At 35.2% G+C, this 57,671-nt stretch carries 61 protein-coding genes, 1 tRNA gene, 1 pseudogene and 1 riboswitch (2 of these 64 cut by a window edge); of the genes and pseudogenes, 10 read left to right on the top strand and 53 right to left on the bottom strand.

Annotation, left to right across the window (positions count from 1 at the left end):
• Window positions 1-277: the beginning of an oxygen-dependent tRNA uridine(34) hydroxylase TrhO gene (trhO, locus tag H9636_RS06630; protein WP_191706834.1), read on the bottom strand. 686 nt of this gene lie to the left of the window's left edge; 277 of the gene's 963 nt are visible here — the first part of the coding sequence; the start codon lies at window positions 275-277; its stop codon lies beyond the left edge, outside the window.
• 153 nt (window positions 278-430) lie between these two features.
• Between trhO and H9636_RS06625 the strand changes: the two genes are divergently transcribed.
• On the top strand, window positions 431-814 hold the full coding sequence (locus H9636_RS06625) for an SLAP domain-containing protein (protein ID WP_191706833.1): 384 nt from the start codon (window positions 431-433) through the stop codon (window positions 812-814).
• Window positions 815-954: 140 nt separating this feature from the next.
• Here H9636_RS06625 and H9636_RS06620 read toward each other — a convergent pair whose 3' ends face one another.
• Window positions 955-1,647 (bottom strand): Crp/Fnr family transcriptional regulator, encoded by a 693-nt coding sequence (locus tag H9636_RS06620; RefSeq protein ID WP_191706832.1) that lies wholly within the window; start codon window positions 1,645-1,647, stop codon window positions 955-957.
• A gap of 124 nt (window positions 1,648-1,771) precedes the next feature.
• Here H9636_RS06620 and H9636_RS06615 point away from each other — a divergent pair, with 124 nt between their 5' ends.
• Window positions 1,772-2,686 carry an EamA family transporter gene (locus H9636_RS06615; protein ID WP_191706831.1) on the top strand — a complete coding sequence of 305 codons (915 nt, stop codon included), beginning with the start codon at window positions 1,772-1,774 and terminating at the stop codon, window positions 2,684-2,686.
• A gap of 266 nt (window positions 2,687-2,952) precedes the next feature.
• On the opposite strand, the gene H9636_RS06610 is transcribed toward H9636_RS06615, so the two are convergent.
• From H9636_RS06610 to H9636_RS06595, 4 genes are all read right to left on the bottom strand, one after another.
• Entirely contained in the window at window positions 2,953-3,363 is a 411-nt protein-coding gene (locus H9636_RS06610; RefSeq protein WP_191706830.1) for a DUF4304 domain-containing protein, read from the bottom strand.
• Between the two features lie 56 nt (window positions 3,364-3,419).
• The gene (locus tag H9636_RS06605) at window positions 3,420-4,601 is read right to left on the bottom strand and encodes a PDDEXK-like family protein (RefSeq protein WP_191706829.1); all 1,182 of its coding nucleotides are present in this window, start codon (window positions 4,599-4,601) and stop codon (window positions 3,420-3,422) included.
• A 507-nt stretch (window positions 4,602-5,108) separates the two neighbouring features.
• The gene (locus tag H9636_RS06600; RefSeq protein WP_191706828.1) at window positions 5,109-6,131 is read right to left on the bottom strand and encodes a DUF3231 family protein; all 1,023 of its coding nucleotides are present in this window, start codon (window positions 6,129-6,131) and stop codon (window positions 5,109-5,111) included.
• Window positions 6,132-6,349: 218 nt separating this feature from the next.
• Window positions 6,350-7,168 carry a GNAT family N-acetyltransferase gene (locus H9636_RS06595; RefSeq protein ID WP_191706827.1) on the bottom strand — a complete coding sequence of 273 codons (819 nt, stop codon included), beginning with the start codon at window positions 7,166-7,168 and terminating at the stop codon, window positions 6,350-6,352.
• A gap of 228 nt (window positions 7,169-7,396) precedes the next feature.
• Here H9636_RS06595 and dhaK point away from each other — a divergent pair, with 228 nt between their 5' ends.
• A complete protein-coding gene (gene dhaK, locus H9636_RS06590) occupies window positions 7,397-9,139 on the top strand; it encodes a dihydroxyacetone kinase subunit DhaK (RefSeq protein ID WP_191706826.1) in 1,743 nt (580 codons plus the stop codon).
• Window positions 9,140-9,236: 97 nt separating this feature from the next.
• Here dhaK and H9636_RS06585 read toward each other — a convergent pair whose 3' ends face one another.
• The 7 genes and pseudogenes from H9636_RS06585 to H9636_RS06560 form a co-directional block, all read right to left on the bottom strand.
• Entirely contained in the window at window positions 9,237-10,643 is a 1,407-nt protein-coding gene (locus H9636_RS06585; RefSeq protein WP_191706825.1) for a HAMP domain-containing sensor histidine kinase, read from the bottom strand.
• A gap of 2 nt (window positions 10,644-10,645) precedes the next feature.
• Window positions 10,646-11,359, bottom strand: a complete 714-nt coding sequence (locus tag H9636_RS06580; protein ID WP_191706824.1) for a response regulator transcription factor — start codon at window positions 11,357-11,359, stop codon at window positions 10,646-10,648.
• A 73-nt stretch (window positions 11,360-11,432) separates the two neighbouring features.
• Window positions 11,433-11,795, bottom strand: a complete 363-nt coding sequence (locus H9636_RS06575; protein WP_191706823.1) for a YxeA family protein — start codon at window positions 11,793-11,795, stop codon at window positions 11,433-11,435.
• A gap of 15 nt (window positions 11,796-11,810) precedes the next feature.
• Window positions 11,811-12,683 (bottom strand): ABC transporter permease, encoded by an 873-nt coding sequence (locus H9636_RS19370; RefSeq protein ID WP_318241000.1) that lies wholly within the window; start codon window positions 12,681-12,683, stop codon window positions 11,811-11,813.
• 103 nt (window positions 12,684-12,786) lie between these two features.
• Window positions 12,787-13,737, bottom strand: a complete 951-nt coding sequence (locus tag H9636_RS19365; protein WP_318240999.1) for an ABC transporter permease — start codon at window positions 13,735-13,737, stop codon at window positions 12,787-12,789.
• A 72-nt stretch (window positions 13,738-13,809) separates the two neighbouring features.
• Window positions 13,810-14,259: pseudogene (locus tag H9636_RS06565) on the bottom strand (ABC transporter ATP-binding protein); the annotation flags it as partial.
• 395 nt (window positions 14,260-14,654) lie between these two features.
• On the bottom strand, window positions 14,655-14,930 hold the full coding sequence (locus H9636_RS06560) for a hypothetical protein (RefSeq protein ID WP_191706821.1): 276 nt from the start codon (window positions 14,928-14,930) through the stop codon (window positions 14,655-14,657).
• 424 nt (window positions 14,931-15,354) lie between these two features.
• On the opposite strand from H9636_RS06560, the gene H9636_RS06555 reads away from it, so the two are divergent.
• Entirely contained in the window at window positions 15,355-16,194 is an 840-nt protein-coding gene (locus H9636_RS06555; protein ID WP_191706820.1) for a ComEC/Rec2 family competence protein, read from the top strand.
• Entirely contained in the window at window positions 16,194-16,409 is a 216-nt protein-coding gene (locus H9636_RS06550; RefSeq protein WP_191706857.1) for a DUF3006 domain-containing protein, read from the top strand. The genes H9636_RS06555 and H9636_RS06550 overlap by 1 nt, the downstream gene beginning before the upstream one ends.
• Before the next feature lie 1,561 nt (window positions 16,410-17,970).
• Here the strand turns inward: H9636_RS06550 and H9636_RS06545 are convergent.
• Complete coding sequence (locus H9636_RS06545; RefSeq protein WP_191706819.1) at window positions 17,971-18,144, bottom strand: hypothetical protein; 174 nt, start codon at window positions 18,142-18,144, stop codon at window positions 17,971-17,973.
• 101 nt (window positions 18,145-18,245) lie between these two features.
• Between H9636_RS06545 and H9636_RS06540 the strand changes: the two genes are divergently transcribed.
• Complete coding sequence (locus H9636_RS06540) at window positions 18,246-18,668, top strand: DUF4279 domain-containing protein (protein ID WP_191706818.1); 423 nt, start codon at window positions 18,246-18,248, stop codon at window positions 18,666-18,668.
• A gap of 107 nt (window positions 18,669-18,775) precedes the next feature.
• Window positions 18,776-18,898, top strand: a complete 123-nt coding sequence (locus H9636_RS06535) for a hypothetical protein (protein WP_191706817.1) — start codon at window positions 18,776-18,778, stop codon at window positions 18,896-18,898.
• A gap of 558 nt (window positions 18,899-19,456) precedes the next feature.
• Here H9636_RS06535 and glsA read toward each other — a convergent pair.
• From glsA to H9636_RS06465, 14 genes are all read right to left on the bottom strand, one after another.
• Complete coding sequence (glsA, locus tag H9636_RS06530; protein WP_191706816.1) at window positions 19,457-20,386, bottom strand: glutaminase A; 930 nt, start codon at window positions 20,384-20,386, stop codon at window positions 19,457-19,459.
• Between the two features lie 284 nt (window positions 20,387-20,670).
• Window positions 20,671-20,832, bottom strand: coding sequence for a hypothetical protein (locus H9636_RS06525; protein WP_191706815.1), 162 nt, complete (start codon window positions 20,830-20,832; stop codon window positions 20,671-20,673).
• Window positions 20,829-21,095, bottom strand: coding sequence for a hypothetical protein (locus H9636_RS06520; RefSeq protein ID WP_191706814.1), 267 nt, complete (start codon window positions 21,093-21,095; stop codon window positions 20,829-20,831). The genes H9636_RS06525 and H9636_RS06520 overlap by 4 nt, the downstream gene beginning before the upstream one ends.
• 133 nt (window positions 21,096-21,228) lie before the next feature.
• A tRNA-Arg gene (locus H9636_RS06515) sits at window positions 21,229-21,302 on the bottom strand.
• A gap of 119 nt (window positions 21,303-21,421) precedes the next feature.
• Window positions 21,422-21,928: a metallophosphoesterase gene (locus tag H9636_RS06510; protein WP_191706813.1), complete on the bottom strand. Its 507-nt coding sequence runs from the start codon at window positions 21,926-21,928 to the stop codon at window positions 21,422-21,424.
• A 129-nt stretch (window positions 21,929-22,057) separates the two neighbouring features.
• Complete coding sequence (locus H9636_RS06505; RefSeq protein ID WP_191706812.1) at window positions 22,058-22,651, bottom strand: XTP/dITP diphosphatase; 594 nt, start codon at window positions 22,649-22,651, stop codon at window positions 22,058-22,060.
• A complete protein-coding gene (gene rph, locus H9636_RS06500; RefSeq protein WP_191706811.1) occupies window positions 22,651-23,409 on the bottom strand; it encodes a ribonuclease PH in 759 nt (252 codons plus the stop codon). Before rph ends, H9636_RS06505 begins: the two co-directional genes overlap by 1 nt.
• A 188-nt stretch (window positions 23,410-23,597) precedes the next feature.
• Entirely contained in the window at window positions 23,598-24,392 is a 795-nt protein-coding gene (racE, locus tag H9636_RS06495; RefSeq protein WP_191706810.1) for a glutamate racemase, read from the bottom strand.
• Window positions 24,393-24,402: 10 nt separating this feature from the next.
• Window positions 24,403-24,852: a MarR family winged helix-turn-helix transcriptional regulator gene (locus H9636_RS06490; RefSeq protein WP_191706809.1), complete on the bottom strand. Its 450-nt coding sequence runs from the start codon at window positions 24,850-24,852 to the stop codon at window positions 24,403-24,405.
• 139 nt (window positions 24,853-24,991) lie between these two features.
• Complete coding sequence (locus H9636_RS06485; protein WP_036198757.1) at window positions 24,992-25,213, bottom strand: helix-turn-helix domain-containing protein; 222 nt, start codon at window positions 25,211-25,213, stop codon at window positions 24,992-24,994.
• Between the two features lie 72 nt (window positions 25,214-25,285).
• Complete coding sequence (locus tag H9636_RS06480) at window positions 25,286-25,726, bottom strand: acyl-CoA thioesterase (RefSeq protein ID WP_122972359.1); 441 nt, start codon at window positions 25,724-25,726, stop codon at window positions 25,286-25,288.
• A 508-nt stretch (window positions 25,727-26,234) separates the two neighbouring features.
• Window positions 26,235-27,014: a succinate dehydrogenase iron-sulfur subunit gene (gene sdhB / locus H9636_RS06475; RefSeq protein ID WP_191706808.1), complete on the bottom strand. Its 780-nt coding sequence runs from the start codon at window positions 27,012-27,014 to the stop codon at window positions 26,235-26,237.
• Between the two features lie 22 nt (window positions 27,015-27,036).
• The gene (sdhA, locus tag H9636_RS06470) at window positions 27,037-28,782 is read right to left on the bottom strand and encodes a succinate dehydrogenase flavoprotein subunit (RefSeq protein WP_191706807.1); all 1,746 of its coding nucleotides are present in this window, start codon (window positions 28,780-28,782) and stop codon (window positions 27,037-27,039) included.
• A gap of 58 nt (window positions 28,783-28,840) precedes the next feature.
• Window positions 28,841-29,455: a succinate dehydrogenase cytochrome b558 subunit gene (locus H9636_RS06465; RefSeq protein ID WP_225230110.1), complete on the bottom strand. Its 615-nt coding sequence runs from the start codon at window positions 29,453-29,455 to the stop codon at window positions 28,841-28,843.
• A gap of 275 nt (window positions 29,456-29,730) precedes the next feature.
• Between H9636_RS06465 and H9636_RS06460 the strand changes: the two genes are divergently transcribed.
• Complete coding sequence (locus H9636_RS06460) at window positions 29,731-30,144, top strand: YslB family protein (RefSeq protein WP_191706805.1); 414 nt, start codon at window positions 29,731-29,733, stop codon at window positions 30,142-30,144.
• A gap of 98 nt (window positions 30,145-30,242) precedes the next feature.
• Here H9636_RS06460 and H9636_RS06455 read toward each other — a convergent pair whose 3' ends face one another.
• The 13 genes from H9636_RS06455 to zapA form a co-directional block, all read right to left on the bottom strand.
• Window positions 30,243-31,469, bottom strand: a complete 1,227-nt coding sequence (locus H9636_RS06455; protein ID WP_191706804.1) for an aspartate kinase — start codon at window positions 31,467-31,469, stop codon at window positions 30,243-30,245.
• A 146-nt stretch (window positions 31,470-31,615) separates the two neighbouring features.
• Window positions 31,616-31,799: riboswitch (Lysine riboswitch) on the bottom strand.
• Window positions 31,800-31,831: 32 nt separating this feature from the next.
• Window positions 31,832-33,622, bottom strand: a complete 1,791-nt coding sequence (uvrC, locus tag H9636_RS06450; protein WP_191706803.1) for an excinuclease ABC subunit UvrC — start codon at window positions 33,620-33,622, stop codon at window positions 31,832-31,834.
• A gap of 271 nt (window positions 33,623-33,893) precedes the next feature.
• Window positions 33,894-34,208, bottom strand: coding sequence for a thioredoxin (trxA, locus tag H9636_RS06445; RefSeq protein WP_122973716.1), 315 nt, complete (start codon window positions 34,206-34,208; stop codon window positions 33,894-33,896).
• A 192-nt stretch (window positions 34,209-34,400) separates the two neighbouring features.
• Complete coding sequence (locus H9636_RS06440; protein ID WP_191706802.1) at window positions 34,401-35,378, bottom strand: electron transfer flavoprotein subunit alpha/FixB family protein; 978 nt, start codon at window positions 35,376-35,378, stop codon at window positions 34,401-34,403.
• Between the two features lie 32 nt (window positions 35,379-35,410).
• Window positions 35,411-36,184 (bottom strand): electron transfer flavoprotein subunit beta/FixA family protein, encoded by a 774-nt coding sequence (locus tag H9636_RS06435; RefSeq protein ID WP_191706801.1) that lies wholly within the window; start codon window positions 36,182-36,184, stop codon window positions 35,411-35,413.
• A 67-nt stretch (window positions 36,185-36,251) separates the two neighbouring features.
• Window positions 36,252-37,025 carry an enoyl-CoA hydratase gene (locus H9636_RS06430; RefSeq protein ID WP_191706800.1) on the bottom strand — a complete coding sequence of 258 codons (774 nt, stop codon included), beginning with the start codon at window positions 37,023-37,025 and terminating at the stop codon, window positions 36,252-36,254.
• An 81-nt stretch (window positions 37,026-37,106) separates the two neighbouring features.
• Window positions 37,107-37,688: a TetR/AcrR family transcriptional regulator gene (locus tag H9636_RS06425; protein WP_191706799.1), complete on the bottom strand. Its 582-nt coding sequence runs from the start codon at window positions 37,686-37,688 to the stop codon at window positions 37,107-37,109.
• A gap of 95 nt (window positions 37,689-37,783) precedes the next feature.
• Window positions 37,784-39,475, bottom strand: a complete 1,692-nt coding sequence (locus tag H9636_RS06420) for a long-chain-fatty-acid--CoA ligase (protein ID WP_191706798.1) — start codon at window positions 39,473-39,475, stop codon at window positions 37,784-37,786.
• Between the two features lie 349 nt (window positions 39,476-39,824).
• The gene (locus H9636_RS06415) at window positions 39,825-40,238 is read right to left on the bottom strand and encodes a DUF350 domain-containing protein (RefSeq protein WP_122971155.1); all 414 of its coding nucleotides are present in this window, start codon (window positions 40,236-40,238) and stop codon (window positions 39,825-39,827) included.
• 72 nt (window positions 40,239-40,310) lie between these two features.
• Window positions 40,311-42,677: an endonuclease MutS2 gene (locus H9636_RS06410; protein WP_191706797.1), complete on the bottom strand. Its 2,367-nt coding sequence runs from the start codon at window positions 42,675-42,677 to the stop codon at window positions 40,311-40,313.
• A 38-nt stretch (window positions 42,678-42,715) separates the two neighbouring features.
• On the bottom strand, window positions 42,716-44,425 hold the full coding sequence (polX, locus tag H9636_RS06405) for a DNA polymerase/3'-5' exonuclease PolX (protein WP_191706796.1): 1,710 nt from the start codon (window positions 44,423-44,425) through the stop codon (window positions 42,716-42,718).
• A 176-nt stretch (window positions 44,426-44,601) separates the two neighbouring features.
• Window positions 44,602-45,141 carry a CvpA family protein gene (locus H9636_RS06400; RefSeq protein WP_191706795.1) on the bottom strand — a complete coding sequence of 180 codons (540 nt, stop codon included), beginning with the start codon at window positions 45,139-45,141 and terminating at the stop codon, window positions 44,602-44,604.
• Between the two features lie 5 nt (window positions 45,142-45,146).
• A complete protein-coding gene (gene zapA, locus H9636_RS06395) occupies window positions 45,147-45,407 on the bottom strand; it encodes a cell division protein ZapA (protein WP_191706794.1) in 261 nt (86 codons plus the stop codon).
• Window positions 45,408-45,926: 519 nt separating this feature from the next.
• Here zapA and rnhC point away from each other — a divergent pair.
• Window positions 45,927-46,883 (top strand): ribonuclease HIII, encoded by a 957-nt coding sequence (gene rnhC / locus H9636_RS06390; protein WP_191706793.1) that lies wholly within the window; start codon window positions 45,927-45,929, stop codon window positions 46,881-46,883.
• Window positions 46,884-46,926: 43 nt separating this feature from the next.
• Here rnhC and H9636_RS06385 read toward each other — a convergent pair whose 3' ends face one another.
• The 11 genes from H9636_RS06385 to H9636_RS06340 form a co-directional block, all read right to left on the bottom strand.
• A complete protein-coding gene (locus tag H9636_RS06385; RefSeq protein ID WP_191706792.1) occupies window positions 46,927-47,454 on the bottom strand; it encodes a DUF3841 domain-containing protein in 528 nt (175 codons plus the stop codon).
• Between the two features lie 224 nt (window positions 47,455-47,678).
• A complete protein-coding gene (locus H9636_RS06380) occupies window positions 47,679-48,620 on the bottom strand; it encodes a DNA/RNA non-specific endonuclease (RefSeq protein ID WP_191706791.1) in 942 nt (313 codons plus the stop codon).
• Between the two features lie 588 nt (window positions 48,621-49,208).
• Window positions 49,209-49,634, bottom strand: a complete 426-nt coding sequence (locus H9636_RS06375; RefSeq protein ID WP_191706790.1) for a hypothetical protein — start codon at window positions 49,632-49,634, stop codon at window positions 49,209-49,211.
• Window positions 49,635-49,965: 331 nt separating this feature from the next.
• Window positions 49,966-50,262: a GNAT family N-acetyltransferase gene (locus H9636_RS06370; protein ID WP_191706789.1), complete on the bottom strand. Its 297-nt coding sequence runs from the start codon at window positions 50,260-50,262 to the stop codon at window positions 49,966-49,968.
• A 317-nt stretch (window positions 50,263-50,579) separates the two neighbouring features.
• On the bottom strand, window positions 50,580-50,738 hold the full coding sequence (locus H9636_RS06365) for a hypothetical protein (RefSeq protein WP_191706788.1): 159 nt from the start codon (window positions 50,736-50,738) through the stop codon (window positions 50,580-50,582).
• 32 nt (window positions 50,739-50,770) lie between these two features.
• On the bottom strand, window positions 50,771-50,971 hold the full coding sequence (locus H9636_RS19015) for a hypothetical protein (protein WP_225230109.1): 201 nt from the start codon (window positions 50,969-50,971) through the stop codon (window positions 50,771-50,773).
• Window positions 50,972-51,026: 55 nt separating this feature from the next.
• The gene (locus H9636_RS06360; protein ID WP_191706787.1) at window positions 51,027-51,326 is read right to left on the bottom strand and encodes a hypothetical protein; all 300 of its coding nucleotides are present in this window, start codon (window positions 51,324-51,326) and stop codon (window positions 51,027-51,029) included.
• Window positions 51,327-51,755: 429 nt separating this feature from the next.
• The gene (locus H9636_RS06355; protein ID WP_225230108.1) at window positions 51,756-52,382 is read right to left on the bottom strand and encodes a cysteine peptidase family C39 domain-containing protein; all 627 of its coding nucleotides are present in this window, start codon (window positions 52,380-52,382) and stop codon (window positions 51,756-51,758) included.
• Window positions 52,383-52,959: 577 nt separating this feature from the next.
• Complete coding sequence (locus H9636_RS06350) at window positions 52,960-53,526, bottom strand: CBO0543 family protein (protein WP_191706786.1); 567 nt, start codon at window positions 53,524-53,526, stop codon at window positions 52,960-52,962.
• Window positions 53,527-53,916: 390 nt separating this feature from the next.
• Complete coding sequence (gene pruA, locus H9636_RS06345) at window positions 53,917-55,548, bottom strand: L-glutamate gamma-semialdehyde dehydrogenase (RefSeq protein ID WP_191706785.1); 1,632 nt, start codon at window positions 55,546-55,548, stop codon at window positions 53,917-53,919.
• Between the two features lie 219 nt (window positions 55,549-55,767).
• The gene (locus H9636_RS06340; protein ID WP_191706784.1) at window positions 55,768-56,205 is read right to left on the bottom strand and encodes a GNAT family N-acetyltransferase; all 438 of its coding nucleotides are present in this window, start codon (window positions 56,203-56,205) and stop codon (window positions 55,768-55,770) included.
• A 294-nt stretch (window positions 56,206-56,499) separates the two neighbouring features.
• Here H9636_RS06340 and H9636_RS06335 point away from each other — a divergent pair, with 294 nt between their 5' ends.
• Window positions 56,500-57,057 carry a delta-aminolevulinic acid dehydratase gene (locus H9636_RS06335; protein ID WP_191706783.1) on the top strand — a complete coding sequence of 186 codons (558 nt, stop codon included), beginning with the start codon at window positions 56,500-56,502 and terminating at the stop codon, window positions 57,055-57,057.
• A 155-nt stretch (window positions 57,058-57,212) separates the two neighbouring features.
• Here the strand turns inward: H9636_RS06335 and H9636_RS06330 are convergent, their stop codons facing one another.
• Window positions 57,213-57,671, bottom strand: the 3' portion of a protein-coding gene (locus H9636_RS06330) for a hydrolase (RefSeq protein ID WP_191706782.1). The gene runs 81 nt beyond the window's last position; 459 of the gene's 540 nt are visible here — the last part of the coding sequence; the start codon falls outside the window, past its right edge; its stop codon occupies window positions 57,213-57,215.

Below are 57,671 nucleotides of genomic sequence, written 5' to 3'. Positions count from 1 at the left end.
CACGACGTGGTCGGCATTTCATCTTTTTGAAAGCATGACCTTCTGCTGCATCGACTTTAAACACAATCCCTTCAAACAATGGATCTTTTTTCATCATGTCCATATAAGCATTTGTATCATCAATTGTCCCAGAAACAGTCCCATTAATCCCTTCTTTTGCAACAAGAACTCGACCTTTTAAGTTTAGGTCGTTACACGCTTGTAAATGTTCTTCTGCAAAGGCTTCTGGATTTTCAATTGTTGTATAGTGATAATATAATAAAACTTGGTATTTCATCTTACGTTCCACCTATCATACATATTTACAGGATATCCTGATAGTTTCAAAATGTTATTATACTATATTTTTACCACGATGCGTTTAATTTTATGATACAATCTTTGCTATTCAAATTATGATATTACACTTAACTTAAAGAGGAGGTTTCCCATGCAACAATTACAATTTGAACGCTCTTGGAATAAAGCATTATCTACTCAAGATCGTAATACGATTGAAGAAATTTTTAATATAACAAAGGAACAGAAAAGTTCCGGAGTATTGTTCTCCCCAGTACGAAAATCACTCAACTATCGAAATGAACTGTTAATAACCGTATTAGTACATAACTTTTCCGATTCGATGTTGACGTTCCATAATACACATTTAGTATACCGAACGATAGAAAAAGTCGTTGCAGAAAAGGAATTTACAATTCCCGCTTTGTCCATACCACCAAAAGTAAGTATGCCATGGACGTTTATATTTTCTAAAAATGATTATCATATGGATGCTTTGAATTGCGAAAACGGTCAGCTTCTATTGGATAAGTGATGACTATTGTTTTGATTTTAAGGTCCGTGCTGGATTATGATTAAAAACTATATGTAAAAAGGATCTCTATTTAAATCTATATAATGCTACAATGAATTCTTCACATCTTTAGGAAGGATGTTTCTCAAACGAATATCGTTTTATTCATACCGAAGCCCTTGGGATATTTCCTTTAACTTTTCATAATTCAATATACGAATAGTATGACGAGTTTTTTCAATAATTCCTTTTTCTGTTAAGTCATGTATCACTCGATTTAAATGGCGATGGGTCGTTCCAAGCAAATCTGCTATTTCCCTCGTATTCCCCGTCTGAAGCTCAGTTCCAAATTCATTTCCCGGTGTCGAAATCGATAATAAAAAACTTGCAAGTCGATTTTCAACAGATGCTAGTAAATTGACACGGGATGAGGTAGTAATCGTTTGTAGTTTGTAGCTTAAATGCTTTAAAAGATCTTGCAAAAAAGCGGTATTTTCCATTTCATTTTTATAAATATAATCAAACGGTAGAGCGATACAAAGACATTCTGTTACTGCAGTTATTTGGGATTGTATTGGCATATGGCGGATAAGCTCCAAATCGCCTATTAAAGCGAGGGGATGATTAAATCGCAATAGTAATGATTTCCCCGTTTCTATACTCGATGTTGCCTTTACTCTCCCTTCTACTAAATACAGTAAATACTCTGCCTCTGCACCTTCCCGTAATATCGTTTCACCTGCCTCATATGAAAGCAACTTAAATGGTCGCTGCTCATACTGCTCAAAAATCTTATGGAGCTCATATTTCATTAATTTGTCACGTAAAAGTAACGAATCTCTAATTATTTGCATATAATAACCCCTTTTTGGACATATGTCCTTTTCATTATAGGCGTAATTGTTATGATGATGTTAATAATAAGTGCAAACAAATTCTGTTGCCACTAGTTTATATTGAAAGTATTGAGGTGTTTAGATGAATAAAAATTTAATATATCCCTTACTCATCGTCATTGGTTCAAGCTCTTATGGGATTCTATCTACTATAATTAAACTAGCCATGGAACATGGTTTTACAACGGCAGAGGCTGTAACAAGTCAATATGTAATAGGTTTTTTATTGGCCATTATTTTATCTGTGATTACGCAACGTGCTTTACCAAAAATTTCGTTAAAAGGCTTTATTGTTATCATGATTTCTGGTTTCCTTACAGGTACAACGGGCATCATATATGGACAAGCCGTCCATTACTTACCAGCGTCTCTTGCAGTTGTTATGTTATTCCAGTTTACTTGGATTGGTTTATTTTTAGATTGTATTATTCACCGTCGCCGTCCGACGAGACCCGAACTTATTTCCCTCGTCTTTTTAGTCGCGGGTACAATTTTAGCTGCTGGCATTTTAGATGTTGATTTAAGTGGACTAGATTGGAGAGGATGGGCATTCGGTTTAGCAGCTGCATTTAGTTTTGCTTGCTTTATGCAGTTTAACTCGAAACAAGTGGAAGGGATTTCAACAATTGGTCGAATGACAATCATGTCCTTATTTTCGATGCTCATCGTACTTGTTTTCCAAGCACCAGAAATTGTTACGAATGGAAAACTGTTTAGTACAAGCCTATTATATTTTGGTTTAACACTTGGCTTCTTCGGAATTATTTTACCCATTATTTTATTTACAATTGCAGTTCCAAAAGTTGGTGGCGGTATAGCTTCCATTTTAAGTGCTATCGAGCTACCGGTTGCAATAATTGTTTCTGTAATTGTCTTACATGAAGCGTTAACATGGGTACAAATTATTGGGATTGTTCTAGTTCTTTTCGGAATGATGTTGCCGACACTATTACAAAATCGAAGACAATCATTAAAAACGAAAGATAGCATAGTATAATAAAAAATACCCTGTAAGACAGACTGTTAAAGTCCATCTTACAGGGTATTTATGCGTAATCAGTAATTTATAAACTAAATATGGTTACCTTCGCTACGTCTCATAAAGGAATCCTATGGTTGCTCGTATCAATCTCGAAGGTTCCTCTGCTTAATACAGGACGTTTTCAAGCAATTTACTCCATTCGTTACAACTTGGAAGGACCACCATTCTTAACGTGTTACATTTACACAGAACCTGTCTCTTACAAAAATATTGGTCAGTTTTTATTTAAAAAGGTTTTTCATCCACTGACGGTCAGACACATGTAGTAAACTCTTTACTTTTAATGCAACTAACTCAAAATCTTCTTCGACTTTTGCATTTTCATAGTCAAACCAATGGTCATCTGATTTCGCTCCTCCAAGCCGATAGCGTTTATTTACATCATGGGCAGTTACTTTATTTGTCGGTATTTCTTCTCCCCAACTCATCGTTACCCCATCTATTCCACAAACGGCTAATTCGACAACAAAGGAACCACCATATCGATTAAATTGAAAAGTAATCAAGTCGATATTATCATCATTTTTTCTCCTAAAGTGTGGGAATGAACCTTTAAAACCTTGCTCTCTTAAATATGGAACTACAATCTTTTTTAAGGCATTATTGATAGAGAGACGACTATTTGAAGCCATTGTAAATATTCTCCTCTACATTTCAATAGTTGTTTGCTAACAAGTAAATATTTTAATCATGAATTGAAAATCATATTAATTTTTTTAATACATTCGTTTATAAAATTCTCATAATATCGATCATCATAAAGTTTGAAATATAGATCATTTTCCTCTGGATACTTAAAATTTGGAGCATCCTCATCATTGGGTAGATACTCCCAATACGCCCAATAGCTATCTATCTTTGGTACAATATGTGGCAAGCATTTTTTAATTTCCTTTTCTGTCAACTTTTGATCCTCAAGTTTCCCATTATTCGCCACAACAAAGCCAGCAAAAATATAATCCTCTAACTCTATTCGGAACCAAATATCGATACCAGGCCTTATATTTGTTTTATATGGGTAACTGATTCCTGGATACGTATAACTTTTTGATGAATAATATGTATTATGTCTTTTATAGTTATTAAATTCCCAATCATATTCATTTTGGAGTTTTTCTTTTCCAATCCTTTTCTCAATTTCATTAAAAATAGACTTTAACTTATCTAATTTTATAACCGATAAACTTTGTTCAATGGCAAATGCACTTTTCATCGATTCTGGTGATGAGGTCAAAACTGTTTTAATATCCATTTGATTTTCATCCTCCATCTGTCCAGTGAATTTTTTAATTACTACGATTAGTTGTAATAATACTTCTCTAATAGGAGCTAGTTTAATGGTATCGCTTTGTTCGAGGCATTTTTTTAACCAAAGTAAAATATCATGAGCAAAAGAAATGGGAGTGACTATATTTTGGTCTTTACTACTATATGTTGAAGGCATTGTGCCAAATTTTGTTAAATAATAAACATTTGAATTAAGTGCGACTTTTGCATAATCTTCACATTGATTTTCCTGATCGCGAGCATTAATTTTTACTTCTATAGGTATTTTATAACCTTTTGCTTCAATAAATAAATCAATTCGTCGGTTTTTTTCTATCAGCAGTTCACGATAGACTTGTACATTTTCCAGTAGAGGTATGTGAAGTTTTAACACGTGTTCAATAAAAAGTTTTAAATATGTATTTCCTTGAGAATGTCTCCCCTTTGGATTTATTAGATCATAAATCACTCTGCACATCTTTACCTCATCAGTGGCAATCCCTGCGATTTCGAAAATATTATAATAACCGCCAGTTTTTCGCTTAATAAGTTCGTTTTTATTGTGTATTCCCGAGATTTCTTGGATAAGAAAATTTATAGTCATCGACATCATCTCCTTCTAGTATTATATAGTTTTTAAAAATAATGGGAAATAGTGTAAATGGAAATTCAAGGCTAATTAAAACTGTTATAGCAATTTCTAATAAAATGGATCCTCAATTAATAGACAATTTCTAATAATTGGTGATGCAATTCTATTGGACTGTTAAAAATTCGAACTTTTCTTAAAACGGGATGTTTTAGTATTAATCTTTCAAATGCAAAGTTGGCTTTTCAACTGTAATTCAACATACCAACTAAGTTCATCACCTAACCCAATTTTCATCCGTACACTTTAATGAGTAGTTGATGCAAAAAAGCCCTAAAACCCGATAGTCATAAGGTTTTAAGACTTTTTCCTTTTACGTTATTTTAAATCATTGTATCTTACGGAATAAATGAGTCCACCAGTAACAAAAAATAATGATAAAACAAATGGTAAGAAGGTATAAAAATACACCCTTATAAAGATTTTGCTCCATAATATATTGTTTTACTTTTTAGTTAACATTTATTTTTTTCTATCAGGTGCAGTTGGTATTTGTTCAAACCAACCTTTCTCAATCATAATGCTTGAAGCCTCATGAACAAAACTAGCATTTCTCAATAAAGCTTTTGAATAAGTTAATCCGATATCACGTCTTCCGTCTACTGCTAACGCATTTCCTAAAGCTCTAATTTTTAAAGTAAACATATCTAACTTATGAAATAACATTAGCTTATCTGAAAATGGTGAAAAAGTAGACGATGTTACAAGATCGTTATGAAAAGATGGAGAAGGTAAATTTTCTTCATATAGTTTCTTCATATTATTTTCGATACTTTTCGTTGTAATGTCTTCACCTTTTTCAAATAATTTTCGAATTTTTTCATCCTTCACTACTTGGGCAAATGCATGAATCAGGGCCTTACTCGTCGTATTACTTTCAATAATATCGTAAAGATGGGTAATTTCTAACGCATGCAATGGTCGTACATGTCCAAAGTAACCGTTTAAAAAATCCTGATGAACAAACTGAACCTTTTCTGGAATTGGTATGAGTGGTGGTTTCATGATAAGCCCTTTATGCATTAAGATTTCATTCGTTTGTTCCATTAAATCTAAAGTAGCCTCCATACAGTATCTAAAAAATTCCTTTACATCTTTTCTATATACAAGAGGTATCGCTACATTATAAATACTCATACCAGCTTTTGAAGTATATTTTAAATAATGGACATAAAATTCATCTTGAAAAAGACGAGGGGCCTCTAAATTTACATCTTCTTCTGAAAAGCCTTTAGGAATCGGTATATTTTCTTTCGTAAAGATATCTTTAGTTGTTTTTAAAAAATCTTCACTTAAAGTTAACGCATTTTCTACCAAAGTTTTGATATCCTCATCCTTAACGTGCTGAAGATAATAAAGCAAAATACATTTAGCCATACTATTTCCCATATAACTAGCCCAAAGTTTACCCATTTCAGTCGATGTTAGTTTTTCGGTAGGATCTTGTTTATATGAACTTAATTTAATCGGTTTCAGTTTTACCATCTTTTTCACTCCTTTTTAACTTCAGTATGTCACCCCATCGGAAATTATATTCTGATACTAAATTGCATCGTCAAAAAATAATTTCTCTTTTTTAATTAACAAAAAAACGCCGAGATAAGCTATCTCGACGTAAAATTTATAAAGTGGAAATATTAAAGTTGTCGTTAATTTACTATAAATCCCTTATTCTAATATTCGCAAAAAGTTGTATATAAAGCTTATCTATCCATCTCTTTTTCCATCCATACTTGACGTATAACTTCTTCCGTATTTAAGCTAATGAAAAATTTAGCTGCTTGTGAAGAAAGAGGAGTATTAACTGTTGTAAAATTTCCACCTTCTGTTATGACAGCTAGCATTGCACAAAATTCATCTTTTGTAACAGTATCCAGTACTTCAAATTGTATAATTTTCGTCTCACCATTTGTTTGTTGAAATAACGTATAACCAATCGGGTTATGAAGTTGATCGAAAAACACGGCAACTTGAGCAGATAAGTTACTTTTCACATGGCATTGCCACGGAACGTCTTGATTATATATGGTTAACTGAGGTAGTAATTCTGGACGTGTAAACTCAACATTTATAGTAGACTTCTTTTCAACATTCCCTTTAAAGAAAATAAGTTCATCCTTTATTTTGTAACCTAGATTCTCATAAAGTAAAATCGCCGCTGTATTTCCTTTAATTGCTTCAAGGCTTGCCCGTTTGACATTGTGCTCTTTATATTCTTCGATACTTTTTTCGAGGAGCATTCGCCCTACACCTTTTCTTCTAGCCTTCGGATGTACAGCAGTCCCACCATTCCATGCCACTACTTCTCCGTCATTTTCACGAAAGCCATTTAGTAGAATTCCTTGTAGTGCCCCGTCCTCTTCCGCGACAAAGGAAGATCCAACACGTAAATCTTCATTCGCCAGACGCTTAATAAAGCTATTTAGATCAACGTGAACTGGTACAAAGTAATTTGAAAATCCTTCATTCCAAATCGTAATGATATCTCCTAGTGTACATGTGTCAATCGTTTTAATATTCATCCTATAACCTACTTTTCGTATAGTTTTTTCTACTTCTGAATATAATTTTATGTCGGAATAATAGACATGAGAACACTTTCTTGTATTCGTAGCCACCTGCAACTAAACGGGGCGTAAAAGCGTTTTAATTCGTAACACTGCTCCTCTTTTCATCCTCAAAAGTCAAAATATCAGGTATTATTTAAGAGTAGGACAAGTTAAGGTTTTACAAAAAAGGAGGTTTTTTTGTTGAAAAAATTATTGAATCAAACAGAACATTTAGTAATGGAAATGTGTCATGGACTTGTACTAGCTCACCCAGAACTTCAATTAAATGGAAAATATAAAGTGATTTCTCGACGTAAAAAGAAAGAAAATAAAGTAAGCGTAATTAGTGGTGGTGGAAGCGGTCATGAGCCAGCCCATGCAGGATTTGTAGGAACTGGAATGCTTGATGCAGCAGTTTGCGGAGAGGTCTTTGCTTCCCCATCTCAAATTCAAGTCTATCAAGCAATTAAACAAGTAGCAACTGACACTGGTGTTTTAATGATTATTAAAAACTACTCCGGTGACATGATGAATTTTAAAAACGGTGCCGCACTTGCTGCAGAAGACGGCATTTTAGTAGACTACGTAAAAGTGGATGACGACATCGCTGTTGAAGATAGCTTATATACGGTTGGACGCCGCGGAGTTGCAGGTACGATATTTGTCCATAAAATTGCAGGGGCTGCTGCTGAGCTTGGATTTGACCTTGCAACAGTTAAAAAGATTGCTGAAAAAGCGGCGTCACAAGTTCGTAGCATCGGTTTTGCACTGACGTCGTGTACTGTTCCAGCTAAAGGGACACCAACCTTCACATTAGAACAAGACGAAATGGAATATGGCGTTGGAATTCATGGTGAGCCGGGTATCCGTCGTGAAAAAATGATGACTGCGGATGCGTTAGCTGATCGAATGGTAAATGACTTATTAAAAGACTTAGGCGAAGTTAAGGAAGTAGCTGTATTAGTGAATGGCTTTGGTTCGACACCACTTCAGGAGCTATATGTTTTTAACAATAGTGTTATTCGTTCACTCTTTGAAAAAGGCGTCCACGTTCATCGCGTATTTGTAGGTAATTATATGACGAGCATCGATATGGCGGGTACTTCTTTATCGATTTTAAAATTAGATGACGAACTAAAACAATATTTAGACGCTCCTGCATCTACACCTGCATTAAAAGTAGACGGAGAAGCTGCACCGATTCAGATGGTTCAATCAGAACAAACAACTACAACAATAGAACCTTCATTTAAAGTGGAAACGGAGAAACAGTTTGCTAAAATCCAAGGCGAACAATTTACATTAGAGAATTTACACTATTACATCGATAAAATGAGCGAGGTCATTATCGAAAACGAAGTACCTTTCTGTGAGCTTGATGCCCATGCAGGTGATGGTGACTTTGGAACGAGTATCGCAAAAGGATTTAAACAATTAAAACGCGAATGGTCCGAGCTTATCTCCGCATCTTCAATGAGTGCCTTTTTATCAAATTGCTCAATCGTTATCATGGAGCATTGTGGCGGTGCATCTGGTCCGATTTGGGGATCTGCTTTCCGCTCAGCTGGAAAAGCCATTGAAGGTAAGGAATATTTAACGGTTTCTGATTTTGCACAAATGCTGCAAGCAGCGGTTAATGGAATTCAAACAACTGGTGAACGTTCATTTGGACGCGGTGCTGTTGTCGGAGATAAAACGTTAATTGATGCCCTTGTACCGTGTGTTGATGCTTGGGTTGATGCTGCAAATGAAGGTGCAACATTTGCTGAAAGCTTCACTCGTGGTGCACAAGCAGCCGTTAAAGGTGCCGAATCTACTAAACATATTGTTGCACGAATGGGACGTGCAGGCACTGTCGGCGAACGTAGTTTAGGTTATCCAGATGCAGGTGCGTACGGATTAGGTGTAATCTTCACAGCCTTGGCAGAAGATGCCCAACAATAAGAAGATAAATTTTAATTAAACATAAAGCCTGCTCAACCGTTAAATTGAGCAGGCTTAGTTTGTTCCGATAGGATTCTTTTTAGTGGGGTGTTTTCCATTATAATTGTATTTCTATTGTTGTACCGCAGCCAATTTCACTTTGAATCATAATTTGACCGTCATGGGCTTTTATAATGTCATGTGCTATCGCCATGCCTAGTCCAGATCCCTTATGTGTAGCCCCGGTATTTGTACCTCGATAATATCGATCAAAAATCCTTTCAAGTTCTTTCTTCTGAATTCCCTTTCCATCATCTTTAATATAGATATGAGTATACTCTTTCCTTTCAATACTTACTTCTATTTTTACATCATTCTCGTTATGAACAATCGCATTATAAATTAAATTATTGATTGCCCTTCGCAAAAGAATTTCATCAACTTCTGCCATTATATTCTCTTCTTTTACATGGAATTGAATATCTCGGTCTGCATATTTTGGATCGTTCAAAAGATCAATCACAATCTTTCTCAGTAAGGTAACAATATTTACCTCTTTTTTCTTTAGCGATAGTTCCTTATTTTTTAATCTAGTTGATAAATTCAAATCCTCCATCACTTCTTTAATATATAAGGATTTCGCTTCAATAATCCCAGCGTACTCCCTTATTTCTTCCGGGGAAAAGTTATAATCCGGATCCTTAATCATTTCGGAATAGCCTTGAATGGAGGAAAGCGGGGTTTTAATGTCATGAGAAATGTTCGAAATCCATTCCTCTTTCATCGAATCTAATTTCCTTCTTTCACTTTCGCTCAATTTTAATTGGTCAGATAAATAATTCAAATTATAGAACACATTTTTATATAATCCTCTTGATTCAGTATGGTGATCAAAGTCGTGATTAGCTAATTTTTTTATACCCTCAATTAAGGTATTTAATGGTTGGGTAAGCCTTTTACTAAATAGGTAGCCAATCAACAATGCGATGAAGATGTCAATTAGGAAAATCACAAATCCTATTTTAAATAATCTTAAAATATCTTGATTATTGTAGGAGATAAATTGCCGATCTAAATTCCGATTCTCAATTCCAATCAAATAACTATACTGGCGACCATTTCTTTCCTCTTCCCCCACATAAACGACTGTCTCTGCATTGACTTCTTTATACTTATACATTTGAATAATATCGGCTGGGGTATATTTTTGTTTCCTATTCGCAGGAGCACCGTAGCTATATACCTCTGTACCATTTTCATCTAAAATTTGAATCCAGGCGTTTTTTTCCTCTAACTTTTTTTGTCCTTCTTCAGAAATGATGACTTCATAAGGATTTATCACAAGCTCTTGATGAAATTTTCTAGTAAACTGTTCCGGAGAGATTTCATGATTTTTAAAAATTGGAACATTAAAAGAAATTTGTGCTATAAACATTCCGATCGCGATAATTAGATTGATTATAATAACTAAGACAACAACCAATACGATAGATAATAAATACCTTCCCGTAAGCTTCCACTTCATACCTATTCATCCTTTATAACAAACTTATATCCTAAGCCTTTAACGGTCACTAAGTATTGAGGATGGGATGGTTGGTCTTCGATTCTTTCCCGAAGTCTACGAATATGGACCATGACGGTATTATCCATACCGAAGGAATCTTCCCCCCAGACAGCGTCGTAAAGCTGTTCTTTACTGATTACCTTATTCTTATTTTGTAAAAAAACTTTCATTAATCCAAGTTCTTTTGGTTTTAATTCGATGACTTGCTCGTATTTTGTTAACTGCGCCTTTTCTTCGTCTAATTCAAACGGACCTGCCTTAAATTTTGTCTCTTTCAACGATTCAGACTGGGAATATTCTGCCCGTCTCAAATGGGCTTTTACACGATAAGCAACCTCTTTCGGGCTAAAAGGCTTCGTAATATAGTCATCGCCGCCAATTGCAAAACCTAATAACTTATCAATTTCCTCTGTTTTTGCCGATAAAAATAAAATGGGTACATTGGAAACGTTTCTGATTTGTTTACATACATCATAGCCTTCCCCATCCGGTAGCATGATATCTAATAGAATAAGATCAGGATGATTATTTTGGAATTGAACAAGCCCTTCTTTTGAAGTAGTCGCTGTTAATACGTTTTCAATTCCTTCCTTTATTAACACTGTTTTGATTAGTCGTACGATATCTTCCTCGTCATCAATGATTAAAACCTTTTTGTTATTTGACAAAATCATTACCTCCAGAGTTGTCTTCTGCTATTTTATTATAGTAAAAAGGAATCCCTTTTCATAAGGATTCCTTTATTTATTATTTTATTAACTTTTCACTTGCTTTTTGGGGAATATCTTCTTTACTTACTTCTTGATATGAGGTAACACCTTTATCATCTTTTACAAATAACGTTAAATAAGCATTTTCCCGAAGTTGCTTTTGAGCAGTAAATGTTAATGTTTTTTCCTGTCCATCTTTATTAAACCCTGGTAGTTTGTATTCATAACTTACATACGTTACTCCATTATTATCTTTATTTTTCAATATCTTTCCTTCTTCAACAATTTGAGTATAATATTGATCTGCTCCCAGTCTATTAAAGTTCACATTTTGAAGAATAACCAATCCCCCAACAATGACTGCAGTTGCTACAATCACGCCAATTATTTTCTTTTTCATCCTATTTCCTCTTTTCTATTTAATAATTATTTTGTAGTAGTTTCTTACTGTTAAGAAGTAATAGGCAATGTAAATACAAACATAAACGCCTATACACATGCCTACTGGGATCATCAAGTTCATTTCCATAATTTTAGACAACATGGTTAAGGCCACGATGGAGTGGGCAATACCAGCTAATAATGGTAATGCAAATATAAATAAAATCTGTTTTGAGATCGATTTTTTTACTTCTTTCTTATTTACACCAATTTTATATAAAATGACATAACGCTCTTTATCTAAAGTTGCTTCAGTCAACTGCTTAAAATAAATAATACTTCCAGTAGCACCTAAGAATACTAATCCTAAAAATCCGCCAATAAAAATGAGTAAACCTGTTGCCTCCATTCCTCGCGCATAATCGGAATCAAAACTTGAGAAATTTGCTTCCATTGGTAACAACGTTTTTATTTCTTTTGTTAACGCTTTGGCATTTTCTTCATTCTTCAATTCGTAAACTTCCATGTTCACAAGAGTTGTTCCACTTGATAGTTTTGTAAACAACTCATCGCTTATAACGACTGTAATACCCGCTGTAGGGGGATTGAGTACATTATATTTCTTTAACTTTTTAAAGGGAATGTTCTCGCTTTTATCATTCACATTTAGCGAAATCGATGCTCCAATATACTTCGGTGAGAAACTATTCGAATAACCAGCTTCTAGTGCAGCTGCCTCATTTCCCTTTAATGATAGGGAGTCATCTCTATTTTGCAATTTAGCTAATTGGTTAAAAGTGGTATTATTGATAATGCTGTATTCCATTTCATCTGGTAAATTATTGCTATGAAGATTTGTTATATCGACATTTACCATCATTGTAGGAACGGTCATGTGATAAACCATTTTATGATCTTTATCCTGTGATATCCGTTCACTAATTTGGGTGGATACATTCTTGTCTTTTGATATAAACATCATGCTATTAGGATTTGATAATTCTGCATTACTACGGTTGTTGTAGTAAAAATTTATAAGCGGTGCCAACTGCCGTTAATGTAGTTGCACTTAGAACAGCAATGATTGTTAATGTCCGTGCATTTCCCTTTAATCTATAGAGAAGTTGCGATGTACTGATGATATTGATCCCATTCCAAAAATGATGTTTATTTTTTCGTAATAACTTAAATAAATAAACGGTAAATGTACTAAATAATAAGTACGTTCCAAGAATTACTGTGACTAAGATAACAAGTGGTGTTATTAAAAATCCTAATTTTCTCCAAACTTCTGATACAAATAGATTTTGTAATGCTAGCCAGTATCCAATACCAATTAAAAGAACCGATATAAATGCGGTAATGATGGAAGTCTTCGGCTCTTTTTCCCCTTCCTGCTCGGCTTTGAATAACTCAATTAATTTAAAACGGTAAATTAAACGATACCCGTGTATGGAAGTAATCGCTGTAAGCACCGTGAACACAATAATCGTATTTACGATCGCTTGAGGGGAAATAGCTATATTTCCAATCGCATCATATCCCATTATCTTCATTAAAATGATGACAAAGAACTTTGACAAAATCGAACCAAGGATGATTCCAATCAAAAGGGCGATAACCCCCATAAAAAAGTTTTCATAAAATAACATCCGGCCGATTTGTTTTTTGCGAACTCCAAGTAACGAATAGAGTCCAACTTCTTTTTTTCGTTTCTTTATAAAAAACGAATTCGAATACCAAATAAATACGGCTACAAAAATAATCAGCACAATCGATGCACCATTGAAAACAGAACTAATTTTAGTGGATGATTCTGTTGTTTCAAGGATCGCTTCGTCATATTTTAAAGAGACAAAGGTAAAGTAAATGATAATACTGAAAATCATTGACCCGATATATAAGAAATAGTTCGTAAAATTTTTTCGAATATTTTTTCTGGCGATGCTAAATAACGTCATTTAATGTCCACCTCCAAGGGTAGCAAGGACATCTAGTATTTTTTGAAAGAATGCTTGACGAGAATTTTGCAACTTCTGCCCCCCGGAGATATGATAAGGATATTTATCGAGTATTCCTTGAATTCCAAACGTATTTGTGATTTCTTTAACACGTTTTTCAATTTCTTTTGCAGGTACTTTTGATAATGCTAGTGGCAGCAAGATATTTTCCCTAACGGTTAAAGTATCAAGCAAATTATAATCTTGGAATATAAAGCCGAGATGGTTACGGCGAAAATCAGATAATTGCTCTTCCTTCATCGTGACAATATTTTGATTGTCTATCGTAATGTCCCCTGAAGTTAGCGTATCAATGGTAGATAATATATTGAGTAATGTGGATTTCCCAGCACCTGAAGGTCCCATGATGCCAATAAATTCTCCTTCTTTTATATCCAAATCAATATTTTCCAATGCTTTATATTGATTTCCTTTCGAACCGTAAACTTTCTGAACATTTTTTGCACGTAAAATGGTTTTCACTGAAAAGTCCTCCTTTAATCACTACAAAACAGATTATAAGGGGCTAATCTTACATCCTTTTAATCTAAACCTTAAATAAACCTTAAAAATAAAGAGATCTTACACAAAGTTAGTTTTACAAGTTATACCGTTGAATTACAAAAGCCCAAGAATGTTGGTATATCAACACTCTTGGGCTTTTAGGATACTTCTACCTAATTCGGGCTTTTTCAAGGAAACCATCTTATTTATTTGAAAACAGACGCTAATCTTGTTCATTAAGCGTGGGATATAAGATTTAATTAGTGCAAAAAAGGACAGCTCTTAAAAGTCTAAAGAAAAAACCTCTAAGCGGTTGCTAGGGCTAATCAAAAGAAAGAATGTAGCACTTAACCAATTACACTCACTCAGCACTATTACATATTGTTATATTCTTCTATCATTTCAGCGATAATTTGATGACCATATTCAATTTCCTCGCTAGTAATCTCACCGTCTTCGAACGCTTCTTTCATTGTATATTTTGTTGCTTCTATACTCACAAGCTTGTGTAGTTTTCGACAATGCTTCATTGTATAACCTTTTGGGATTAAATCGATTAGTTCTGGTACATTATCAATTCCCGGAACATATTCAAATAAGTTTTCTTCATAGACATCAGGCAAAGTTAAATTCATTAAGACTTCTTTCACTTTTAGTCACTCTACTTTCTTAAATTTTACATTTACGAGATTTCACGATGATAATCATGAACTTTTAAAATGAATGGATTCCAAATTACAAAAATAATTTTTTGGGCTTTTTAATATAGGAAAATCAAAACATATTCACTTCAATTGTTGTCCTACTTCTTCTAGATGCAAGTATATTTTTGTTCTAAACTTTTAGGTTACGCTCATCAACAAACTGCAAAATCAATGAAAGGAAACAATAATTGATGATTCAGTTCGCGTTAATCATTGCAGAACATAATTCTCTTACTTTCATCAGTTAATCCTAATATTGCATTTTACCGGTACGACCAATTAAATATTGATTATTGACAATAATTAACTTAAAAACTAGTTGTTTACTTTTCTATTATTCAATAAAATGAGAATTAAAGGAGATGAAGAAATGAAAAAAATATTATTATCGGTTGTATTATTATTATCTACAATTTTTAGTTTCACACAATCAACAGAGGCAGCTACAACCGTTAAAGTCCATTATATTAACGTTGGACAAGGTGATGCAATCTTAATCCAAACTGGCAATGAGAATATCTTAATTGATGCTGGCGGAAAAGGTAAAGGTGATGAAGTTGTAGCCTATTTAAAAAAGCAGAAGATAAAAACCTTGAACGCTGTAGTATCCACTCACCCTGATGCAGATCACATTGGTGGTATGGAATATGTTATTAAAAATATGAGTGTAAAAGCTGTTTACGCACCTAAAGTAACACATACGACACAAGCTTATAAAAACTTTTTAACAGCAGTAAAAAGCAAAAAACTCACGATTAAAGTGGCGAAAAAGGGAGTTGAAATCCCCACTAAAGCAAAGGATATAACATTAAAATTCCTTGCGCCTGTAAAAGATTATAATAAGAAAGATTTGAATAACTGGAGTGGTGTTCTTCACCTTAAACATAATAAAAAGTCATTTTTATTTATGGGAGATGCTGAGAAAACTGCTGAAGCAGATATGCTAAAAGCGAAAGTAATAAGCGATGTTGATGTTTTAAAAGTAGCGCATCATGGTGCAAAAGAAGCGACAACGGCCAATTTTTTAAAAGTAGCTAAACCGAACTATTCTGTAATATCAGTTGGTAAAAACAGCTATGGACACCCTACTTCTGACGTATTGAAACGTTTAAAAAATGTGAAGTCTACTGTGTATCGTACAGATAAAAACGGTAATGTTGTCTTTACTTCGACTGGAACAAAAATTACAGTTAAGGTGGATAAAAAATGATAATAAAAGGAATAATAGATCGTTTTGAAGGTGACCTAGCAGTTATTGAATTTGATCATGAAATGAAGGATATCCCAAAATCACAACTGCCTAAAAACGCAACTGTCGGAGATGTTCTATTATTTCAGGACGATAAAATAACAATTGATAAAACGGCAACTGACAAGTTAGCAAAAGAAATTGAAGATTTAGCAAACGAATTATTCGAGGAATAAATTATAAGGAAGAACAGGTAGCATAGTGCGCCTGTTTTTTTATTTGTACAATTATTTGTTGTGTATTGATGATATATAAGAAAAACCAATCCTTGTGGAGTAACGGTTTTTAACTATTTATTTATGCTTATTTTACTAGGTGAGAAAATACATTACAAGCAGTTGTCAGAAAATAAATATTTGAGGCTATGATTCCGCGTAAAATTTTACTTTTCAACGTATTGTTATTAATTACCCTTTGCACTGCTTTAACCATTAACGATGAATCCCTGCTATCTTATTATTTCCCAATTTTTTTGAAGAGTTTTAACAAGCAAAACTAAGGAAAAGTTATTTTTTCATTCAATATTAAGTATCTACGATAATGTCTAACTTTCAGCTCCCCTTAACTAAAATTGTTTAGTGTGTTGTACGGCACAAGGCAAAGTTCCATTTTGACGAATGTAGAAAAAATAAAACAGTCTCAAAACCTTTTTATTTCGAGAACTTTTAACAGGGGGACTACCATTGTTAATCCATCATTCCTCCAATTTTCGTCGCAATACTATTATACAAACTAATGTAATTAACTCTTCTTGGGTATGTCGAATCCATTCTTCAACTGTGTAATCATCGGGATTTACAGTTGTATTTTCCTTTAGCTATCTGTTTTCTAGTAACCCACTAACCTCTCGGATACATTATTGACAATAATGTGCTCATCTATCGTCATGTTTATATTCCTTTGTCATTTCTTCAGTTAATAATTTTAAAGTGTAATTTTTATTTACTTAAAATTAGACTTCAATTATTCTTTAAATATAATTTAGTAAGTTCATAGGAGGCTAATATGAGAACTTCTGTACCTTGCCCTAACTGTCATAAAGCAATTACACTTGAAAACTTTGAAGATTTTTCATCACCATTTACTATGAAATGCCCACATTGTAGAGCTAAATTGAAAGAAACAAAAGTAACGCCTTTTCTTTTAATTGGTTTAATTGTTATACTTCCTCTGTTTATTTATTAACAGAAACATTAAAGTCGTTTTTAGCAGACTTTATCCCTGTTATCGAAAATATCCCTTCTGTGATTGTCTTTTTAGGACTGCTATATCCCCTGTATGCTCTATATGAGAGATTAAATGGTCTAATTATGTTTAATAAAGGGAATATAAAATTAAAAAATAGACAATGAAATGAGCGCGTGAGAAATCGCGCTTTTTTCTTTACAATATAGTTCAACAACGCTTCCAATCGTCCTTGCTTCTCCAGTTGATATACTTTCCGTTTAACCGTTCTCTTGGTCATCTCACCGATAATTCGATATGTGCCGAATTGGACACCGTTCTTTTTAACAAAATCAATCATAGATTGCTCCTGCTGAGTAGTCTATCCTCGATTGTTGTATGTTTTATGCTGTTTACCGTGTTTAAGAGATTAATAGCAAATTGTTCAAGCTTCTTTTTACAATAGACATCAATTCGATTTAACTTTAAATCAGAACTATCCAAGGTTACTGTGCACAAGCTATTAAAGAAATGAAAGAACGTGATGAACAAATTGCTTCTGAAATGTTGAAACTAAAACAAATGAATATGTGTATTAACTTTTAAAAATTTAATCGAATCTGATGGGGATGTATATACAACTAGCGTTGAATCATTTGCAACAGTCGATGCTTGTGTAGTTGTTGTAGGGGCAACAAAACTAAAAATCAATACAGCAGCCGAAATTGGTAATAAAGTTTTCAGCATTTTAACATAATCCCCCCCTCCCTTTTAAAATATTGTAAGTCATTTGACGTTTACATTTAATTTCAAGTGCTTTATTTTAGAAATAAAGAGAGGTGTTCAACTTGGAAGAGTATTGCACTAAAACAATGGTCTATTTTACTTTATATGGAGATTACTTTCCATTGGAAGAATTCACAAAAGAGATAGGAATAAATCCAACGAACGCGTACAAACAAGGAGAGGAATTTATAATTGGTAAACATAAACTTGTAAGAGATGAAACTGCTTGGAGGCTTGAAACAGATGATATACTAACTGATTTCCCCCAAGAACCCATTAACCAAATTATAGATTCCTTATTTGACTCTGCAGAAATCATCAACAAATATAAGGAAAGGTTCAATTTAAAATGTCATATCATGACCGTTATTTACTTTAATAGTTATCAAACCCGTGGCCTTGTTATTAATCATAGGCTAATCGAATTTGCTCATAAAGTAGGCGCTGAATATCAATTTGATATTTATAACAATGTTATTGAATAGACAAAGAACTAAATTTTCTATAAAGTATCGGACTCTTTTCATTGAGATAGTGCGCTAAATGCCCTTATTAAGTTAAGAAAACATTCTCTACAACACACGCCAGTGTAATGCTTTATAAAGGAGTAAGTATTCACTCCGTCTCCAAAAAGCTTGGGCATTCTGATATCAAAACTACTTTAGATCACTACGCTCATGTATTAAAAGAGATGAACAGTGTGATGAATTATTAGCCATAAACATCTATGCTAATAAATTCTGTTTACCTTGTATACATTTTCGACCTAATTCTAAAATTCACTCGTATTCAATCGAATTCTCTAAAAACGAAAAAACGCCTGAAACATTGATATTTCAGCGTTTTAAACACTTTTAATATCGTTCTGTTTTAGGCGTTTTTCTCTTAATTACTTCCTAAGAGGACATCTTAATAAAAGTATACAAACCCGCATATATCATGTTACTAAGTTGTTTTATTAAATTTGTGTTGCTATTTGTGTTGTGTGTAGTATTTTTATCTTTTGAATATCATTTTTAAGCTTTACAATGATTGTAATTGTATAATTTTTAAATACAACAGACAACTATTCTCGGCTATCTGTTTTCTTCCCCCTAACTTTACTATAATTATCCATAAACATATTATTTAGGGGGATATTCTTGAGTATTTACAAAAATAATTCTAAATACGATATAGAAATAAATTTTTCAATTGGTTCTACTTTCTTTCGAGTGGAATCCTTTTTAATTTACTGAACTTTCTCAAGCATTTCAACATCTATCTCGTACTTTTAAAAAACACTTAAATTGTAATGCTCTGAAATTTTCTGTAAAAAGTCCATTCCTTTGACGCTATTACCGATTTCATCAATCATTGGACTAAACACGCCGATTCCCATTCGTCCTTGTAAATGTTCGATTTGACCATTTTGGACGGTACATAATACTCCTCCGGAAACCCCACTTTTCATCGGGATTCCGATTGTTGCCGCATATTTACCAGATGCATTATATAGGCCGCATGTCATCATAAGTGCTTTTGAAAAGCGAGCTGTTTTTCGGGTGATGAGATTTTTATTTTCCGTTAATAGTAAACCGTCAGTGGCGATGAATAAGCCGAGTTTCGCCAAATCTTCTGTAGTTAGTTCAATCGAGCATAGTTGCAGATACGTCTCTAACGCTTCCTCTACCGTACCCCGTAGATAATCGTTTGCTTTTAAATAGTTGGCAATTGCTCGGTTACGATAAGCCGTTTCCATCTCCGATTGGAAAACTTTGTAATTCACCGAATGTTCCCTTCCTGTTACTTGGCTAATAAAATCTGTCACCGACTTCACCCGCGCTTCAACTGTATTCCCAGGTAATAATGAAGCGACCGTTATCGCTCCAGCATTAATCATCGGGTTAAAGGGCTTTCCTTTTTCAGCTACTTCCAGGCGCACAATGGAGTTAAATGGATCTCCTGTAGGCTCCACATCTACTTTTTCAAGTACTTGATCAATTCCTAAATGATCTGCTGCTACCATAAAACTCATTACCTTGGATATACTTTGCAGGGTTAATACATCTTTGAAATCTCCAAAACTTAATACTTCACCTTTTTCATCAATTATGTACACTGCAAATAAGTTTTTCGACTGGTTTGCTAATGCGGGAATATAATCTGCTAAATGTCCCTTTTCTGGTGCACTTATTACTGCTTCAAAAATAGATTGTATCATGGTATTCACCTCTGTATTGACTTTCTTTTGTAATTGAATATGTATGCTAAAAACGTTAAATTTTTTGGCATATTACCTTTTTGACTTTATTAAAGATGATTCTTCATTAAATCTGTCTACCTTTATCCTTCAAACCGACGTCATCCCCTATAATATACTAACCACATTCATAAGAGCAATTTGATATTTTCTTTTTAATGATAGAAACTTGAGCATACAAATACGGAAGTGAATTCAACTACAAACTAACGTTTTCCTTTTGATGAATCCAGAACAAAAATCCCCTATTGACGTAATATATATACATCTTCCTCGGTCGCGCCTTCTTTTACTTCTTCATCAACACGAATATTAACGTTCTTCCAAAATACACCCGCTAGCCAACCGTTATGGAAACACTTCGTTAGAAACGCATTAAAGCACTTTAACCGTATTTTTTTAGTCATCTGCTTCCATAAATAGCGCCTACACCTATTGCGAGTAAATATTCGACGTTAGTCTTACGTACAAAGTCGTTCACAAATGTTTCGTAATCATGTATCGTTCGTTCACGTAATCCACTCGCTCGCATCTGTCTGACGCTAATCTCAATCGCTTTTTCGATTGATAACGAAGCTTTTGGATTAACAACGTTCGGGTTCACGTATTCCTCCAAGTTAAACCTTTCCGTTAAATCTGCCTTAATCAATCCGTTTCTTCTTTTTGACAACGCAAAAAAACCTCCTAACGTAAGTTAGAAGGCGAACACAATTCACAGTTTTGACCGCTCATTGACCGTTCTCTCAACTTCGCTAGAAGGCTTGATATAACGCGCTTTTACGCTAATTATTCGTAAAAATTGACGTCCCAGGAGGGATTCGAACCCCCGACCGTACGCTTAGAAGGCGTATGCTCTATCCAGCTGAGCTACTGAGACATTGGTCAAACATGGAAATAATCATGAAAGACAATTATTATTATATGCACTTATTGGCAATATGTCAACACTATTTGAAAAATAATTTATAAATGGTAAAAAAAATTTAAATGGTGCAGTTACTTTGATAAGGCATAGTGATTTGTAAAGATTTCTTCCCCTTTATCCGTATAACCCGTTACAGTCCACGTTTGATTTGAAAATTCTACAATCACATAACTTTTTTCAGTAATTGCCCGTGGTTTTAATAGGCTTCCAGGATTCACAAATAATATATTATCCACTAACTCCGCACCTAATACATGGGAGTGGCCAAAAAAGGCGACATCTGCCTCCACTTCCTTCGTACGGTATAGTAAATTCATAATGGTGGACTTCACATTTAACAGATGCCCATGGGCGACAAAAATTTTCACACCGTCTACTTCAAACAATTCTTCATTTGGGAATCGGTCGTCCCGGTCACAATTACCGCGCACTTTTTTTACACCATCTAAATAAGGATGATCATAGGAAAGTTCACTATCTCCGCAATGTACGATGGCATCGACTTGTGGATTGGCTTCCCTTACCCTTTTAATCACTTCCGCATCTCCGTGGGTATCACTCATTACTAATAAACGCATCATTCCACCTCCCAAAAGATCATCCCAACAACCACTTTATGCATAAAGTAATTTTCCTATACGAATCTTTAATAGAAAATTCCCCGAAAATATAAATTTTCCGGGGGACCCCCTATCATTTAAATGAAACTACTTCACTAATTTCGGTAATTCGTCTGCCAACTTACGGATAGCATTTCCGCGGTGGGAAATCGCGCCTTTTTCTTCTGGAGTTAATTCCGCCATAGCACGGCCAAGTTCTGGCACGAAGAAAATTGGATCGTAGCCGAAGCCATTTGTTCCCCGTTTTTCATGTAAAATCACGCCTTCACATGTACCGAATACGGTATATGTATCTATATTTGGTCCAGCGATAGCTAATGCACAGCAGAAACGGGCTGTACGTTTTTCGTCCGGTACTCCTTGTAGTTTCTCCAGTACTTTCACGATGTTGGCTTCATCGTCGTGGTCGCCAGCATAGCGAGCAGAATACACGCCAGGTTCGCCTCCTAGAGCGTCTACAGCTAGTCCACTATCATCTGCTATAACTAGTTTTCCAAGCTGCTCAGAGAGCGTCTCTGCCTTTAAAATGGCATTTTCTTCGAAGGTTGTTCCTGTTTCTTCAATTTCTAAATCAGGCGCTACTTCAAACATCGTCACGACTTCATAGCCAAGGGGTGTAAATAATGCTTCAAAATCCTTCGCCTTCCCTTTATTTTTTGTTGCAACGACAACTTGTTTCATTATGCTTCCTCCTTCGTTGAACCAACTAAACTGGCCGCTTCTCCAAGGGCATTTTTTTGTAAGGCAATTAATTCAGCAATGCCCTTTTCTCCTAAATCTAATAATTGATTTAATTCATCCCTGGAGAATGTTGCTTCCTCGCCTGTTCCTTGGATTTCTACAAAACGACCCGAACCCGTCATTACTAAATTCATGTCGACTTCTGCAGACGAATCTTCCACATAGTTTAAATCTAGTACAGCACCAAGTTCCCCAACAAACCCAACACTCGTTGCAGCTAAGTAATCAACGATTGGGAATTTGGCGAAAGGCTTTTCTTCGTGAATTTTTGCCAACGCTTGTGTTAACGCCACAAATGCGCCTGTGATGGACGCGGTACGTGTACCACCATCTGCTTGAATGACATCACAATCGATCCAAACCGTTTTTTCACCCAATGCTTCTAAATCAACTATGGCCCGTAATGCTCGTCCAATTAAACGTTGAATTTCCATCGTACGTCCATTTATTTTCCCACGAGAAGAATCGCGTTGAGTTCGTTCGGCAGTGGCTCTCGGAAGCATCGAATATTCAGCAGTTATCCATCCTTTTCCTTGGCCTCGTAAAAATCCTGGAACTCGATCATCAATTGTTGCTGTACAAATGACCTTCGTATTACCTACCTGAATAAGGACAGAGCCCTCAGGATGCATTAAATAATTCGTTTCAATTGTTACAGGTCTTAGTTGTTCTACAGCTCTACCATCATGTCTTGTCATGTTAATCCTCCTCGTTGCTTCGCGAAAACCATCTTATCATAATTTATTTTAATTTTCGAGTGGATGCGAATACTAGTGACCTTTGTATTGTTTTTTCAAAATAAAAAGCTCGAAAGTAAAGATACTTACGAGCTTCTTAATTATTGGCATGCTAATGGTGCAATAAGAGATAATACCAATGAAGTAATTTAAAGTTTTATACGGCGTATATCTAAATGATTTGACTCTAACCAATTCGTAGCAATCGTCTTGAAAATCGGTACGGAACCGGTTGTGAAAAACTTATGATGAGGATTTACTCTCGAAGTGTTTAATTGATCATAATACTCCAGTAAATCCTTCACTTCCTTTGCCGTTTCTTCGGCAGAGGAAAGGACAAACACATTCGGTCCTACTATTTTTTCAATATGATGCTGAATAATTGGATAATGAGTACATCCTAATATAACGGTATCAAACTGTTTATTGGCTAGCGGCTTTAAACCTTTTGCAACTAAGTCGAATGCAAACTGTCCTTCATATTCGCCACTTTCTACAAGGGGTACGAACGTCGGACACGCAAGAGGAATTATTTTCGCCTTCGTACTTAAAGAAAGTAAGGCATTTTCATATGCCCCACTTTTAATAGTACCTTCTGTTGCAAGTACGACGATTTCATTTCGTTTCGTTTTTTTCTCTGCCGCCCTCGCCCCTGCATTAATCACACCGACTACTGGAATCGACATTTTCTTCTGCAAGCTTTCCAACGCGACAGCTGTTGCTGTATTACATGCGATGACGAGCATTTTAATATTCATCTTTTCCAATGCTTTGGCCATTTGCCATGTAAAATGTAACACTTCTTTTCTATTCCTTGGTCCATAGGGACATCTTGCAGTATCACCAATATAATAGATTGTTTCATTTGGTAAAACCTTCATGATTTGCTTTGCAACTGTTAAGCCGCCAACACCTGAATCAATAACGCCTATCGGGGCATTCACAAAAACCGCCTCAATCCTGTTCCATTTGTAAATGTAATTTGTGTAGTAATTTCGATAACATGTCAACTTCTTCTTTATCAAAATCAACTAACAATTCTTGTAAGTAATTTTGTCTTTTTTCAATCACTTCTTCGATAATTCTTTCGCCTTCTTGAAGTAAATGAATGTGTACAACTCGGCGGTCTTGATCGTCACGAATACGCACTACTAATTCATTTTTTTCCATACGATCGACTAAATCGGTCGTCGTACTAAAAGCTAAATACATTTTATTCGATAATTCTCCAATTGTCATATCGCCCGATTCATGTAACCATTGAAGCGCTATAAATTGTGGAGGTGTAATTGTGTAATTACTGAGTATTTCCCTACCCTTTTGTTTAATTAAATGCGAAGTAAAGCGAAGTTTTTTTTCTAAAAATGCTATCCTATCTTTGCTATGCTTTTCGTCATTCCTCATCTAGTGCAGTCACTCCTCAAGAATCAAATCAGTCTCAGCGACTTTTGAACCTGTGTGATCACTTAGGAACAAAAACTGTTTGCTGAATAATGCTTTAACTCTATTTTGAAGTGTTTTGGACGAAATAGCAAGCCTCCAATCAATGAAGTGATAATTCTTCTAGCCTTAATAATTCAATCAATGCTTGTGATCTACTGGATACGCCCAGTTTCTGAATCGTGTTTGAAATATGATTACGCACCGTTTTTTCGCTTATGCCCAACTTTTGCGAAATATCTTTAGTTGAATAATCCAATATTAATAACTGGAATATTTCCCGTTCTCTTTTCGTCAAAAGCGAACGATGCTGCGGGCTATTCATAAGGCAACACCCTCCTATCTCCTCTTCTATGTAAAGTATGATAAGAGTTTAAAGGCTGTGAGGGCATTTTAACTATTTCCCATGCAATATTAATTTTTCTTTTTCATCCCATGGTATTGGTTTTCCCGAAGCTTTATCGATTTGAACAATCGTGCCTCTACCCGTGAAACATGGTTCGTTATTTTCGTTTTTTGCTAAATAGTGAATATCGATGGATGAGTTTCCGATTCGTGCTGCCTTTACATAGATTCGAAGAGTTTCATCAAAATATACTTGTTTTAAATAATCACATTGTAAATCTGCCACAACAGGAATTTTCGTTATTTCTCCTGTGAAGCTAGCAAAACCTAAATATTTCAAAAATTCAATCCGTGCATATTCAAAATATGCAAAGGTTACCGTATTGTTCAAATGTCCAAACATATCGGTTTCTGAAAATCTTACCTTTACCTCGACATAAAATTCGAATTGTTCCTCCCATTTTTGTGGATCTTCAATATAACTTGCTTTCATGTCCGATAACCCCTTCCCCTTTATTTTCCCTATTCTCCCCTTATTATTATGTCTCGACTTGAGTGGCAATCTACTCGTTTTCAAATGCTCAAGTGACATAATTACTTTCTTTCTTAAGTTCACATAGAGATGAAGATACCTATTGTATCCATCAATTTATTCTTATAGTGATACTTAACGAAGAAAAAATGAATAGCGGTTCATTAAATTATATCAAATCTAGTCCATTTATTTAAAGGGGGAGTCATCATCTTATGTCAATGTCGACATTCTTTGAACTTATCTTGCTTCATTCGACATAAACAGTACATCTGACTCTAATGAAATGAATGGGAAATAAATAGAAGAAATTAACGTTCAAATGCTACAATCCTTTCCCTGTAACATCGTTCTATCTTATGCAAAACATAATAAAAAGGGTATCTAAAAGTCATAAAAAGACTTAGATACCCTTCATATTTTTTAAAAGGAATTTGTTCCTATTTTAATTTCTTCTGCAGACTAATGATTAGTCAACCATGTGGTCTGATCCGAAGAAGTTACGGAACATTTGAACAGTTGTTGCACGGTTAAGTGCTGCAATAGAAGTTGTTAATGGAATACCTTTTGGACATGCAGCTACACAGTTTTGTGAGTTACCACAGTTTGCAAGGCCACCATCACCCATAATTGCATTTAAACGTTCGTCTTTAATCATCGCACCTGTTGGGTGTGTATTGAATAAACGTACTTGTGATAATGGAGCTGGTCCGATGAATGAAGCTTTTTCAGACACGTTTGGACATGCTTCCATACATACACCACAAGTCATACATTTTGATAATTCGTAAGCCCATTGACGTTTACGCTCTGGCATACGAGGACCTTCACCTAGATCATAACTTCCATCGATTGGAACCCAAGCTTTTACTTTCTTAAGCGCATTGAACATGCGGCTACGGTCTACTTGTAAGTCACGTACAACTGGGAATGTTTTCATTGGTTCTAAACGAACAGGTTGTTCCAATTGATCAATCAATGTTGAACAAGATTGACGTGGACGACCATTAATAACCATTGAACATGCTCCACATACTTCTTCTAGACAGTTCATATCCCAAGTTACAGGAGTTGTTTTTTGTCCATCAGCAGTAACAGGATTTTGTTGAATTGCCATTAATGCAGAGATAACGTTCATACCTGGACGATAAGGGACCTCAAATTTTTCCCAGCGAGTTTGTCCACCTTCAGTATCTTGACGAAGGATTTCCATTTTAACAGTTTTTCCAGTTCCTACTGCTGTTGTCATGATTAATGACCCCCCTTATTGTTTATGAAGAATAGTCACGTTTACGTGGCGGAATTAGAGAAACGTCTACTTCTTGATAAGTAATTTCTGGTTCGCCAGTTTGTGGGTTGAACTTCGCCATTGTTGTTTTTAAGAAGTTCTCGTCATCACGTTCTGGGAATTCTGGTTTGTAGTGAGCACCACGAGATTCGTTACGTAAAAGTGCACCTTTTGTAATAACGCGTGCAAGGTATAACATGTTTTTCAACTGACGAGTAAAGTGAGCACCTTGGTTACTCCATTTTTGAGTGTCGTTGATGTTAATGTTTTCCCAACGTTGTAGTAATTCAGTAAGTTTATTATAAGTGTATTCTAGTTTATCGTTGTAACGAACAACTGTTACGTTGTCTGTCATTAACTCACCAAGCTCTTTGTGTAAAAGGTATGCGTTTTCAGTACCATCCAATTTAAGGATTGCATCCCATCTTTCTTGCTCTTCTTTTACGCGAGCATCATAGATAGATTGTGGAAGATCTTCCGCATGTTTCTTTAAGCCTTTTACATATTTAACAGCGTTTGGTCCAGCTACTGAACCACCGTAAATCGCTGAAAGTAATGAGTTAGCACCTAGACGGTTTGCACCGTGTTGTGAGTAGTCACATTCACCAGCAGCAAATAGACCAGGAATTTCAGTCATTTGATCATAATCTACCCATAAACCACCCATTGAGTAGTGAACAGCTGGGAAGATTTTCATCGGTAATTTACGTGGGTCATCCCCAACGAATTTTTCATAAATTTCAATGATACCACCAAGTTTAATATCTAACTCATGTGGATCTTTATGAGAAAGGTCAAGGTATACAACGTTTTCACCGTTAACACCTAATTTTTGGTTAACACATACGTCGAAGATTTCACGAGTCGCAATATCACGAGGTACTAAGTTACCGTAAGCAGGGTATTTTTCTTCTAAGAAGTACCAAGGTTTACCGTCTTTGTAAGTCCAAATACGTCCACCTTCACCACGTGCAGATTCTGACATTAGACGGTTTTTGTCGTCACCAGGAATCGCTGTTGGGTGAATTTGAATCATTTCACCGTTTGCATAAGAAGCACCTTGTTGGTAAACGATTGATGCAGCAGAACCAGTGTTAATGATTGAGTTCGTTGATTTACCGAAGATAATACCAGGACCACCTGTTGCCATAATAACAGCATCAGAACGGAATGAACGGATTTCTTCTGTTTTCATATCTTGAGCTACGATACCACGGCAATGTCCTTCGTCATCAAGAACAACTCCAAGGAATTCCCAGTGTTCGTATTTCGTTACTAAACCATCTACTTCATAACGACGAACTTGCTCATCCAACGCATAAAGTAATTGTTGACCAGTTGTCGCACCAGCAAATGCTGTACGGTGCATTAAAGTACCACCGAAACGACGGAAGTCTAAAAGACCTTCTGGTGTACGGTTGAACATTACACCCATACGGTCAAATAAGTGAATGATACCAGGAGCGGCATCACACATTGCTTTAACAGGTGGTTGGTTCGCTAAGAAGTCCCCCCCGTATACTGTATCGTCAAAGTGGATCCATGGAGAATCCCCTTCACCTTTTGTATTAACTGCTCCATTAATTCCGCCTTGCGCACAAACAGAGTGTGAACGTTTTACGGGAACTAATGAGAATAATTCAACTTCAGTGCCTTCTTCGGCTGCTTTCATCGTAGCCATTAAGCCGGCTAAACCGCCACCTACGACGATGATTTTGCTTTTCGCCATGATTATTCCTCACTCCTCTTTCTTTGCTATAAAACTGCCAGGAAATGCTACTATGTTATTATACGAATGCTAGAATTGCAGCAACACCAATGATACTTAATAGAACGAAGAAGATCATCGTTACATAAGTTGCAACTTTTTGTGAGCTTTTCGATTGCGTAATACCCCAGCTCACTAAGAATGACCAAATACCGTTTGCTAAGTGGAATGTAGCAGCTAAAATACCTACAATGTAGAATGCTAACATAAACGGATTAGCAACGATTTCTTCCATCATATTAAAGTCAACGTCTGCACCAAGAGCTTTTTGGATACGAGTTTGGAAGATGTGCCAAGCAATGAAAATAACAAGGAATACTCCCGAAATACGTTGTAACATGAACATCCAGTTACGGAATGTACCGAAACGCTGTAAGTTTGAAGTGGCAGTAAAAGCAATAAACACACCATATAAACCGTGGAATAGAATTGGTATGTAAATTACTACCCACTCAACAATTAACAATAGCCAATGTGGAACCAATTCCATAATACCTATTGAATTGTTGTAGTTTTCTTCTCCACCAGTAGCAGTGAAGTTCAGTGATAAGTGAAACACTAAGAACAGACCTACAGGAATAATACCTAATAGTGAATGTAAGCGTCTCCAGTAAAACTCATGATTTTTTGACAAGACTATTACCCCCCCTAGTACTTTTAAATACCCGAGCCAATTTCGCTTCACGATTTTGTAAAGGTTCATAGATTGACTGTGTATTTCATAATGGTACAATATTATGACATGTCCATTGTACTCTCAAGAATTACGAGCGTCAAGGTTGCATACAATTTTTTATCGAATCATTTCATTAAAAAATATGCGCTATTTGAGTAGAATTTTCTATTTTAAAGAATATTTTACTTTCTTATACTAAATAATGAAGAAATTAAGAAAGAGGTAATTTTAAAATGACTCACATCCACAACACAGTCCCATCATTTGGCTACGAAATTATTCGAGATTATTTACTTCCGTCAATTCTTGGAAAGCATGAAAAGGATGTTCTTTACTGGGCAGGAAAAGATTTAGCTCGCAAATTTCCATGTACGGATATTCAGCTCATTATTTCCTTTTTTCAAGATGCTGGATGGGGCGTTTTAACTCTCGAAAAAGAAGAGAAGGATGGATATATTTTTCATCTCACAAATGATGCCGACTTATTAAAAATTGAAGAACGTTCCTTCCGACTCGAAGCTGGTTTCATCGCTCAACAAATTCAAGCATTACAAGGTTGTCTTACAGAATGTTTCGACGAAAAACGTGAAAAACAACAACAAGTGATCTTTACACTTAAATGGGATAAAAAAGAAAAAGTAGAATAATTCCTACATTATTATAAAAGCTCTTTCCAAAGACCACTCCCCTTCCATATCGAACAGGTTGGATATGGAAGGGGCAGTATATCTAAGGAAGGGTTTTTTTAATTTACGTATTCTTCTACTAGTTGAAACTCATCATGTAAAACATTAGCTGCACGCACCATCTCATCTTGTGGTACGACAACAGATACTTTAATCTCCGACGTACTAACCATCTTCACTAAAATATTTTCTTTTCGTAACCGATCAAACATTTGGGCAGCGACACCCGGATTGGAAACCATTCCTGAACCGACAATCGAGACTTTTGCTAAACCTACTTCAAAATCGGCGAAACTAAATCCTAATTGAGCTTTACTCTTCTCTAACACTTTTATTGCTTCGGCAAAATCCTCTTTTGCAATGGAAAAAGAAACAGTCGGTTTTACTCCGTCAATTACTGCTTGAACAATAATATCAACATCGATATGGTGCTTAGCGAGCGTCATAAAAATATTCGCCAGAGAGGAATTTTCATAGGATTCAAAAGCTACTGTTAACCGAATAATGTCTGCTTCATATGCTACTCCACGAACAACTCTATTTTTCTCCATTTCTACCTCTCCCTTTATCCATGTCCCTTCGACATTGTTTGTACTGGAACGAACCGCTATTCGCATTTCATATATTTTCGCTAATTCCACTGCCCTCGGGTGAAGATAGGTAGATCCTAAATGAGCTAATTCAAGCATTTCATCATAGGTAACTTCCTTAAGTTTTCGAGCTTCGTTCACAATCGAACAATCGGCAGTGTATATGCCATCTTGTTCAGTTAATATTTCAATATATTCCGCACCAATTGCTGCACCGATCGCAACAGCCGTCGTTTCTGGACCACCTTCCCCTAAAGTTAACAAATCTTTATTTTCGTCATAGCCTTGGGAACCGGCTACAATAGCTATATCGCCATTTTGGATTCGTTCAAGTATTAGGTCGTGGTGTATCAGTTCAATTAAAACATTTCCATTCGATTTCGATACTTCAATCCCTGCCTGCCATCCAGAAAGGGAAATCGCCTTATGTCCTTTCCTCTCGATTACAATCGCAAGTAAACTGCTCGCCACGTGTGTATTGATAGCTTTTAGTACGTGGCTTTCTCTATTAGCAATCTTTTCATTAAAAATTGACGGATAAGGAAGGAAATTACCTTCTAGTAATTCAATGGAAGGAACTACTACAACAGGATGTTTTCCTTTATGTTTGTGTTCTAGAATTCTATCAGCAATTTTGTCGATTCTTTCTGGGGTGGTAAGGGAAGAACTGTCGACTTTCACCACGATTGTCTCCATGGTACACGCTCCTTTTTACAGCTTTCGCTAAGCTGTATTTTTCTTCAATTCAGAATACTCATTCTTCAATTATACCATTTCAAAATAAAAAGCAGCTTCTCACAGATCGTGAAAAGCTGCCTCAATCCATACCTATTGTAGGACGTTTATGAGATAGCCCTCCAGAATCTCTGACTGATTCTGACAGTCTTACATTTTTTAAATGCAAAACCAGCAAATAAATCTGAACAATGGATTTACCGCTTCGGCAAGTCTCCCTTTCACCATCTTTCCTAGGAATTGTTCATCCTCCAGATGGGTACTTTTGAACCTTGCACCTCTATCATTTTCGTATTTATATTTAAACTTACAATATCACACCATTATTCCTTTGACAATGTATCTTTATGAAAGTGATTGTAAATAGCCGTTGCCGTCGAACTTGGAATATGGGCTTCCATTAATTGCTCCACTGTTGACTCTTTAATTTTCTTAATCGAGCCAAAATGTTTTAATAACTGTTGTTTCCTTTTCGGCCCAACCCCTTCAATCCCATCCAAAACGGATTGAATCGCGTTTGTTTGATGTTGTTGTCTTAGGAATGTAATCGCAAAACGATGGACTTCATCTTGAATACGTTGCAATAAATAAAATCCATCACTTGTTCTTTTCATTTCTACCGGGATTGGGGGTTCGCCATATAATAATTGGGAAGTATTATGTTTATCATCTTTTGCTAAACCTGCTATCGGAATGAATAATCCTAATTCATCTTCAATGACTTCCCGAGCCACTTCCATTTGCCCTTTCCCTCCATCAATAATAATTAAATCGGGCAAAGGTAAGTTTTCCTTTAACACTCTTGTATAACGGCGGCGGATTACTTCTTGCATCGCACCATAGTCATCATGCTTTGCTGTTTCTCTTAATTTATATTTGCGGTATTCCTTTTTCGCTGGTTTTCCATCGATAAACACAACCATTGCTGACACAGCATCTGCTCCGTGCATATGGCTATTGTCGAAGGCTTCAATTCGAAGAGGTGGCGCTATATTCATGGCATTTCCTAATTCTAAACATGCCCCAACTGTTCGCTCTTCCTGTCGTTCAATTAATTGGAATTTTTCCCGAATGGCAATTTGCGCATTTTTCGTTGCTAAATCGACCAATTCCTTTTTTGAACCCCGCTTCGGCGTAACAACTTTCATTTGTAAGTAGTTTTCCAATAACGATTCATCCACATTCGTTGGAATGAAAATTTCCTTCGGTTTTATATGTTCCGGTATATCATAAAAACGGCCGATAAACGTTTGGAACTCTTCTTCTGGCTCGCGGTAAATTGGAAAAATGGATACATCCCGTTCGATTAATTTCCCTTGGCGTACAAAAAAGACTTGAACACACATCCACCCTTTTTCAACTGCATAACCAAAAATATCCCGGTTCGATAAATCTCCAGATACCATTTTTTGTTTTTGCATCACCGTTTCAATATGAGCGATTTGATCCCGGTACTCCTTTGCCCGTTCAAATTCTAAATTTTCCGCTGCATCGAGCATTTTCTTCTGTAAATCTTCTTTTACATCTTCAAATCCACCATTTAAAAACTTTGTAATTTCTTCGATCATTCGATCATACACATGTTCATCAATCTCCTTTACACAAGGAGCTAAACATTGGCCCAAATGATAATATAAGCAAACTTTATTTGGCAGTTTCATACATTTGCGTAACGGATATAATCGATCAAGAAGTTTTCTTGTTTCGTTTGCTGCCCCCGCATTTGGATAAGGACCAAAATATTTTGCCTTATCTTTTTTAACTTTCCGTGTAATTAAAATGCGTGGATGTTTTTCATTGGTAATTTTGATATACGGATAGGATTTGTCATCCGTCAACATAATGTTATATTTCGGGTCATGTAGTTTAATTAAATTTAATTCTAAAATTAAAGCTTCCAATTCACTGGATGTGACAATGTACTCGAAGTCTTCAATTTCACTTACTAACAGTTGGGTTTTACCATCATGGGAGCCGGTGAAGTAGGAACGAACACGATTTTTCAAGACTTTCGCTTTTCCGACATAAATAATCGTTCCTTGTCGATCCTTCATTAAGTAACAACCCGGCTCATCGGGTAAAATCGCCAATTTATTTTGAATTGTTTCATTCATTTATATCACCCTAATTAGGTTTTTTTAATATTCATTATAAAGGTTTAAAGAGGCCGATGGGAGAAATAATAAGTAACTATAAAGGAAAAAATGGCGTATAAAAGGGATTGAATAAAAATGAAAAAATCTGCGGGACTCCTTCGGAAACAGCATTATGCTAGCAACCGTGGAAAGTAAGCAGATTTTTCAAAAGGGTAGGATGTCTTTTCTGACATTCCTATTTGTTTCCAAAAGAAATGTCCCAAAGTTTAAAACCTTTGGGACAGGGATATTATTTATGGTTGTTAATGAACTCAACTAGAGCTTCTTTTGGTTGGAATCCAACAGTTTTACCTTTTAACTCGCCATCTTTGAATAATAATAAAGTTGGGATAGACATTACTTGATATTCAGCAGCAGTAGCTTGGTTGTTATCTACATCAAGTTTTGCGATTTTTACTTGATCTCCGATTTCAGCATCGATTTCTTCTAAAACAGGAGCGATCATTTTACAAGGTCCGCACCAAGTAGCCCAAAAATCAACTAAAACAACGCCTGAAGCGATTTCTTCTGAAAAGTTTTGATCTGTTACATGAACAATTGCCATTTAAATAGCCTCCTTAAACTAACATCTGAATGTAGTATAGCACGATAAAAAAAATAGGAACAGTAAAGTGAACTCAAATTGAAACATAAAATTTACAATTTTTTTAGAATGCTAATCAAATAGATATTCGAAAAACTATCCATAAAGAAAAACCTTACCTGTATTTTGGCAAGGTTTTTAACAAATTATCCATTAAGAATTTACTTTTAACGCTTTAAATTCTTCCACTAGCATTGGAACGACTTCGAATAAGTCACCAACAATTCCATAGTCTGCCACTTTAAAAATGTTTGCTTCTGGGTCTTTATTAATCGCTACAATCACTTTTGAATTGGACATACCTGCTAAATGTTGTATCGCACCGGAAATACCGCAAGCGATATAAAGATCTGGTGTAACAACTTTACCAGTTTGACCAATTTGTAATGAATAATCACAGTAATCTGCATCACATGCACCACGAGAAGCACCAACTGCACCACCAAGTACATCAGCTAGTTGTTGCAACGGTTCAAACCCTTCCGCCGATTTTACTCCGCGTCCACCTGCTACAACTACTTTCGCTTCAGATAAGTCAACACCTGTCGAAGCTTTACGTACTACTTCTTTAATGATTGTACGTAAATTTTGAATATCAACAGCTAAGGTTGCAACTTCACCTGTACGACTTGCATCTTTTTCTAAAGGAGCGATGTTATTTGGTCGAATCGTCACAAATACAATGCCATCTTTAATTTTTACTTTTTCAAAGGCTTTACCAGAATAGATAGGACGGATGAATAAAGCACCCTCGCCAGAACCTTCGATTTCTGTTACATCAGAAATTAAGCCAGATTGTAATTTCGATGCAATTTTTGGTGATAAATCTTTACCTAAAGAAGTATGTCCAAAGACAATTGCTTCTGGTTTTTCTTCTTCATATACTGCTAAAAAGGCTTGGCTAAACCCGTCAGAAGTATATGATTTTAAATGTGGATGTTCTACTGTAACTACACGGTCTGCACCATAAGCGATTAATTCACTAGCTAATGAAGTAACGCTATCACCTAAAAGCACCCCTACTACTTCAGCACCGTCAGCAATTTGTTTTGCTGCTGCAATTGCCTCAAAAGATACATTACGTAAAACACCATCTCGAACTTCGCCTAACACTAACACTTTGTTTGCCATATGATGATCCCTCCGATACCGTCTTTGTATTTTTAGACTACTTTTGCTTCTGAATGAAGTAAGTTCACAAGCTCTTTTACTTGATCAGCAAGCTCCCCTTCTAAAACGCGACCAGCTGCTTTTTGAGGCGGTAAATAAACATCTACTGTCTCTACTTTTACTTCTACATCGTCTTCATCAATGTCTAAATCATCCAGTTCCAACTCTGCAAGCGGTTTTTTCTTCGCCTTCATAATCCCCGGTAAAGATGGATAACGAGGTTCATTTAACCCTTGTTGAGCTGTTACTAACAACGGTAACGAAGTTTCAATCACTTCTGAATCACCTTCGATATCACGAACAATTTTTACATTTGTCCCATCAATCTCTAAATCAGTAATTGTTGTTACATAGTTTATACCTAGTAAATCTGCAACACGCGGACCGACTTGACCCGTTCCTCCATCAATCGCGACATTACCAGCTAAAATTAAGTCAACCTCTTTATCTTTTAAATATTCTGCTAGAATAACAGCAGTAGAATATTGATCTAATTCATCTAAATCATCTTCTGTATTGATGAGTACTGCTTCATCGGCACCCATTGCTAAAGCTGTTCTAAGCTGCTTCTCAGCATCTTCGCCACCGATTGTCACAACGGTAACTTTACCGCTATTTGCATCGCGCAATTGGATCGCCTCTTCGATAGCATACTCATCATATGGATTGATGATATATTCTGCCCCATCATCTTGAATTTTCCCATTGGCAATGACAATTTTCTCTTCAGTGTCAAACGTGCGTTTTACTAGTACAAAAATGTTCATTTCCCTAACCTCCTAAATGCGATTATCAGGCTGCCTTCACAACCTGTTGTTTCATAATTTAAAGAAATTACTTACCTGAAAAAGTTGGTTTGCGTTTTTCAATAAATGCTTGTATACCCTCTTTTGCATCTTCTGAAGTAAACACGGAACCAAAACTTGCAGACTCTGCTTGAACACCATCATAAAAGCCTTTATGTTTGCTATATTGCAACATTTCAATCGTTGCCTTCAGGGCAATCGGACTTTTCGTAGCTATTTTTTTAGCAATCTCAATCGTATTCGATAGTAAGTCATCGACAGGGAAGCTTCTAGTAGCTAACCCCCATTGGACTGCCTCAACACCGGAAATTGGCTCACTTGTAAACAGCATTTCTGCTGCTTTTGCTACCCCTACATAACGTGGTAGACGCTGTGTTCCAGCAAAACCTGGAATTAAACCAAGCTGCAATTCTGGTAAACCAAGCTTTGCATCTTCCGCCACATATCGTATATGACAGGCCATGGCAAGCTCTAATCCCCCACCTAACGCGGCACCATGAATGGAGGCGATGACAGGTTTAGGGAACGATTCTAATCGTTCAAATACTTGTTGTCCATTACTAGCAAGCTTTGAAAATTCTTCACCTGAAGATACTTCGGTAAATTCTTTAATGTCTGCACCAGCAGAGAAGAAACGCCCATCACCGTGAAGAACAATGACACGGATCGTATCGTCGTTTTCAACAGCGGTTAACATTTCATCGACTTCATGAATTAAGCCCTTTGATAATGCATTAGCAGGTGGTCGTTGAATTGTAACAATTGCTACCCCTTCTTCAACATTCCAAGTTAGAAATTCCATTCTCCCACTCCCTTTGTAACATATATGCTTCAGTTCGTTTTACTTATGATTTTATTGGCAATTACCCCTACTGAAACATCGTTAACCTTTTAATCCGTTTAACAGCAACTGTCTTACTTTTGGTGCTGTTTCGATTAAATCGTATCGGAACTCATTCATCACCCACGTTGTAATCGTTTCGTCAATCGTTCCAAATACCATTTGGCGAGCAATTCGAACATCCATTGTCGAGTTAAACTCCCCTTTTAGCATTCCTTCCACTAAAATCTCATCAAGCAGTTTTAAATACTCTTTTAATATCGAGTTTATTTTCAACCTGAGATCTTTGTTTGACTGCCTTAACTCTAATTGCGTAACAGTTGCTAGGTGGCGATCATTTGCTAGTACGTTAAAATGATTATCAATCATTTGAGACAATTTCTCTGAAGAAGATTCCCCATTATCAATAATCTCGCGTAAATTCTCAACGAAGACACCCATTTTTTCGCGAAAGACAGATATCAAAATATCTTCCTTATTTTTAAAGTATAAATAGATTGTTCCGTCTGCAACGCCTGCTTGCTTCGCAATTTTTGAAACTTGGGCTTGATGATAGCCGTTTTCAGCAATTGCAATAACGGCAGCATCAATGATTTGTTTATATTTGGGTTTATCTCGTTTCATGTTGTTCACCACCAAAATACAAAAATATGAATGACTATTCATTCATATTTTTATATTATAATTTATAAAACTTTCTGTCAATAAAACCTATTCATTTATTTCGCTTGTAATTCCGCCATTTTTAATTTTTCTTCTTCAACTAATGAACGTCTTAATATTTTTCCGACTGTCGTTTTCGGTAATTCTTTACGGAATTCATATTGTCTCGGTACTTTAAAGGCTGCCAAATGTTCACGACAATATTTATTTAATTCTTCCTCTGTGGCGTTTTTCCCTTCTCGTAAGACAATATAAGCCTTCACCGTTTCTCCACGATACGCATCTGGTATACCTGCTACAACACATTCTTGAATCGCTTCGTGTTCATATAGTACTTCTTCTACTTCACGAGGATAAATATTAAATCCACCTGCGATAATAATATCTTTCTTCCGATCAACGACGTAGAAATAGCCATCGTTGTCCATATAACCTATATCTCCCGTTAAAAACCATCCATTTACGAAACTCATCGCCGTATCTTCTTGACGATTCCAATATCCTTTCATTACTTGTGGTCCTTTTATAGCTATTTCTCCGACTTCCCCAGGAGGTAGTAATTCCCCATCCGATGAGCGGATAATAGCTGCCTCTGTATCTGGCCAAGGAACACCAATAGAACCTTTTACCCGTTTATCCCAAATAAAGTTTGCATGGGTAACTGGCGATGTTTCGGTTAAACCGTAGCCTTCAACTAACTTTCCACCCGTTAACTTTTCAAATTTCTCTTGCACTTCGGCTGGTAATGGTGCAGAACCACTTAAACAAGCTTTTATAGAAGATAAATTATATTTTCCTAAATCTTGATAATTCAAAATTCCAATATACATCGTTGGTGCACCAGGGAATAAAGTTGCCTTCTGTTTTTCAATTGCTTTTAATGTTTGCTCCACATCAAACTTTGGTAATAAAACCATCTTGTTTCCTTTTAAAACCGATAGTAGTAGAACTGTCGTCATACCATAAACGTGGAAAAATGGCAGGACACCTAATATAACTTCTTCTCCCGCCTTACATTGGTACATCCAAACATCGCACATTTTCGCATTGGCAATTAAATTTTTATGGGTGAGCATAACTCCTTTTGGCGTTCCCGTTGTACCACCCGTATATTGCAGTAGGGCTAAATCCTCCTCGATATCAAATTCCATTTCGATCGGCGTTGCCTCACTCGTGCGTAAAACTTCCGTAAATAAATGGGTCAGTCCTTTATGCTCCACTTTTACTTGGAAGCCATATTGTTTTTTCTGAATGAAAGGGTAGACGAGATTTTTAGGAAATGGCAAATAATCTTTAATAGCCGTAATGATAACGTTTTCAATTTCAGTTTCTTTTAACACCTTTGTAATACGTGGATATAAAATATCCATTGCTAAAATGACTTTTGCTCCTGAGTCGGCCAATTGATATTGAAGCTCCCGTTCAGTATAGAGAGGATTTGTTTGGACAACGATACCTCCTGCAAATAACGTACCATAATAGGCAATAACAGATTGAGGACAATTCGGAAGCATAATAGCAACTCGATCCCCTTTTTCTATCCCTAATCGACGTAAGTAATTGGCAAACTTTAAGGACGATTCATATAGTTCTTTATACGTAACGTCTCTCCCCATAAAATGAATCGCTACTTTAGTAGGGCTATGCTCATACGCATTCGTTAAAAAGCTTTGAACAGGTATATTTTCGTAAGTCATGCTGTGAGGTATTTCTTTCGGGTATTGGGAAAGCCAAACCTTCTCAGTCATTCATAACTCCCCTTCGTTTCAAAGTTTTAAATTTTCTTACAATTATTATAATAGAAAAGAAAGACGCTTTCAAACTATTTTTACAAAACTTTCACTTTTTCGCTAGATAATGCGTTTATTTTCTATCTTAAAAACAAATTTAATAGAGTGGAAAAATTTGTAGAATGTTGTCATAAATTGCCCCTTTATATTTTTAATATAGTATTTTTTCATTAAAAAAAGACTAGTAGAAAACATTCTACTAGTCTTTCCCCATTGCTATATAGTGAATAAATAATAAATACCTACAATGACAAATAATATACAGACTACGATTAATATTTTTGCTAATTTTTCCATTGATTCGCTCCTACCAAATACTTGCCCCAATAACATAGGAAAGCCCTAACGAAATTGTAAATGAAATAAAACCTACAGAACGATTATCACGGGCAATTTCATCATCTACTTTAAAACTAGGTGTTAAAAATTCAAACAAAATATACGCAAAAATTAAAAGAACAAATCCGAACAATCCCCATCCAACCATTTCAAATAATGTAGAGTGTCGTTCGATGGAATATCTAAAAATATTACATACACCTAATATTTTGCCACCCGTAGCTAATGCAACTGCAATGTTGCCCTTTTTGATTTCTTCCCAATTTTTATACTTAGTAATAATTTCGAATAACACCATGGAAACGATTAAACAAAGGCCAACAACACTGAAGTATCCTGCCGTCTCTACTAAAGGGTGTTGCCAAAAATCTGAACCAAACAAATCGAGTCACCCCTTCTTCTTCTGCACAAATACATACAATGAACAATGCCCACTGCATGTATTTGCACTATACTATTTTAATTCAACAACCGTAACACCGAATCCACCTTCACCTGCTTCACCATAACGGAAAGATTTTACCCGCTTATGACCCTTCAAGTAATTTTGGATTCCTTGTCTTAATGCACCAGTGCCTTTCCCATGAATAATCGATACTCTTGGATAGTTTGCTAAAAGGGCATCATCAATATATTTCTCAGTTTTCAAAATCGCTTCCTCATAACGTTCGCCGCGCAGATCTAATTCCAATTTCACATGACTATTACGATTTTTCACATTCGTCATAACGACCGTTTGTTTTTCTTTTTCAGGTTTCAAATACTGTAAATCCGATTCATCTAATTTCATCTTCAAAATACCGATTTGAACGACCCATTCACGATCTGATACTTTTTCAATAATCGTTCCTTTTTGACCGTAGCTTAAAACTTTCACTTCGTCACCAATTTTTAAATTTTGAGCCCTTTCTCGAATTTGAGCTTGCTTTTTCAATACCGGATTTTCTTGTGGAGCAACATCTTCCAATTTCTTTTTCGCCTCAATTAGTTCGTGTTCCTTCACAACCATACTTGCATTAGCTCTCATTTCACGTAGTTCAGCAATAATTTTTTCGGACTCTTCCTTCGCTTCATCTACAATTTTCCGTGCTTTTTCTTTTGCTTTCTTTTCTAAAGTCTCTTTTTTCTCATCATACGTTCTTAAACGTTCTTCCAATTCTTCCCGTAACTTTTGAGCCTCTTCTAGTAAAGCATGTGCCTCTTCAGCTTCCCGTTCTGATTGACGTCTGCTTTGTTCCAATGAAGCAATCATTGATTCCACTTCATGGCGATCAGAACCGGTAAAGGATTTTGCTTGTTGAATTATCGATTCTTTTAAGCCAAGACGTTTTGAAATTTCAAAAGCATTAGAACGACCTGGTACGCCAATAAGTAATCGGTAAGTAGGACTTAAAGTTTCCACATCAAATTCTACACTGGCGTTGACGACTCCTTTTCGGTTATAGCCGTATGCTTTCAATTCTGGATAATGGGTTGTCGCCATTACACGAGCTCCAGAACCTACTACTTCGTCCAAAATGGAAATCGCAAGAGCAGCCCCTTCTTGTGGATCCGTTCCTGCTCCTAATTCATCAAATAGTACAAGGGAGCGATCATCAAACTTCCCTAAAATATCCACAATGTTTACCATGTGGGATGAAAATGTTGAAAGGGATTGTTCGATCGACTGTTCATCACCAATATCAGCAAACAATTGATCAAACACGGCCAGTTCTGAACCATCTAAGGCAGGAACGGGTAAGCCGGCTTGCGCCATTAGCGTACAAAGACCAACCGTTTTCAATGTAACCGTTTTCCCACCTGTATTCGGCCCGGTAATAACTATCGCTGTAATTTCTCGACCAAATTCAATCGTATTTGGAACGGCATCTTCAATTGAAATAAGCGGATGTCTTGCCCGCACTAATCGAATATACCCTTCTTGATTCATAGTTGGTTTCGTACATTTATTCGCTTGGCCATATTTACCTTTTGCTAATATAACATCGATATCTCCTAAAATTTGAACAAGGATAAATAAATCATGGCTTACTTCTTGTACTTTGGCAGACAGTTCCAATAAAATCCGTTCAATTTCAGCCTTTTCCCTTACTTTTAATCGTTGAATTTCATTGTTTGCCTGTACGACCGATTCCGGTTCAATAAATAACGTCTGACCAGACGAAGATTGGTCATGGACGATTCCACCGTAATGCCCACGATACTCTTGTTTCACAGGGATAACGAAACGGTCATTTCGAATTGTTACAATAGCATCTGATAACATTTTTGTAGCATTGGAACCCCGTGTTAAACTTTCTAATTTTTGTCTTACTCTTGCCTCTTCCGCCCGTAATGACTGACGTATGGAACGAAGGGTCGTACTAGCAGAATCTAACACGGCACCGTTATCATCAATGCAATCATTAATTTCATGTTGAAGAGCCGTTAAAATCGGCATTTGTTCTTTTCTTTCAATAAAATGGGGAATTGTAATTGTTTCTTCTTGTTCAATATCTTCAATGAAGTTCCGTAGTATGCGACTTGCACGAATCGTACTAGCGATTTCCATTAATTCCATTGGACTTAACATACCGCCGATTTGCGCCCGTTTCGCATGGGGACGTACATCAAAAATACCGCCCATTGGAACGTTTCCTTTTACCCGTAAAATGGATAGACCTTCATCCATTTCATTTAACAGTTCTACCACTTTATCAAAATCAGTTTCGGGAATTAGTTGCTCTATAGCATTCTTTCCTAATGATGAAGTACAAAAGCTCGCCACTTGTTCCCGTACTTTATCATATTCTAATGTTTTCAATGCGCGTTCTGCGATCACTCCCGAACACCTCCTGTTTTTGTAACATATCTATATACTTACTTGTTTTTCCTAATAAAAGTTTCAAATTGTTCTAAAGACCACGTATTGACAACTAACTCTTTTTTCAACCAAGCTTTTTGAGCATATTTTGCGCCAATTTCCATTACATCTAATTGTTCAATTGCATGGGCATCTGTATTAATGGCAATCGGTACGTTGTATTCCATTGCCATCATTAAATGCTCAATACATAAATCTAATCTAAAAGGGCTAGCATTTAATTCCAAAATTTTGCCATACTCCGCAGCCCACTGAATTAATTGCGGCACATCCGGATTATACCCTTCCCGCTGACCAATAATTCGTCCCGTTGGATGGGCAATCATATGGACGTATGGATTTTGTATTGCTGTAAATAGCCGCTCCATAATTTTTTCTTGGGGCTGTGAAAAACTCGAATGGATTGATGCGATAACAAAATCTAATTCTTTTAATACGTCATCGTCAAAATCTAATGTAGCATTTGGTAAAATGTCCATCTCTGTCCCAGCAAATAAACGAAAATCTGGGTTCGCTTCATTGAAATCATAAATTTCCAATCGTTGTTTTTGAAGACGTTCTGGCGTCAAACCATTGGCCACTTTTAAATATTGGGAATGGTCTGTAATAACACCGTGGGTATATCCTCGCTCAAATAAAGCTTGTCCCATTTCCTTAACCGTATGGGCACCATCAGACCAAGTGGTATGCATGTGTAAATCCGATACAATTTGTTCAAGCGTCACTAGTCCGCCAAGTTCCTTTAACCGTTCCAACTCTTTACCTGATTCCCGAACTGTTGGAGGAATATATGGTAAGCCGAAATGGGCGAAGAAATCTTCTTCTGTATCGAAGGTCATGATTGTACCATCGGGCTGTTCAACACCATATTCACTAATTTTCTTCCCTTGTTCTTTAGCCAATTGACGCATTCGGACATTGTGATCTTTCGAACCCGTAAAGTGATGAAGGGCAGTCGCATATTCGTTCATCGTAACGAGGCGAAAATCTACATTTACGACATCTTCAGCGTCCAATACGATAGATACCTTCGTTTCACCTGCTGCAACTACTTCTTTAATTGTCAGTTGTTTAAGCAATTGATCTTTTACTTGCTCAGGTTCCTCTGTGGCAACGATAAAATCGATATCCTTACTCATTTCACTTACTCGTCGGAAGCTTCCCGCTACGGAAAACTTTTGGATGACAGAAATAGAACGTAACACCCTGTTAATTTCATTGACGATTTGTTGTAAATACCAAATCGGTAATCGTTCACTGCGCTCCCCTAATTGATCGAGTTCCTTTAATATTTTCTCTTCTGATTTTGGTCCAAAACCGGCTAACTGACGAATTTGTTGGGCAACACATGCAGCTCGCAAACTTTCTGCACTATCGACACCTAGTTCACTATAAAGTTTTGCTAGTTTCTTCCCGCCTAAACCCGGTAGTTTTAGTAGAGGGATTAATCCTTTTGGAACGACTTCTTCCAACTCTTTCAGCTGAGTAGACTGACCCGTTTCCATCAATTCATAAATGACCGTTGCCGTTCCTTTCCCTATTCCTTTTAAAGCCGTAATGTCCTCAATTTCATTTAAACTACGCTCATCTAATTCTAGGGCATTGGCTGCTTTGCGAAAGGCAGATACTTTAAAAGGATTTTCCCCTTGTAATTCTAATAAAAGGGCAATTTTTTCTAACGTTTTAATAACAATTTTTTTATTCATATATGTTGCCTCCTCTTTAAGAAAGAAATTTCGGTCAAACATTATCGCGTAATATCTTTCATATGTGGATAGCTTACTAATTCATTTCTATCCGCTGAAAAAGGAAATGCCCCAAAAGTCGCTTTGGGACATTTCCTTTAAATCGATTGTCAAACGACAGACGAAAACAAATTTAACTACTTTTTGTAAATATACCACCAATCCCGCACCATATCGGTAAAAATGGGTGTATGCTCGAGCATAAGGTTGGCAATGAATGAGCCATCCATCAAGTCTTGAATCGGTCCCATTGGAATTAATGCTAACACATACATTAATATAAACAAAAGGAAATAGAACTCGATAAAGCAAAGGATAGCACCAAGAATACGGTTTACAGAATTTAATATTGGTAAATATGTAATAAAATCAAATATCGAGCCAAGAATTTGTAAAGCAATTTTTACTACAAAGAAAATAATCGCAAAGGCGATAATTCGATAGAATGTTTCATCAACATTTAAAGAATCTAAAACAAGTACCATAGATGAACCATCTGTTACACCAGGATAAGGTATCCATAGTACAAACTTTTCCGCTAGTGGTTTGTAGTAAATATAAGCTACAATCAGTGCAACAAAGAAGCTGGCAAGATGGATTGCTTGCACGATGAAGCCTCTTTTTAATCCTACGAGTATACTAGCAGCAAATATAATTAGTAATATAATATCTAACATTCAATTCAACCCTTTAATTTTTTCACTTCTTCTTCAAGTTTTTCAACTTGTTCTTTTAATTTTAATAATTCATGTACGGTATTGACAGCTGTTAGAACGGCTATCTTAGAACTATCTAATGATGGATTATGTACATGCATTTCTCGCATTTTATCATCTACTATAGAAGCAACTAATCGCATATGTCCAGTAGATTCGGTGCCAACAATTTTATATGAATGCCCATAAATTTCTACTGATATTCGATTTTTTTCTTGTTCAGCCAATGCAATACCCCCTAAACCGTAAGCAAAAAACAATTATTCATTCACATACCCTTTGCAAATAAGAATAAAACAACCAAACCGTATAATCGCTTGGTCCATTCTACTACGTTTGAATCTATTACGAAATTTATAATACATATCATACCATCTTTAGTTTGCATAGTACAACTACATTCAGGTTACAAAACCAATACTAGCGGGACTTTTAGCATATCCCATTATTTCCCATATGAAAGGTTGTTAGCTTTGGGAGAAGAATGAGGGAATATAATTTATTAATACTTAGCTATACTTTATTGGCACTTCCTCTAATAATGTTTTCTGTTATATGATCATTTGGCTGCATGATTAAGAATTAATGAAGTATTTTTCCAGTCTAAATTAAATATATATAATATAGTTATTTAAAAGCATAGCTAAAGATTATCAAATCTTTAACATCTATGACACACTAATAAACAAAACGATCATTTCATTTTCGATAAGAATGGATCTTGGAACTAAGAAGGGGACGAATTTATGTCAAATATTGTATTACAACTTTCACCCGAAATACAAAATCAAGTAAAAACTTTTTATGCTTCATCAAGGGTTGAGCGAAATGCACCTGGAGTTATCTTTGCTGCGAAGCTACCAGATACAGCTATTACGATATATAAATCTGGAAAAGTAATGTTCCAAGGGATCGGAGCAAAAAGAGAGGCAAGCCGTTGGGGGGAAGTAAAAATGAAAACAGTTACTTCCAATCATACAAACCAAACAATTCAAACAATTCAAACAAAGGGGGATACCCTTCCTGAACATTTTTCAACGATGTCGGTTATCGGGTCTGACGAAACCGGTACCGGCGACTATTTTGGACCTATAACGGTTGCTGCAGTTTATGTTCCGAAAGATAAAATTGAATTAATTACGGAGCTAGGCGTCAAAGATTCAAAAATGTTAAATGATTGTATTATGCGTAAAATTGCTCCAGACATAATGTCCGTATGTACTTACAGCATTTTGACTTTGCGTAATGATAAATATAACACCCTTCAAGGAAAAGGATATTCCCAAGGGAAAATTAAAGCATTGCTTCATAATCAAGCAATTAAACATGTATTGTCAAAAATGGACCCGGAAAAGCCCGATTATATTTTGATTGACCAGTTTGCTGAACGTTCGATTTACTATAATCATATAAAGAACGAAAAAGAAATTGTTCGGGAAAAAGTTTTATTTTCCACAAAAGCAGAACAACTCCATATAGCTGTAGCTGCGGCTTCGATTTTAGCCCGCTATGCCTTTTTGAAAGAAATGGATCGGCTTTCAGAAATAGTTGGTTTTGACTTACAAAAAGGAGCAAGTGGTAAAGTTGATGAAATGGCCGCTCGCATTTGGTTAGAACAAGGGCAAGATACATTAAAGTCGATAACTAAATGGCATTTTGCGAATACGGAAAAAGCAAAAAAACTAATTGAGAAAAAAAGATAAAAAATGAAAAAAGCGCTGGGTAGAACCAGACGCTTTTTTTACATCATTTTGCAATAAACCGTTCCACTTTTAATAGCTGATCCATTTTTATTTTTGGCGTAACACCTTGTAACCTATTATTTTGGATATCGCCAGCCCATTCCTTTGGTCGATTCGCAAGCCATTCTAAATCGAATAACCTTTCCCAAGTGGCTATGACTTCTTTTTCGGGAAAATCAAGTTTTTCAAACTTCATCCATTCTTTTTCATCAAATGTAATTGGGACTTTATTTAAAATGAAATGCCAATCTTCAAATGAAGACCATAGTATATCTTGACAAGGGATATTAAGCTTTAAAATAACGCCCTTTGAACCTTTTGGAAGCAATGCCCTTTCATTACGGTTTACTCGACGATTCCATACCCATATCGGTCCTGCTTGTCCATTGTATCGAGGAAGCCTTTTTGCCATCTGTCCCATCATCCATTTATATGCCTCAGGAAACATAGCTAACTCTAAACTTCCTTCTAAATATCCCTGATCCCTCATTAAGTGATATGCTTCCAATTTTTGTACACTATAAACAATCATTACTTTTCCCTTTCATTAGTAAGTTTTAAAACGTTTCTGCCTTAGTGTTCTAAAACTAATGCCTCTTATTAGTGAATAATTATAGTTCAACAAACAATTTTTATTCATAACATAACCATTATCGACAGTTGTTCCTGTACAGTCCTTCATTTGCAAACTTGTACTAATCGTCCAACAAGGATTAGGTTCTTTCGCTCAAAAGTTCCCCTTAAATTAATAGTGGCTTACTCACCTACCATACCGTCCTTATCATTATCTTGCATATATGGGTATAACCAATGATTACTCGTTATTGGCATACTAAAACCTGCTGCTTTTGCTTCTTTAATCGTTACCTGTCCATTACCGTTTGTATCAATACTCGAAATATCACCGTTTTTGTTTGAACTAGTTGAATCAGAAGGCTCGCTACCGGTTAAACCGAGTGATGCGTTTACTTCATCAGGGTTTACATTGTCAAATGACTCAACGATCTTGTTACCCATTAAAGTATAAGTATACTGATACTTTGAAGGAATTTGTGTTTCCGTATTTGGATATGTAATAATTGCTTCAAAATTAGTAGCTCCACCTGCGTTACGGATGGCATCTTCCATATAAGCTTGATCACCATGTCGGTTGAGCGTACTATCTTGTGGGGTAATATTATAAGCGTTCGATACCCCTCCGAGAGAATCAGCAATGATATGTCCTTCATCTAAATCGTCACGTTCAACGCCAGGAACCTTTGCCTCATCAGGATAGTATCTGCCAGAGGATAATACAGGTTCTTTCCGATGATCTTGTAAAATGATTTCGTCAGCAATAACACGTACTAGTTGCCCATATTCATTGGTAAATGCCCAATATTCACGGTCCCCATAACCTATGTTAACGACGACGTTCGATTCTCGATATCCAGACAAGTCACCTCCATCAACTTCAATAAATTTGTATCCTGAGAACAGATCATCATTTGATTGTGCCGGTGTTTCCTCATCTACTGTTTCATCAACAACCGTAGGGATTGTTTCTTCTTTTTCGTTCTTGTTATTTGTTTCAACTGTAGTTTCTTCTTGTTGGTCCGTTTCGACATCTGCAACGGATGTATCTTCTACGTTAGTACAACCAACGACAAAGATGGTCATTACAAATAAGATTAAATAGTAGTTCATGGTCTTTTTCATTTTAGGGCTCCTTATAGTTGTATCATCGTTCATTCTAATGTTTTGAGAATTTTCATAGATTAACATTGTTAACCTATTGATAATAGTATATTCCAAAATTAACTGTTATGTGGCAAAGTTGTTTTAATTCGTTAGCTTAATAAGTAATTTATTCTCTTTTCTCATAGATTCCTTTTACAAACTGTTCCTTATCGTCTGTGTATTCAATGATTTTCCCTTTTTTCTTCAACGAATTTCATTTTCAGTTCTTTATTATAATCTACTAAGTAAATAAAGTGTGTTTACCTCCTTTACCGTTTAGGGCAATATTATTGGTACTATTAAGTATTACACTAATATTTATGCTTCATGAACGACAATACTGCTGTATAAAAAAAGACTGTGCCAAACATCCAGTTTGAGCATAGTCTAGTTAATTATTACTTTAATGGTTTAGTACTTTGCGTTAGCCTTCACTCTTATTCCTATCCCCATTAAATCACTTATTTTCATACGCATCAAATTACAGGCGTTTATTGTAAATATAAAAAGAAGTGTTTCAATTGGAAGGGATGATTTTGAGTTAGAGGAAAAGTTTTATAAATTATTTCATACTTTTCTTCTTTTTTTCAATGCAATAAATAATAGTATTAAAATTAAAATAAGAAATAGGAAAATATTTGAAAATAAATTCATCCAATGAAAAGGAGCTTTATTAACATAGACAGCTTTTAACCATTTGCCTTCTTCATTTTTGACTGCAATAGCGTTATCAGTAGTTATACCCCTTATTTCAAAGTATTCCGTTCCCTTTGGATAATAATTAGATGCATTACCAAAGTAGTTCCCCATGTCATTAGGCCTTGTTTTGACCTCTCCTATACGCTTAACAATTAGACTATTAATTACCTCTTCATCTGTGACTTTATAAACATTCCCACTCCATACTACGAACGGATAGGCCCAACTTAAAGCATGAACAGTTGAATTAGTTATAAGTACTAAAATTAATAAAAACATACTAATTTTTTTCATACTATACCTTCCTAAAATTATCAGTTTAATACTAATTCTTCTAAATATACGGTTTTACCTTGTTTAAGTATTCTTCAAATTTATTGCACTAATTTTAATTAAAATAGAAACATTTAAAGAAATGCGTTACATATGAGATCTCGAGAAAATGGTTACTGCTTTTCAATTGATGAACTAATCGTTAATTTGAGTTAACCTGATTATCAAGTTTTTTAAATTAAATACATTTTATTTTAAACACATCAACCTTATCGTATTTGTTATCTGAAACAGTTTCAATGTAGCTCCATCCTCTTTTCATATAGTAGTCGGAGGCATCTTCGGTTCTTAATTATAGTTCCTTATATCCCAATTCTTTCACTACACTTATGGTTTTGGCTACTAACTCTTGTCCTACGCCTCTTCCACGATACTCAGGTTTTGTATTTAAAGATGCAAGCCAAGGCTTATATAACTCTCTTATGTGCAAATCGTTTTCAAGGATTGATACAGTTCCTATACATTTTTCGTTCACTAATGCAACAAGTGTTATCGGGAAAATATGATCCGTTGTGTTTGAAAAGTGTTTAACAACATTCTCCCACTCCATACTATTACCTGTTTTTACTATAAATTCCTTATATATCATCTCAGAAACCTCTTTATTTTTTCGGGCTGATTTGATAAAAAATCAACAATCATACTAATCCCCCTTTGTATTGATATGTATAATTTTTATTATTTCGAAATAACCTTTTTTTAAAGTTTCTTTACAACCTAAAATAAATACTAACATAGTTACCCAAATTTACAGAAAAAGGGATTTACTTCATCTGGAAGAATACTAATATAGTAAACAATTATTTTCGAACTATTTATACATTCTTTATTCAATTTCATTAGGATATAAAGAGAAAAGTTAAATAACGAGGAAAAAAGCAGCCAAAAGGCCGCTTTTTGGAAAAACTAGTTTTCAATTTTAACAATTCCATTTTTAACTATATATTCCAACTTTTGAGCAATATAAATTAATACCATTGCCGCAATTCCATTCCACATACCACCGAAAAATAACCCTACGATTCCACCAAAAGCAATATAGGCTGCTAAATATTTATCTACCACATAATCACCTTTCCTTTAGTTTTACATCTATTTTAAAAATTCTTTTCCATATTATACCAAAACTGTAGTCCTAACATTTCCATTGAAACTGAAATAAAGTATCTATCTCCGTTTTCTTCATCACCAAACAAGCAAGGAAGAGTTGTTTTACTTCGTATGTAAGATAGCAATAATTCATATGCCTTCCATAAATCTTCATACGTTTTATTATTAAATTTATATTCATCAATCATATATACTCTTTCAAACTCTACTATGTCATTCACGACAACGGTTATTTAATCATTCTTACTTTTCTCCAATCTCGATATGAGAGGGTAAGTTCTTACTGTCATTAAAATTAAAAGTTGGTATATGATTTACCGTTAACTCAATACCTTGTTGAATCTCATAGGGCAAAATACATATCCTTGTGATTTCTTCATTATGAATAACCATATCTTCATCCATCATTTCTCCGTTCATTTCAAGAACCTTTACTTTATAACTTTGTTCATTATTATATTTCCCCATTACTTTTAGCAACAAAATATCATGATTGGTAGTTTTAACATAAATCATTTGTCCATGATAAGTTAAGATGTCCATGTTTCACCTCATTAATAATCGTTTTATAAAAAAGTACGATTATTAATGGAAAAAGTTTCAAATGTAATCTAATAGTTCAAACCTTGTTACTCTAATTATTATGGAACATCATATATTTTTTTCTTTTTCCCCTAATTTCTCCTATACAACCGATAGCAAACATAAGAATTGCAATGATTTCAAGAGGTATGAATAATAACAGAAATCTAATTCCTGCAAATCCATCCTGTGTTATGTCTCTATAAATAAATGAACCAGCAATAGTGGATAGAGGTATGAAAATTATTCCTAAATACACGCTCCATATTATAAAATTAAGCATCCAAGAACGTTTAAAAGTAAGAATGAAAGCCATTATAAAAAAATTATAAGAATTGCAGATATAGAGGCTATCATTTGACATTTTCCCCCCTTTTTTTAGTTACGTCATTAATATTTTCTCTGTGCAGCGTCTACAGTTATGTAAGTATTGCTATAAAAAAGAGTAAAAACCGTCTTTACATTCCATAGTTTTTTAAATTCATTAATCGGTACTTTTCGATTATAGTTCTTGTTTTCATCATCACAATTCACCAAATGCCTTAATGATTCTGAAAGGTAAAAATACTCCTCGTCATATCCTACAACAGGGACAAAATGCAAATAATTACGGTCCTTCTGTACTTTAATAAAAACAATGACGGGTGCTCCTTTACTAACTTCGTACTTTAATGTATTTATATTTCCTTTATAATAGTTTGTTTTAAAGCCCTTTTTTCTTAATACCGTCCGAATTCCCTTTGGGTATACAGTACCCGACTTCGTTTTACTAGGAAAATGGGGATACAACGCTTCACCGCTATCATCTATACCAAAATGCCGTAACAGATACGCTGTTGAAAATGCTGCACATTCGGTATTATTTTGAAAATCAATTCGATTGTTTTGTTGAATAAGAAAGTTAGCTGGATAATTTCTTTTCCGTAAAACAGGAATGGGAAATGTCATCAAATATACATTAATGATCGTGGAAATCATAATCCATAAAATAACTGATCTAACGATAAACATAAACATACTGCATCCCCCTTACCAAGCGTCCAGCTCGAATATTTTATTTCTTTACAATCCCCACTTCATTTTAACATAATTATCCAATTTCAGTTTTCTATAACGACCCTTTTCAAAAATAAAGACGCATTTCTTATTTTAGAAACGCGCCCGATTCTTGAATATAACACAGGTTCTATTCAGATTGAGGTAACATTTTTACAAAATTTTTTGGGGACTCCCAAAAAGGAGTCAAAGTTTATTCCCCGTCAAGGTTTGGCTTAATTCAAACACCGAAGCTAATTCCTATATCATGTTAGGATTTGGAGGATTAGCAATTGAAGAGATTGAAAAAGGAATCAGTTTACTCGCTAGCTACCTTCCCTGGTTTAGGAGAGATAATTTTATAAAAAAATGGAGAATTCCATTAGGTTTAATTTTGTCAGTAATCTTTGGAGTCAAAACAAATTAAAGAGGCTGTCTGAAACAAGACAGCCTCCCTTTGTACAATAGATTAGCCCCGCCATAACCACCAAAATTAAGGACTAAAAATGACAAAATTTCTAGTACAAAAATTACGCCTATTGTTGTTTTAGAACAATTATCAATTTTCTTGTTTTTGTAGCCATAAAAACAAGTTTGTGATCAATTTAGATACAATGAATAACGCTATATAGGACAAGAACAAATAAATATAATTTACTCCCTTAAACATATGGAAGAAGTGGAAATTTACCATAATTGGTTTTAATACGAAAGCAAAAAGGGCTGATAATAAAATAGAATATAGGTATATATTTTTTTGCCGGTTCAATGTCCATTGATATAACAACATAAAACTTACCGGTACTAAAGAAGCGTCTAGAGCAAAACTTGGTAAAAAGGGAAGGAGTTCATATGGATATTCCCATAGACCCATATTAATACCGATTTTATTTACATATGCGAACCAAACATGATAATTAAGTCCAAAAAAACCTAAAAGTAACATTTTCCTTTTATCTATTGAAAAGAACAATATTATAATTGGTAAAATTAACGCTATAACTACTATCCAAAATTGCCATGTATCAAAATAGGAAAATGATTTCCAGTATTCTAATTGGAGTTGGTTTACCTCTTCTAACATTGACCTTATTTGATTTAACAATTCTGATTGTTTTTCCTTCATATATATCTCCCTAATAACATTTCTATTATTAAGTAATTTAACCTTATTCTTGTTCAACTATTCTCCCTCAATAACAAAGGGTGAATTATATTCATTTTAATTCAGGAAACCTTTTCATTTATGCTATGAAAGTTTTCAGATATTTCTTTAAAAGCTTTCTTAAAATCTCTAGTTCGAACTATTGATAGACTAAATTAATAGAAAGCGCTTCGTTTTTTCATTATCTCAAATAATCTCGTCTCGTTTGAAGCGACTGGGAGTCATAGAATGTCTCAAATAAAAGTGCTCATCTAACAGTTCGAAAAGATAGAAATTCTCATATATCAAGGAAAAAACGATATTAAAAAAGAGGTTAAAGTGAACACTTTAACCTCTTTTCTATGTTATTAATTATTCTTCATCCATGAACGGATAAGTAATATCTGTAGTTGGTGCAAAGTTTTCTTTGATTACACGAGGAGTTGTCCAACGAATCATGTTAAATACAGAACCTGCTTTATCGTTTGTACCAGAACCACGAGAACCACCAAATGGTTGTTGGTTAATCATTGCACCGGTTGGTTTGTCATTGATATAGAAGTTTCCAGCTGCGCCTGATAAACGATTTTCTAAATGAAGAATCGCTTGGCGATCTTGTGCAAAAATAGCACCTGTTAATGCGTACATAGAAGCTGTATCAACTGCTTCTAATGTTTCTTCTAATTTATCATTTTCATATACATAGATTGTTAACACTGGTCCAAAAATTTCTTCAACCATTGTTTTGAACTTTGGATTTGTTGTTACGATAATTGTTGGTTGGATGAAATATCCAACAGAATCATCATAAGTACCACCAGCAATAATTTCTGCTTCTTCAGAAGCTGCCGCATAATCGATATAGCTTGTTATTGAATCAAACGCAGGTTTATCGATTACTGCTCCCATAAAATTACGGAAGTCGCGTACATCCCCGACTTTCAGTTTAGCAGTTTCTTCAACTAAACCTTTCTTTACTTCTTCCCATAAGCTTTGTGGAATGTAAGCACGTGAAGCCGCAGAACATTTTTGACCTTGGTATTCAAACGCTCCACGAACAAGGTTCGCTACTAATTTGTCAACTTGTGCAGTTTCGTGTGCAAATACGAAGTCTTTACCACCAGTTTCCCCAACTAAACGAGGGTATGATTGGTAATTTGCAATGTTTTCCCCTACTGTTTTCCAAATTGTTTGGAACGTACTTGTTGAACCAGTAAAGTGGAATCCAGACATACGTGAATCTGTTAATACTACTTCCGAAACTTGTGAACCACGAGATGGTACAAAGTTGATAACGCCTTTTGGTAATCCAGCTTCTTCTAAAATACGCATAAAGTAATAGTTTGCTAGTAATGAAGTTGTTGCTGGTTTCCAAACTACTACGTTCCCCATCATTGCAGGAGCTGACGGTAAGTTACCACCAATAGCAGTGAAGTTGAATGGAGAGATTGCTAATACAAAACCATCTAATGGACGATAATCTAAACGATTCCAAACGTTTTTCATACTATCTGGTTGAATTTGATATACTTGGTTTGCATAATCCACCCCGAAGCGCAAGAAATCTGCTAATTCTTGTGCAGAGTCTATTTCAGCTTGGATTACAGTTTTAGATTGTCCTAACATTGTTGCAGCATTCATTACATCACGGTACGGACCAGAAATTAGATCAGCAGCTTTCAAGAAAATCGCTGCACGATGTTCCCATGGCATATTTGCCCATGATTCTTTTGCAGCCATTGCAGCTTCAACAGCATCACGTAATTCTTTCTCACCAGCTTCTGAGTAGTTTGCTAAAACATGTTGGTGATTATGTGGCATAACTACTTGCTTTACTGTATCTGTTTTAATATTTTGACCATTAATAATAATAGGAATATCTACTACGATTTCGGATTGGCGTTTTAATTCTGCTTTTAATGTTTCTCTTTCTTTTGTACCCGGAGCATATGTATTGCCAGGCTCATTTTTAGGTGTTGGTATTTTGAAAATTCCGTTACTCATATTTTTACTTTCCTTCCTATTGTGTATATTTCTCTTAATGTTTTTAATAATCTTCTGTATTCACCAAATTATAAAATACTTGTAATTACTAACGCAAGTTAACAGACTCAATTAATTTATGATTTTCATAAACTAGAAGGGGTTAGAGCTATCCTAGGTAAAGAATTGGGTCTAATTGTTTTTTAATTATTTTTTTAAAATTAGAAACTGTATAAATACTTAAATCTTCAAGCTCATAGTAACTGACTTTATATCAAAACCCAATTTTTCATATAATTTAATTGCTTGATTATCTACAAACGCACTTAGGCGAATTTCCGAGTATCCATCTTGTTTTAAATGTTCAATACCAGCATTCATTAATTGTTTGGAAATTCCATTTCCTCTAAATTCATTTAAAACAAATAGTTCGTAGATAAATCCATTTATTACATCAGTAAATGAATCCTTGTTTGGTCCTAAAAGAATCCAACCCATCAATTGATTACCTTCAGTTGCTATTAAATAATAGCTTCCCTTTTCCAAAAGTGGTTTAACAAGTTGGTTAATTTTTTCTTCTGTAGGTTGTACTTCCCCCAGGGTACCATCAAAAATCGCTTGAGGAGAAAGTGATAATACTTTTTTAAGTTCAAAATCGTTTGGTTTTTTAATGTCCATAATTTATACCAGTCCTTAAACTTCTTTATCCCTTTTCTATAGTATACAATTATTTCAGTGTATTGTGCTTAAATTCTTCATATACTAATTAACCTTAAACTAATAAAGTTATATGTATTCTAATAGAGTTACATTTAATATAAATAAATACTCTAACTAACAAAATACTTCGATTTATTTGTTCAGATACGCTTGCAGTTTCTTACACGTATAACAAAGCTATTGCCCTGTAACCTTCAATGCAAATGGAGAATATTGTAGTAAAATTTAAATTAAAAAGGAGTGTAATGGAAAATGAGTAGACCTGAAATGTATGTAAGTTTAGTAGTGGGACCGAATTGTGAAATGGAATCATATGCTATAAGATCAGCACTGGAGTATTTCGGGGTAAGAGTTAATATACATTGGATAGGTAGACCCAATGATCTAATTGATGTTCTATCTGGTGAAGAACTTGCGAATAAAGTGGACTATTTAATTTTAAATTTCCATGGAGATGAAGGTAGATTTTGCATGCCTGAACTCGATGAAGAAGTTTATGAATCTAATGAGCCAAGAGGGGAATTTCTGGGAGATCACGAGATTAAACAATTTACAAAATTAAAAGATATAAAAGTTATAGGATCTGGTTGTACATTAGGTATGGAACAGCTAGCGAACGCTTTTCTTGAATGTGGTTGTCACTCTTATATCGGTCCTGATGATTACATAGATGGTAATGCTAATCTGATGTTCCTTATAAAGTTTTTCTATGAAATTATAAGTAATCATAAAAGCCAAGAGGAAGCTTTTGAAATTGCTAGGTCCATTGATAAAGAAACTGCAATGTATAAATTGTATAAGTCAATGTGAAGGAAGAAGCAATGGAATAATTCATAGATTAAGCACATTACATTTTTTAAACTACTAAAACTTTCTAAACATGTATGTATTGGAAACATTGTAAAACTGCATTTCCCCTAATAAGCCATACCCTAAAATAAGAGTATGGCTACACTTGAACTTTATTATTTTATTAATTTACTAACCGCTTTAAACTGGTCTCCTTTAGCGACTTGAAGCATTTCAAAAAGTGCCATTTCTACACTCGTTACCTTCGCACCAAGTTGCATCATTTTTTGAAGACCAATTTCTCTATTTTTAGCCGTTCTGGAAGAAACGCAATCGGCTAATACTTCCACTTCATAACCATTTTGAAGTAAATGAACAGCTGTTTGATAGACACAAATATGTGTTTCGATACCTGCAAGCAATACTTTTTTACGTCCTGTTTTTTCTAATTGCTCTACAAATTCAGGCGTATCGTAAGCACTAAATGTAATTTTTTCAATTGGTTTTTGATTTTGTAGTTTTTGCGCAACTTTTTCCGTAGTCGGCCCAAGTCCTTTTGGATATTGTTCTAACAAAAGAACAGGTATATCTAAAATTTGAACACCTTCTGTAATTTTTACAATATTATGAATCAC

Origin of the sequence: Ureibacillus galli (genome assembly GCF_014836845.1) — a bacterium.
GTDB lineage: Bacteria > Bacillota > Bacilli > Bacillales_A > Planococcaceae > Ureibacillus > Ureibacillus galli.
Note: the sequence above shows the minus strand (reverse complement) of the source record. Positions and strands in the feature narration are given on the sequence as shown.

Bases quoted from the DNA above. Each gene is read 5' to 3' on its own strand.
- H9636_RS06625 (WP_191706833.1), top strand. From the start codon at position 431: ATGCAACAATTACAATTTGAACGCTCTTGGAATAAAGCATTATCTACT.
- H9636_RS06620 (WP_191706832.1), bottom strand. From the start codon at position 1,647: ATGCAAATAATTAGAGATTCGTTACTTTTACGTGACAAATTAATGAAA.
- H9636_RS06615 (WP_191706831.1), top strand. From the start codon at position 1,772: ATGAATAAAAATTTAATATATCCCTTACTCATCGTCATTGGTTCAAGC.
- H9636_RS06610 (WP_191706830.1), bottom strand. From the start codon at position 3,363: ATGGCTTCAAATAGTCGTCTCTCTATCAATAATGCCTTAAAAAAGATT.
- H9636_RS06605 (WP_191706829.1), bottom strand. From the start codon at position 4,601: ATGACTATAAATTTTCTTATCCAAGAAATCTCGGGAATACACAATAAA.
- H9636_RS06600 (WP_191706828.1), bottom strand. From the start codon at position 6,131: ATGGTAAAACTGAAACCGATTAAATTAAGTTCATATAAACAAGATCCT.
- H9636_RS06595 (WP_191706827.1), bottom strand. From the start codon at position 7,168: ATGAATATTAAAACGATTGACACATGTACACTAGGAGATATCATTACG.
- H9636_RS06585 (WP_191706825.1), bottom strand. From the start codon at position 10,643: ATGAAGTGGAAGCTTACGGGAAGGTATTTATTATCTATCGTATTGGTT.
- H9636_RS06580 (WP_191706824.1), bottom strand. From the start codon at position 11,359: ATGATTTTGTCAAATAACAAAAAGGTTTTAATCATTGATGACGAGGAA.
- H9636_RS06575 (WP_191706823.1), bottom strand. From the start codon at position 11,795: ATGAAAAAGAAAATAATTGGCGTGATTGTAGCAACTGCAGTCATTGTT.
- H9636_RS19370 (WP_318241000.1), bottom strand. From the start codon at position 12,683: ATGGTTTATCACATGACCGTTCCTACAATGATGGTAAATGTCGATATA.
- H9636_RS19365 (WP_318240999.1), bottom strand. From the start codon at position 13,737: ATGACGTTATTTAGCATCGCCAGAAAAAATATTCGAAAAAATTTTACG.
- H9636_RS06555 (WP_191706820.1), top strand. From the start codon at position 15,355: ATGAAAAAAATATTATTATCGGTTGTATTATTATTATCTACAATTTTT.
- H9636_RS06545 (WP_191706819.1), bottom strand. From the start codon at position 18,144: ATGCTGAAAACTTTATTACCAATTTCGGCTGCTGTATTGATTTTTAGT.
- H9636_RS06535 (WP_191706817.1), top strand. From the start codon at position 18,776: ATGCTTTATAAAGGAGTAAGTATTCACTCCGTCTCCAAAAAGCTTGGG.
- glsA (WP_191706816.1), bottom strand. From the start codon at position 20,386: ATGATACAATCTATTTTTGAAGCAGTAATAAGTGCACCAGAAAAGGGA.
- H9636_RS06525 (WP_191706815.1), bottom strand. From the start codon at position 20,832: ATGACTAAAAAAATACGGTTAAAGTGCTTTAATGCGTTTCTAACGAAG.
- H9636_RS06510 (WP_191706813.1), bottom strand. From the start codon at position 21,928: ATGCGTTTATTAGTAATGAGTGATACCCACGGAGATGCGGAAGTGATT.
- H9636_RS06505 (WP_191706812.1), bottom strand. From the start codon at position 22,651: ATGAAACAAGTTGTCGTTGCAACAAAAAATAAAGGGAAGGCGAAGGAT.
- rph (WP_191706811.1), bottom strand. From the start codon at position 23,409: ATGACAAGACATGATGGTAGAGCTGTAGAACAACTAAGACCTGTAACA.
- H9636_RS06490 (WP_191706809.1), bottom strand. From the start codon at position 24,852: ATGAGGAATGACGAAAAGCATAGCAAAGATAGGATAGCATTTTTAGAA.
- H9636_RS06485 (WP_036198757.1), bottom strand. From the start codon at position 25,213: ATGAATAGCCCGCAGCATCGTTCGCTTTTGACGAAAAGAGAACGGGAA.
- H9636_RS06480 (WP_122972359.1), bottom strand. From the start codon at position 25,726: ATGAAAGCAAGTTATATTGAAGATCCACAAAAATGGGAGGAACAATTC.
- sdhB (WP_191706808.1), bottom strand. From the start codon at position 27,014: ATGACAACAGCAGTAGGAACTGGAAAAACTGTTAAAATGGAAATCCTT.
- sdhA (WP_191706807.1), bottom strand. From the start codon at position 28,782: ATGGCGAAAAGCAAAATCATCGTCGTAGGTGGCGGTTTAGCCGGCTTA.
- H9636_RS06460 (WP_191706805.1), top strand. From the start codon at position 29,731: ATGACTCACATCCACAACACAGTCCCATCATTTGGCTACGAAATTATT.
- H9636_RS06455 (WP_191706804.1), bottom strand. From the start codon at position 31,469: ATGGAGACAATCGTGGTGAAAGTCGACAGTTCTTCCCTTACCACCCCA.
- uvrC (WP_191706803.1), bottom strand. From the start codon at position 33,622: ATGAATGAAACAATTCAAAATAAATTGGCGATTTTACCCGATGAGCCG.
- trxA (WP_122973716.1), bottom strand. From the start codon at position 34,208: ATGGCAATTGTTCATGTAACAGATCAAAACTTTTCAGAAGAAATCGCT.
- H9636_RS06440 (WP_191706802.1), bottom strand. From the start codon at position 35,378: ATGGCAAACAAAGTGTTAGTGTTAGGCGAAGTTCGAGATGGTGTTTTA.
- H9636_RS06435 (WP_191706801.1), bottom strand. From the start codon at position 36,184: ATGAACATTTTTGTACTAGTAAAACGCACGTTTGACACTGAAGAGAAA.
- H9636_RS06430 (WP_191706800.1), bottom strand. From the start codon at position 37,025: ATGGAATTTCTAACTTGGAATGTTGAAGAAGGGGTAGCAATTGTTACA.
- H9636_RS06425 (WP_191706799.1), bottom strand. From the start codon at position 37,688: ATGAAACGAGATAAACCCAAATATAAACAAATCATTGATGCTGCCGTT.
- H9636_RS06420 (WP_191706798.1), bottom strand. From the start codon at position 39,475: ATGACTGAGAAGGTTTGGCTTTCCCAATACCCGAAAGAAATACCTCAC.
- polX (WP_191706796.1), bottom strand. From the start codon at position 44,425: ATGAATAAAAAAATTGTTATTAAAACGTTAGAAAAAATTGCCCTTTTA.
- H9636_RS06400 (WP_191706795.1), bottom strand. From the start codon at position 45,141: ATGTTAGATATTATATTACTAATTATATTTGCTGCTAGTATACTCGTA.
- rnhC (WP_191706793.1), top strand. From the start codon at position 45,927: ATGTCAAATATTGTATTACAACTTTCACCCGAAATACAAAATCAAGTA.
- H9636_RS06385 (WP_191706792.1), bottom strand. From the start codon at position 47,454: ATGATTGTTTATAGTGTACAAAAATTGGAAGCATATCACTTAATGAGG.
- H9636_RS06380 (WP_191706791.1), bottom strand. From the start codon at position 48,620: ATGAAAAAGACCATGAACTACTATTTAATCTTATTTGTAATGACCATC.
- H9636_RS06375 (WP_191706790.1), bottom strand. From the start codon at position 49,634: ATGAAAAAAATTAGTATGTTTTTATTAATTTTAGTACTTATAACTAAT.
- H9636_RS06370 (WP_191706789.1), bottom strand. From the start codon at position 50,262: ATGATATATAAGGAATTTATAGTAAAAACAGGTAATAGTATGGAGTGG.
- H9636_RS19015 (WP_225230109.1), bottom strand. From the start codon at position 50,971: ATGATTGATGAATATAAATTTAATAATAAAACGTATGAAGATTTATGG.
- H9636_RS06360 (WP_191706787.1), bottom strand. From the start codon at position 51,326: ATGGACATCTTAACTTATCATGGACAAATGATTTATGTTAAAACTACC.
- H9636_RS06355 (WP_225230108.1), bottom strand. From the start codon at position 52,382: ATGTTTATGTTTATCGTTAGATCAGTTATTTTATGGATTATGATTTCC.
- H9636_RS06350 (WP_191706786.1), bottom strand. From the start codon at position 53,526: ATGAAGGAAAAACAATCAGAATTGTTAAATCAAATAAGGTCAATGTTA.
- pruA (WP_191706785.1), bottom strand. From the start codon at position 55,548: ATGAGTAACGGAATTTTCAAAATACCAACACCTAAAAATGAGCCTGGC.
- H9636_RS06340 (WP_191706784.1), bottom strand. From the start codon at position 56,205: ATGGACATTAAAAAACCAAACGATTTTGAACTTAAAAAAGTATTATCA.
- H9636_RS06335 (WP_191706783.1), top strand. From the start codon at position 56,500: ATGAGTAGACCTGAAATGTATGTAAGTTTAGTAGTGGGACCGAATTGT.